Annotated in this window: 60 protein-coding genes (2 of these 60 only partly in view); 42 read left to right on the top strand and 18 right to left on the bottom strand. The window is 56.1% G+C overall.

Features of this window, described 5'->3' with window-relative positions:
- Positions 1-426, top strand: the 3' portion of a protein-coding gene (locus INF58_RS02480) for a glycosyltransferase family 9 protein (RefSeq protein ID WP_370552640.1). Its footprint begins 1,653 nt before the window's first position; only the last 426 of its 2,079 coding nucleotides appear in the window; its start codon lies off the left edge, out of view; its stop codon occupies positions 424-426.
- 63 nt (positions 427-489) lie between these two features.
- Here the strand turns inward: INF58_RS02480 and INF58_RS02475 are convergent, their stop codons facing one another.
- The 5 genes from INF58_RS02475 to flgA all read right to left on the bottom strand — a co-directional run bounded on the left by INF58_RS02475 (position 490) and on the right by flgA (position 3,514).
- Positions 490-1,146, bottom strand: a complete 657-nt coding sequence (locus tag INF58_RS02475; RefSeq protein WP_197711249.1) for a glycosyltransferase family 32 protein — start codon at positions 1,144-1,146, stop codon at positions 490-492.
- The gene (locus INF58_RS02470) at positions 1,143-1,805 is read right to left on the bottom strand and encodes a glycosyl hydrolase family 25 (RefSeq protein WP_193526917.1); all 663 of its coding nucleotides are present in this window, start codon (positions 1,803-1,805) and stop codon (positions 1,143-1,145) included. Before INF58_RS02470 ends, INF58_RS02475 begins: the two co-directional genes overlap by 4 nt.
- A 115-nt stretch (positions 1,806-1,920) precedes the next feature.
- Positions 1,921-2,358 carry a flagellar protein FlgN gene (locus INF58_RS02465; RefSeq protein ID WP_107534592.1) on the bottom strand — a complete coding sequence of 146 codons (438 nt, stop codon included), beginning with the start codon at positions 2,356-2,358 and terminating at the stop codon, positions 1,921-1,923.
- A 2-nt stretch (positions 2,359-2,360) separates the two neighbouring features.
- Positions 2,361-2,633: a flagellar biosynthesis anti-sigma factor FlgM gene (flgM, locus tag INF58_RS02460; RefSeq protein WP_107534593.1), complete on the bottom strand. Its 273-nt coding sequence runs from the start codon at positions 2,631-2,633 to the stop codon at positions 2,361-2,363.
- 131 nt (positions 2,634-2,764) lie between these two features.
- Positions 2,765-3,514, bottom strand: a complete 750-nt coding sequence (flgA, locus tag INF58_RS02455; protein WP_227414982.1) for a flagellar basal body P-ring formation chaperone FlgA — start codon at positions 3,512-3,514, stop codon at positions 2,765-2,767.
- A 114-nt stretch (positions 3,515-3,628) separates the two neighbouring features.
- Between flgA and flgB the strand changes: the two genes are divergently transcribed.
- The 12 genes from flgB to INF58_RS02395 are packed head-to-tail and all read left to right on the top strand — an operon-like array spanning position 3,629 to position 13,414.
- Complete coding sequence (gene flgB, locus INF58_RS02450; protein ID WP_063450817.1) at positions 3,629-3,979, top strand: flagellar basal body rod protein FlgB; 351 nt, start codon at positions 3,629-3,631, stop codon at positions 3,977-3,979.
- A gap of 23 nt (positions 3,980-4,002) precedes the next feature.
- On the top strand, positions 4,003-4,428 hold the full coding sequence (gene flgC / locus INF58_RS02445) for a flagellar basal body rod protein FlgC (protein WP_107534594.1): 426 nt from the start codon (positions 4,003-4,005) through the stop codon (positions 4,426-4,428).
- A 2-nt stretch (positions 4,429-4,430) separates the two neighbouring features.
- Complete coding sequence (gene flgD / locus INF58_RS02440; protein WP_107534595.1) at positions 4,431-5,120, top strand: flagellar hook assembly protein FlgD; 690 nt, start codon at positions 4,431-4,433, stop codon at positions 5,118-5,120.
- A 34-nt stretch (positions 5,121-5,154) separates the two neighbouring features.
- A complete protein-coding gene (flgE, locus tag INF58_RS02435) occupies positions 5,155-6,360 on the top strand; it encodes a flagellar hook protein FlgE (protein WP_107534596.1) in 1,206 nt (401 codons plus the stop codon).
- Positions 6,361-6,363: 3 nt separating this feature from the next.
- Positions 6,364-7,095, top strand: coding sequence for a flagellar basal body rod protein FlgF (locus tag INF58_RS02430; protein WP_063450813.1), 732 nt, complete (start codon positions 6,364-6,366; stop codon positions 7,093-7,095).
- A 21-nt stretch (positions 7,096-7,116) separates the two neighbouring features.
- Complete coding sequence (gene flgG, locus INF58_RS02425) at positions 7,117-7,902, top strand: flagellar basal-body rod protein FlgG (RefSeq protein WP_063450812.1); 786 nt, start codon at positions 7,117-7,119, stop codon at positions 7,900-7,902.
- A gap of 25 nt (positions 7,903-7,927) precedes the next feature.
- Positions 7,928-8,593 (top strand): flagellar basal body L-ring protein FlgH, encoded by a 666-nt coding sequence (gene flgH, locus INF58_RS02420; RefSeq protein WP_063450811.1) that lies wholly within the window; start codon positions 7,928-7,930, stop codon positions 8,591-8,593.
- 11 nt (positions 8,594-8,604) lie between these two features.
- Complete coding sequence (locus INF58_RS02415) at positions 8,605-9,696, top strand: flagellar basal body P-ring protein FlgI (protein WP_063450810.1); 1,092 nt, start codon at positions 8,605-8,607, stop codon at positions 9,694-9,696.
- Positions 9,696-10,103 carry a rod-binding protein gene (locus tag INF58_RS02410; RefSeq protein ID WP_193526915.1) on the top strand — a complete coding sequence of 136 codons (408 nt, stop codon included), beginning with the start codon at positions 9,696-9,698 and terminating at the stop codon, positions 10,101-10,103. The genes INF58_RS02415 and INF58_RS02410 overlap by 1 nt, the downstream gene beginning before the upstream one ends.
- Entirely contained in the window at positions 10,090-11,457 is a 1,368-nt protein-coding gene (gene flgK / locus INF58_RS02405; protein WP_107534598.1) for a flagellar hook-associated protein FlgK, read from the top strand. The genes INF58_RS02410 and flgK overlap by 14 nt, the downstream gene beginning before the upstream one ends.
- A 22-nt stretch (positions 11,458-11,479) precedes the next feature.
- Positions 11,480-12,397: a flagellar hook-associated protein FlgL gene (flgL, locus tag INF58_RS02400; RefSeq protein ID WP_107534599.1), complete on the top strand. Its 918-nt coding sequence runs from the start codon at positions 11,480-11,482 to the stop codon at positions 12,395-12,397.
- Positions 12,398-12,403: 6 nt separating this feature from the next.
- Entirely contained in the window at positions 12,404-13,414 is a 1,011-nt protein-coding gene (locus INF58_RS02395; RefSeq protein WP_193034195.1) for a hypothetical protein, read from the top strand.
- 12 nt (positions 13,415-13,426) lie between these two features.
- On the opposite strand, the gene INF58_RS02390 is transcribed toward INF58_RS02395, so the two are convergent.
- On the bottom strand, positions 13,427-13,900 hold the full coding sequence (locus INF58_RS02390) for a hypothetical protein (RefSeq protein WP_063450806.1): 474 nt from the start codon (positions 13,898-13,900) through the stop codon (positions 13,427-13,429).
- Positions 13,872-14,801, bottom strand: a complete 930-nt coding sequence (locus INF58_RS02385) for a transcriptional regulator (protein WP_107534601.1) — start codon at positions 14,799-14,801, stop codon at positions 13,872-13,874. Before INF58_RS02385 ends, INF58_RS02390 begins: the two co-directional genes overlap by 29 nt.
- Positions 14,802-15,640: 839 nt before the next feature.
- Here INF58_RS02385 and INF58_RS02380 point away from each other — a divergent pair.
- The 14 genes from INF58_RS02380 to INF58_RS02315 all read left to right on the top strand — a co-directional run bounded on the left by INF58_RS02380 (position 15,641) and on the right by INF58_RS02315 (position 27,971).
- Entirely contained in the window at positions 15,641-16,579 is a 939-nt protein-coding gene (locus tag INF58_RS02380) for a flagellin (RefSeq protein ID WP_107534602.1), read from the top strand.
- A gap of 200 nt (positions 16,580-16,779) precedes the next feature.
- Complete coding sequence (gene fliD, locus INF58_RS02375; RefSeq protein ID WP_107534603.1) at positions 16,780-18,102, top strand: flagellar filament capping protein FliD; 1,323 nt, start codon at positions 16,780-16,782, stop codon at positions 18,100-18,102.
- 21 nt (positions 18,103-18,123) lie between these two features.
- A complete protein-coding gene (fliS, locus tag INF58_RS02370; protein WP_063450802.1) occupies positions 18,124-18,516 on the top strand; it encodes a flagellar export chaperone FliS in 393 nt (130 codons plus the stop codon).
- On the top strand, positions 18,513-18,815 hold the full coding sequence (locus INF58_RS02365) for a hypothetical protein (RefSeq protein WP_107534604.1): 303 nt from the start codon (positions 18,513-18,515) through the stop codon (positions 18,813-18,815). The genes fliS and INF58_RS02365 overlap by 4 nt, the downstream gene beginning before the upstream one ends.
- Entirely contained in the window at positions 18,815-19,924 is a 1,110-nt protein-coding gene (locus INF58_RS02360) for a flagellar hook-length control protein FliK (RefSeq protein WP_227414981.1), read from the top strand. Before INF58_RS02365 ends, INF58_RS02360 begins: the two co-directional genes overlap by 1 nt.
- 13 nt (positions 19,925-19,937) lie before the next feature.
- Positions 19,938-20,408 (top strand): flagellar basal body-associated protein FliL, encoded by a 471-nt coding sequence (gene fliL / locus INF58_RS02355; RefSeq protein ID WP_107534606.1) that lies wholly within the window; start codon positions 19,938-19,940, stop codon positions 20,406-20,408.
- 13 nt (positions 20,409-20,421) lie between these two features.
- Complete coding sequence (locus INF58_RS02350; RefSeq protein ID WP_173937196.1) at positions 20,422-21,123, top strand: FliA/WhiG family RNA polymerase sigma factor; 702 nt, start codon at positions 20,422-20,424, stop codon at positions 21,121-21,123.
- Positions 21,124-21,130: 7 nt separating this feature from the next.
- Positions 21,131-21,994: a flagellar motor stator protein MotA gene (gene motA, locus INF58_RS02345; RefSeq protein ID WP_063450798.1), complete on the top strand. Its 864-nt coding sequence runs from the start codon at positions 21,131-21,133 to the stop codon at positions 21,992-21,994.
- On the top strand, positions 21,994-22,962 hold the full coding sequence (gene lafU / locus INF58_RS02340) for a putative lateral flagellar export/assembly protein LafU (RefSeq protein ID WP_193526914.1): 969 nt from the start codon (positions 21,994-21,996) through the stop codon (positions 22,960-22,962). The genes motA and lafU overlap by 1 nt, the downstream gene beginning before the upstream one ends.
- Before the next feature lie 16 nt (positions 22,963-22,978).
- Complete coding sequence (locus INF58_RS02335) at positions 22,979-23,752, top strand: C40 family peptidase (RefSeq protein ID WP_370552639.1); 774 nt, start codon at positions 22,979-22,981, stop codon at positions 23,750-23,752.
- Between the two features lie 46 nt (positions 23,753-23,798).
- Complete coding sequence (gene parM, locus INF58_RS02330) at positions 23,799-24,848, top strand: plasmid segregation protein ParM domain-containing protein (protein ID WP_370552638.1); 1,050 nt, start codon at positions 23,799-23,801, stop codon at positions 24,846-24,848.
- Positions 24,849-24,918: 70 nt separating this feature from the next.
- Positions 24,919-25,497: a hypothetical protein gene (locus tag INF58_RS02325; RefSeq protein WP_193526913.1), complete on the top strand. Its 579-nt coding sequence runs from the start codon at positions 24,919-24,921 to the stop codon at positions 25,495-25,497.
- A 112-nt stretch (positions 25,498-25,609) separates the two neighbouring features.
- On the top strand, positions 25,610-26,395 hold the full coding sequence (locus tag INF58_RS02320; protein ID WP_193033966.1) for an EAL domain-containing protein: 786 nt from the start codon (positions 25,610-25,612) through the stop codon (positions 26,393-26,395).
- Between the two features lie 31 nt (positions 26,396-26,426).
- Complete coding sequence (locus INF58_RS02315) at positions 26,427-27,971, top strand: EAL domain-containing protein (RefSeq protein WP_193526912.1); 1,545 nt, start codon at positions 26,427-26,429, stop codon at positions 27,969-27,971.
- 73 nt (positions 27,972-28,044) lie between these two features.
- On the opposite strand, the gene INF58_RS02310 is transcribed toward INF58_RS02315, so the two are convergent.
- The 6 genes from INF58_RS02310 to INF58_RS02285 all read right to left on the bottom strand — a co-directional run bounded on the left by INF58_RS02310 (position 28,045) and on the right by INF58_RS02285 (position 36,372).
- Positions 28,045-29,541: a sensor domain-containing diguanylate cyclase gene (locus INF58_RS02310; protein WP_193526911.1), complete on the bottom strand. Its 1,497-nt coding sequence runs from the start codon at positions 29,539-29,541 to the stop codon at positions 28,045-28,047.
- Positions 29,538-31,073 (bottom strand): sensor domain-containing diguanylate cyclase, encoded by a 1,536-nt coding sequence (locus tag INF58_RS02305; protein WP_193526910.1) that lies wholly within the window; start codon positions 31,071-31,073, stop codon positions 29,538-29,540. The genes INF58_RS02310 and INF58_RS02305 overlap by 4 nt, the downstream gene beginning before the upstream one ends.
- Positions 31,074-31,625: 552 nt before the next feature.
- Positions 31,626-32,447 carry an alpha/beta fold hydrolase gene (locus INF58_RS02300; RefSeq protein ID WP_193526909.1) on the bottom strand — a complete coding sequence of 274 codons (822 nt, stop codon included), beginning with the start codon at positions 32,445-32,447 and terminating at the stop codon, positions 31,626-31,628.
- A 30-nt stretch (positions 32,448-32,477) separates the two neighbouring features.
- Positions 32,478-34,097, bottom strand: a complete 1,620-nt coding sequence (locus INF58_RS02295) for an MFS transporter (protein WP_193526908.1) — start codon at positions 34,095-34,097, stop codon at positions 32,478-32,480.
- Complete coding sequence (locus INF58_RS02290) at positions 34,094-34,501, bottom strand: DoxX family protein (protein ID WP_063450788.1); 408 nt, start codon at positions 34,499-34,501, stop codon at positions 34,094-34,096. Before INF58_RS02290 ends, INF58_RS02295 begins: the two co-directional genes overlap by 4 nt.
- Entirely contained in the window at positions 34,501-36,372 is a 1,872-nt protein-coding gene (locus INF58_RS02285) for an amidohydrolase (RefSeq protein ID WP_193033972.1), read from the bottom strand. The genes INF58_RS02290 and INF58_RS02285 overlap by 1 nt, the downstream gene beginning before the upstream one ends.
- A gap of 220 nt (positions 36,373-36,592) precedes the next feature.
- Here INF58_RS02285 and INF58_RS02280 point away from each other — a divergent pair, with 220 nt between their 5' ends.
- Genes INF58_RS02280 through INF58_RS02260 form a run of 5 tightly spaced genes read left to right on the top strand, consistent with a single transcriptional unit; the run spans position 36,593 to position 43,817 of the window.
- Positions 36,593-37,279, top strand: a complete 687-nt coding sequence (locus INF58_RS02280; RefSeq protein ID WP_023315321.1) for a hydrolase — start codon at positions 36,593-36,595, stop codon at positions 37,277-37,279.
- A gap of 60 nt (positions 37,280-37,339) precedes the next feature.
- Positions 37,340-37,561, top strand: coding sequence for a DUF1427 family protein (locus INF58_RS02275; protein ID WP_003863054.1), 222 nt, complete (start codon positions 37,340-37,342; stop codon positions 37,559-37,561).
- Positions 37,558-37,818, top strand: a complete 261-nt coding sequence (locus INF58_RS02270) for a XapX domain-containing protein (protein ID WP_003863056.1) — start codon at positions 37,558-37,560, stop codon at positions 37,816-37,818. Before INF58_RS02275 ends, INF58_RS02270 begins: the two co-directional genes overlap by 4 nt.
- Positions 37,819-37,841: 23 nt before the next feature.
- The gene (locus tag INF58_RS02265; RefSeq protein ID WP_045894247.1) at positions 37,842-38,222 is read left to right on the top strand and encodes a response regulator transcription factor; all 381 of its coding nucleotides are present in this window, start codon (positions 37,842-37,844) and stop codon (positions 38,220-38,222) included.
- A gap of 9 nt (positions 38,223-38,231) precedes the next feature.
- Entirely contained in the window at positions 38,232-43,817 is a 5,586-nt protein-coding gene (locus tag INF58_RS02260; RefSeq protein ID WP_193526907.1) for an ATP-binding sensor histidine kinase, read from the top strand.
- A 3-nt stretch (positions 43,818-43,820) separates the two neighbouring features.
- Here the strand turns inward: INF58_RS02260 and INF58_RS02255 are convergent, their stop codons facing one another.
- The gene (locus INF58_RS02255) at positions 43,821-44,438 is read right to left on the bottom strand and encodes a response regulator transcription factor (protein ID WP_193526906.1); all 618 of its coding nucleotides are present in this window, start codon (positions 44,436-44,438) and stop codon (positions 43,821-43,823) included.
- A 179-nt stretch (positions 44,439-44,617) separates the two neighbouring features.
- A complete protein-coding gene (locus tag INF58_RS02250; protein ID WP_193526905.1) occupies positions 44,618-45,004 on the bottom strand; it encodes a VOC family protein in 387 nt (128 codons plus the stop codon).
- Positions 45,005-45,085: 81 nt separating this feature from the next.
- Between INF58_RS02250 and INF58_RS02245 the strand changes: the two genes are divergently transcribed.
- The 3 genes from INF58_RS02245 (at position 45,086) to INF58_RS02235 (ending at position 47,778) form a co-directional block, all read left to right on the top strand.
- Entirely contained in the window at positions 45,086-45,856 is a 771-nt protein-coding gene (locus INF58_RS02245) for a DeoR/GlpR family DNA-binding transcription regulator (protein ID WP_112792165.1), read from the top strand.
- Between the two features lie 63 nt (positions 45,857-45,919).
- Positions 45,920-46,522, top strand: coding sequence for an ATP-dependent Clp protease proteolytic subunit (locus tag INF58_RS02240; protein WP_131636625.1), 603 nt, complete (start codon positions 45,920-45,922; stop codon positions 46,520-46,522).
- A gap of 134 nt (positions 46,523-46,656) precedes the next feature.
- Complete coding sequence (locus INF58_RS02235) at positions 46,657-47,778, top strand: cupin domain-containing protein (protein ID WP_107534619.1); 1,122 nt, start codon at positions 46,657-46,659, stop codon at positions 47,776-47,778.
- 38 nt (positions 47,779-47,816) lie between these two features.
- Here INF58_RS02235 and INF58_RS02230 read toward each other — a convergent pair whose 3' ends face one another.
- A complete protein-coding gene (locus INF58_RS02230) occupies positions 47,817-48,005 on the bottom strand; it encodes a hypothetical protein (protein ID WP_047363975.1) in 189 nt (62 codons plus the stop codon).
- A 219-nt stretch (positions 48,006-48,224) separates the two neighbouring features.
- Between INF58_RS02230 and INF58_RS02225 the strand changes: the two genes are divergently transcribed.
- The 3 genes from INF58_RS02225 (at position 48,225) to foxA (ending at position 51,781) form a co-directional block, all read left to right on the top strand.
- Positions 48,225-48,458 (top strand): DUF2171 domain-containing protein, encoded by a 234-nt coding sequence (locus INF58_RS02225; RefSeq protein WP_003863067.1) that lies wholly within the window; start codon positions 48,225-48,227, stop codon positions 48,456-48,458.
- A gap of 139 nt (positions 48,459-48,597) precedes the next feature.
- Positions 48,598-49,551: an AraC family transcriptional regulator gene (locus tag INF58_RS02220; protein ID WP_193526904.1), complete on the top strand. Its 954-nt coding sequence runs from the start codon at positions 48,598-48,600 to the stop codon at positions 49,549-49,551.
- A gap of 121 nt (positions 49,552-49,672) precedes the next feature.
- A complete protein-coding gene (gene foxA, locus INF58_RS02215; RefSeq protein ID WP_193526935.1) occupies positions 49,673-51,781 on the top strand; it encodes a ferrioxamine B receptor FoxA in 2,109 nt (702 codons plus the stop codon).
- Between the two features lie 93 nt (positions 51,782-51,874).
- Here foxA and INF58_RS02210 read toward each other — a convergent pair whose 3' ends face one another.
- Complete coding sequence (locus INF58_RS02210) at positions 51,875-53,290, bottom strand: PLP-dependent aminotransferase family protein (protein WP_193526903.1); 1,416 nt, start codon at positions 53,288-53,290, stop codon at positions 51,875-51,877.
- Positions 53,291-53,466: 176 nt separating this feature from the next.
- Between INF58_RS02210 and INF58_RS02205 the strand changes: the two genes are divergently transcribed.
- Positions 53,467-53,628: a DUF1127 domain-containing protein gene (locus tag INF58_RS02205; protein ID WP_107534623.1), complete on the top strand. Its 162-nt coding sequence runs from the start codon at positions 53,467-53,469 to the stop codon at positions 53,626-53,628.
- Between the two features lie 45 nt (positions 53,629-53,673).
- Here the strand turns inward: INF58_RS02205 and INF58_RS02200 are convergent, their stop codons facing one another.
- Positions 53,674-55,062, bottom strand: coding sequence for a PLP-dependent aminotransferase family protein (locus INF58_RS02200; protein WP_193526902.1), 1,389 nt, complete (start codon positions 55,060-55,062; stop codon positions 53,674-53,676).
- 101 nt (positions 55,063-55,163) lie between these two features.
- On the opposite strand from INF58_RS02200, the gene INF58_RS02195 reads away from it, so the two are divergent.
- The 3 genes from INF58_RS02195 to INF58_RS02185 form a co-directional block, all read left to right on the top strand.
- The gene (locus tag INF58_RS02195) at positions 55,164-55,643 is read left to right on the top strand and encodes a carboxymuconolactone decarboxylase family protein (protein ID WP_010427243.1); all 480 of its coding nucleotides are present in this window, start codon (positions 55,164-55,166) and stop codon (positions 55,641-55,643) included.
- Between the two features lie 215 nt (positions 55,644-55,858).
- A complete protein-coding gene (locus INF58_RS02190; protein WP_063867344.1) occupies positions 55,859-56,329 on the top strand; it encodes a MarR family winged helix-turn-helix transcriptional regulator in 471 nt (156 codons plus the stop codon).
- Positions 56,326-56,587, top strand: partial view of an HlyD family secretion protein gene (locus INF58_RS02185; protein ID WP_107534625.1) — the 5' portion only. The gene runs 806 nt beyond the window's last position; 262 of the gene's 1,068 nt are visible here — the first part of the coding sequence; its start codon is at positions 56,326-56,328; its stop codon lies off the right edge, out of view. The genes INF58_RS02190 and INF58_RS02185 overlap by 4 nt, the downstream gene beginning before the upstream one ends.

Genomic DNA, 56,587 nt, shown 5'->3' with positions numbered 1-56,587 from the left:
ATTGAAAATGCTGCCGTGGTGAATGCCATCGATCGGTTTACGATACTGGAAACGGCCTATTTAATGACCCAGGCTACACTGCTTGTCGCCTGTGATTCCGGACCCGTGGCGTTAGCGGGGGCAACCGATATTGCTATTTGCGCCCTCTATTCGGTTGTGCCCGGAGAGTATCGTTTGCCCTGGCGTCACGGTGAGCAGGGCTGGAATTCACTGGCGGTGGATATCCCCTGTAGCTATTACCATTGCGCCAGCTCCTATCGTCTGGGCTCGAATGAGAAGTTTGATGAATGGTGCCCCAATAACAGGTCCTATGCCTGCATGAGTGGCTTCATGCCCGATGATTTTTATTCGCGCATCCAGCGCTTTATCGCGTCAGATAAGTTCTTCGATCGACGTGTCCAGAAGAAGACGGGCCCGGCGGAATAACGGGCGAATCTGTTCAGACGTGCGGCCCGATGCTAGTCGGGCCGTCTTGCCTGTTATTGATGATTACGCAGACTCGGGAACGTCTATCTCGAAGAGCGTTTCATTCAGACCATTGGTCGTCCCCCACAGCTGATGTGCAAAGGCACGCCCCGGTCCGAGATATCGTTGTCCGGTAAAATGTTGGGGTAAAAAGTAGTGGCTTGGCCAGTAGGTAATATTCGCGTATCCCAGTTCCCGGACGGTATCCGTCAGGAATTTCGGCCCCGTTACAATCCACGGCAAATCGTAAATGACGCTTTTTTTCTGCTCAAGCCGCATGATTAATTCAGCCATCAGTGCCGACCGTGGCTCTGATGCCACAAAGCAGTTCGCGATAAGGCCAGGACGGACGATCTCATTTTCCATGCTGGCGCAGACCTGGCTGTCAAAAAGCCAGTCCTCAAGGGGACGCAGGCATATCGAATCTGCATCCACCGCAAATCCGCCGTGATTAAAAAGAATTTCGTAACGCATAATATCTGCCGCCCCGCACATCCTGCCTGATTTAATCATCGCGTCGATATGCTTTTTATTAATCCATTTAGTCTGGCGTAGCGCGGCATTATTCCAGACTTTTACCGTCCATGAGGGATTGTTTTTTTTCCAGGTATCAATCATCTTTCGCGGCGTTTTGGTTTCGTCGCCGATCCAAACAACATGAATGATCTTAGGTATTCTCATAATGCTATTACCGAAAGCTTTTTGTAATAATGTTCAGTATGGTCCACGACACACCCCTCCGTGTCGGACATTCCCGGCGTGGGATGCCCTGCGACAGGGTACATACCGATCCATCGGTGCTGCTGCATTAACGGCAGCCATGTATTTTCAAGCGCATATTCATGGGGGCTGCCTCCCTTGAGCAAATATCCCGTCGCCGTGGCGAAGCAGGCACGCATGGTGTCACGATAATCGCGGTGAACGGCATAGGCACAGGCGGAGCCCGCGTCGACAGGCTTCACTATCCGGTCCGTGCTTTTAAGTGTGATGACCTTTCTGTAACGGGTGCTTAAGAGGGCGCAGTGCCAGTCAATCTTCTTCAGCGTTTGCAGGAACGCGTTGAGGCGCTCTTTTGCCTCAGCGGTGGTGTCGAAGATCATATTGTCTTCGAGAATAAGAACATTTCCCCACCCTTCTGAGATTGCCGTTTCAACCGCCGCCAGATGGGAGCGGGCGCGTCCAATTTGCCCGACAAGATGGCGGGTTGCCTCAACGCGGTGAATCAGATGGGGCGGAATACCGAGCGACCGAAGCTCTTTTTTGATCGTGTTTTTGCGATCGTGACGCTCTTTTAAGTTGATATAAATGACTTTGTCAAAAACTGACCAGTCGATATCCATGTGCAACGTTTCCTTAGAATCTAAACCAGTAAGAAAATGACAGCGTTTTTATACCTGCTGCCCTGTACTGAGCGATGAACATTCATCAGACGTTCTTGCGTAGCGGTTATCAGAACTATATTTGCTGATACAGCCAGTTTTCCGGTTCGCTGCTGTTCAGCAAATTTTGCAGAATATCGTGCTGCATGTTCATCAGGGTGCCGTTGTATTCATTGCGATGCTGGCAGTCTTCAACCTGTTTTTGAAGCGTCTGCCACAGGGCCGCGACGGGGGCCTGATGAGAGGAGGGCAGGCGGGCAATGAGGGTTTTCATGCCTTCGCCACTGGCAGTGATGCCGAGCTGTTCAAGAAGGCGTCGACGTTGTTGGCTATTGTGTGAAATTTGCTGGTATAGCGCCATAATTTGCGCGTTGACGCTATCCAGCGATGCAGCATTGCGGGCGATGATATGATGACGCTGCTCCATGAGCATTTCGCCTAGCGTCTGGTAGTGTTTTCTGTCTTCGGTCATACCCTGAATCAGGGCTTTAACGCGCTGTGCGGCGTTAGTCATAGTTACCTCTGGTAATACTTCTGCATAGCCGTCGCCAGCGAATCAACGTCAATACTGATTTTGCCGCTGCTGATGGCATCTTTCATTTCGGCGACGCGCGCCATGTCAACTTCCGGCAGTGCGCTAAGCTGGGTCTGCGCTTCGCCAAGGACCGGGTCGATAGCGGCGCTGCGAACCACAGCTGAACCTTCCTGTGCCACGGTAGGCGTTTGTTCTGCGCTGCTGGCCTTATTAATCGCGGTGGCCAGGTTGAATTGTGTTGTTGAAATTTTCATCGCTTTGCCCTCATTTTCTTCTTTCGTTGTGGTTGCGCATGAATCTTGCTCTGCGGAAGCCTGATTTCCTCTGCCATTGCAGGAAATAAGCGGCCTGCGAAAGCGAAAACTTAAACGCGGCGGAAAGATTTTTATAGGGTGGAATCGTTAACCGTTTGCACAACGCCTCTCTCCGTCACAACGGCGGTCACGACCTTTCCGCTGCTCTGGTTTTTGACCTTAATGGTCTCGCCTTTACGTCCTTTCTTCATGGCCTCGCCAACCGTGCGCGCTTCCACGCCATTTTGTACCGCCACCATCATCACGCGCTGGCCGCGCTCGACGAGCAACGGCATGTCTAACTGATGTTTTGTGATGGGCTGGCGATCGCGGATGCGGCGTTTCACCGTCATGCCGACAACATCATCTACCTGCGTCAGATACTCCCCGCGGGTGCTGTTGATGTTGATTTTTTTTGTCGTGACGTCTTCCTCGCTGAGCACCTGATCTCGCTCAAGGGCGGTTTTAGCAATGATTACCGGCAGGTAGATATCCGGCTTCACCGTCACGGCGGTCTCCCACCCCTGACGATCGTTGCAGCTCACGTTGAGACGCAGACGGTAGAAGTCAGGGTTTTCACCGCCGTAATGGGATACCGCGAGTTTCTGACTGCATGAGCGATATTGCGATGCTTCGGCGGGAATAAAGATGTTCATCTTTGCCTGATAGTCGGGCCAGCGTTTCCGCCGGGCCTCCTGACGAATCAGCGATGCCGTATGGCTCTGAGCGGCTGCATAGATTTGCTTACGGGCGCTGAGGGGCGCCGTATCGTTAGCCGAGGCAGTTGAAAGGTCAGTGATAAGCAGCGGCAGTGCAGCGAATAAGCGGAAATGCCGCTTCATACTTTGGGTGAAAAATTCTTTAAATCTTATATAAATCATGGAATTGCAACCTTGGCACGATTATTGCTTTCATTGTTGTGCATCGTGCAGGTTTAGCATCAGAGGGAGTGAATTGTGAGTATAACTTTTGACAAAGCCCTGGGCGTTCATCCACAGGCTGTAGCGCTTCGACTTTCCCGAGCAGAGTTGCTATCAGCCAATCTGGCAAACGTCGATACCCCCAACTTCCAGGCTAAAGATATTGACTTTGCCGCAGAGATGCAACGGTCGCGGTCAAGTTTTTCCCTGCCGTCTTCGCCGCAGGAGATGTATCGCGTGCCGTATCAGCCCTCGTCAGACGGAAACACCGTGTCACTGAATGTCGAGCAGGCTGAATTTGCCAAAAACACGCAGGACTATCAGATGAGCCTGGCTTTTTTAAACATGAAATTCACGGGCCTGAAAAAGGCCATTGAAGGCAAGTAATCCAGAACAGGTAACGACGAAATATGTCTTTTTCGGATATCTATCGCGTTTCGGGGTCGGCGATGACGGCGCAAACAGTGCGTCTTAACACTATTGCCAGCAACCTCGCGAATGCGGAAACCGCCTCGGCTACGGAAGCCGACACCTATAAGGCAAGGCGCCCGGTCTTCGCAGCGGTTTATCAGAACGATGAATTAATGCGTGACAAGGCGCTAAGCGGAGCCCGCGTTCAGGTCATGGATGTCGTTGAAACCGGCAATGCGGTCCAGCGCTACGAGCCCAATAATCCCATGGCAAACACCGAAGGTTACGTCTACTACCCGGATGTCAACGTCGTGGAAGAGATGGCGGACATGATGTCTGCTTCGCGCGGATTCGAAACCAACGTTGAAGTTTTAAACAGCATCAAAAGTATGCAGCAAAGCCTGCTGCGGCTTGGAGAAGCGTAATCATGAATGTTGAAAGTACCTACAGCAGCAGCCAGGCCACCAGCTCCGCGCCAAATGTGGCCAGCAACAGCACCGTCTCAGGGATGTCGGGCATGTTTATGCAGCTGCTTGTGGCCCAGATTCAAAATCAGGATCCGCTCAACCCGACCGACGGAACGGAATACGTCAGCCAGCTTGCCCAGCTGACGCAGGTGCAGTCCATGGAGACGGTATCACAGCTGATGGCGAACAACGCCGTCTTGATGGATAACCTACAGACCCTGGCCACCGGCAATTTGGTGGGCCAGCACGTCATGGTGCAGACCAACACGATCGAGAGCGATGGTGAAACGGCGCTTAATGGACGCCTGACGCTGGAACATTCAGCCAACGTTGTGACGGTAATTGTGAAAGATGCTGCCGGCGTTGAGCAAAAAATCGAACTGGGCAAGCAGGAAGCCGGCCTCGTGGACTTCACTATCGATCCGCAGGAGCTTGGGCTGAGCGAAGGAAAATACACCCTGAGCGTGGTGACCGATACGGGGGAAGAAACCGTGCAGATCGAGGTGGGCGGCATCGTCAAAAATGTGCGTATCCCGCTTGACGGTAGCGCAACGGTGCTGAACGTCGGCGGTATGGGCGAGATTGCCTACAACAACATTAGCCAGTTTGGTAAGACTTCCACAGACGAAGCCTCAAAAGATAAAGCCTGAAGTGAATCAGGCCGTTAATTAAACAGGAACGATTATGAGTTTTAGTATTGCAACTTCTGGACTGAACGCGGTTACTGAGCAGCTTAATGCTATCTCAAATAATATTGCCAACTCCGGCACCGTAGGCTTTAAGTCGGGCCGCGCAGAGTTTTCCGCGCTGTATGCCGAAAGCCAGCCGCTGGGCGTTGGGGTAACAGCCGTCACGCAAAGCATTACCAAAGGAGGAAGCATCACTTCCACCGGTAGCGCGCTCGATCTCGCGATTAACGGTAACGGCTTTTTCATGGTCCAGGACAGCGCTGGAACGACCGCCTTCACCCGTGCCGGTTATTTTAATACCGACAGTAACGGAAACCTGGTGAACAACCAGGGAATGTATTTACAGGGGTATCCGGTTGATGCCAACGGCAAGCTACAGGTGGGCACGATAGGTAATCTGAATATCAGCAGCGGTTCGATTCCGGCAAAAGCGAGCGGCAGCATTGATTTTACGGCAAACATGGATGCACGCGCGGAGGTTCCGGCGACCACCCCGTTCGATCCGAAAAACAATACGACCTATAACAACTCTTATACCACTCAGGTCTATGATTCACTGGGCCGCGAACATACGTTGAACCAATATTTTGTCAAAACCGGCACCAATACCTGGGAAGTCCACTATTACATGGACGACGTGGCGGTAACCGACAGCAGCGGTGCTGCCGTCACGCAGGCCCTGACCTTCAACAGCCAGGGTGTGCTGACCTCTCCAACCAGCGCCGTTAAGCTGGATGCGGCTATCGCCGGCGCGGACGATATCAGCGTTTCGCTTAACTATTCTGGCTCGACTCAGTTTGGTTCCGATTTCTCCGTGAGCAAAAACAAAAGCGATGGCTATGCGTCGGGTGAGCGTACCGGGCAGGCGATCGACGAGGATGGCTGTGTCTATGCCACCTTCTCCAACGGCGAGCGCCTGCTTCAGGGGCAGCTTGTACTGGCCAACTTTACCAATCCGAACGGCCTTCAGTCGCAGGATGGTACCACCTGGGCTCAGACCGCCAGCTCCGGCGCGCCGCTGACCGGTGCACCGAGTACGGGACTGCTGGGCTCAATTGTCTCCGGGGCACTCGAATCCTCAAACGTCGACCTGACCTCTGAGCTGGTTGGGCTTATGACCGCGCAGCGCAATTACCAGGCGAACACGAAGGTCATCAGCACCAACGACACCATGATGAACTCGCTATTCCAGGCCGTGTAATTTATGGATCGCTTACTTTTTACCGCCGTGAGCGGGGCTTCGCGGAGCCTCAATCAGCAGCAGATCCACGCGAATAACCTGTCCAACGTGAATACGCAGGGATTCCGCAGCGATTTAGATAATGCGGTGGCGAAGCAGATTGCCGGGGAAGGGTACGCTTCCCGCTATCTGGCGCAGCCCACGCAGGGTGGCGTAGATATGTCACCCGGCGCGGTGCGTGAAACCGGGCGTGAGCTGGATATTGCCATCAAGGGCGATGGATTAATCGCGCTGCGGAGCGGCAACCGGGAAGTGTATACCCGCAATGGACAAATCAACGTGAACGCCGATGGCGAACTTTCCATCAACGGTCTGCCGCTGGAAGGCGACAATGGCCCGATTGTTCTACCGCCTTTCGCCTCACTGAGCATCAGCGAGGATGGCGTAATCAGCATCGTGCCGGAGGAGGCCGATATTGCGACGCCGTTAGACGTTGACCGCATCAAGCTGGTGAACATTCCCGCTGAGGCGCTGAGTAAAAACGACGCCGGTTTTCTTATCACCAACGCGACGGAAAATCCGCGCGATGAGGAGGTGACCGTTGCGGCCAGACACCTGGAGTCGTCCAACGTGTCGGCCATCAGCGAAATGGTCTCGAGCATTGCGCTAGGACGACAGTTTGAAGCGCAGATCAAAATGATGAAAGCGGCGGAAGATCTTGCTAACGCAGGTAACCGCCTGCTTCGCGTCTCTTAATGACTTCATGAAGGAATAAAGATGAATCCCGCTTTATGGATCAGTAAAACCGGGTTAGCGGCGCAGGACGCCAGAATGACCACCATCTCTAACAACCTGGCGAACGTGAACACCCCTGGCTTTAAACGCGAACGCGCCATGTTTGCCGATCTGTTTTACCAAAACCAGCGCACCCCGGGCGGCCAGCTGGACCAAAACAATATTGCCCCCACGGGCATCCAGTTCGGGACCGGCGTCAAAATCGTCGGCACTCAGAAAGAGTTTACCGTGGGAAGTATTCAGAACACGGGCCAGAAGCTGGACGTCGCGATCTCCGGTCAGGGCTTTTTCCAGGTAGAAACCGCCAATGGGGATATCGCCTACACGCGTGCGGGCAACCTGCAAAAAACGCCGGACGGCATTCTGACGAATGCTCAGGGGCTGCCGTTAATCCCGCAGATTGAAGTTCCTGAAAATGCCAGCGACATCCAGATTGCGAAGGACGGCACGATTACCGCAACGGTTGCGGGGGAAGATGAACCGGTCGAGCTCGGCCAGCTGACGCTGGTGAACTTTGTTAATCCAGCCGGACTGGAAGCGATTGGCGGCAACCTCTATCGCGAAACTGCCGCCAGCGGTGAGGCGGTTGAGGGGGTGCCGGGAGAGGATGCGCTCGGTCTACTGGAGCAGGGCTCGCTCGAAGGCTCAAACGTGCAGGTTGTAGAGGAAATGGTGGACATGATCACCGTCCAGCGTGCCTATGAAATGAACGCCAAAATGGTTTCTGCCGCAGACGACATGCTGAAGTTTGTCACCCAGTCCATGTAACGGCAGAGCAAGTAAAGTGAGAGAGATGAAAAAGCAGGTAGCAGTGGGTTTGCTGATGATGGCACTGTCGGGGTGTGAAAGCCCCGCGCTGCTGGTCCAGAAAGACGATGCGGCGTACGCGCCGCCGGAAGACTTTGCCATGCCTGATACCCGGGTACGCGGTGGAGGGGTATATAACAGCAACTATAACTGGTCGCTTATTCAGGACCGCCGCGCCTACCGCATCGGTGACATTCTGACCGTTAAGCTGGACGAGTCCACGCAGGCTAGCAAGCAGGCGCGTACCAATTACGGCAAGAAAAACGATGTCTCCCTCGGCATTCCGGAAGCGTTCGGCCATTCCGCCGATACGCTTTCCGGGACAGTAGACGGTGAGCGTAACTTTAACGGTAACGCGACGTCACAGCAGCAGAATAGTCTGCGGGGTGCCATCACCGTTGCGGTGTATAAGGTGCTGCCAAACGGGGTCCTCGCCGTGCGTGGCGAGAAGTGGTTAACCCTTAACCAGGGCGATGAGTATATCCGCGTTACCGGCCTGGTGCGCGCCGATGATATCGAACGCGATAACACCATTTCGTCGCAGCGTATTGCCAATGCGCGCATTTCCTACGCGGGACGCGGCGCGCTCAGCGATGCCAATGCGGCGGGCTGGCTGGTTCGCTTCTTTAATCATCCGCTGTTCCCAATTTGATGGAGGCCATGATGTTACAGCGCATTTTGGTACTTCTCTGTCTTATCTGTGGTGCCGCCGTCGCGCAGCCTCTGCGCGACGTGGTGGATATTCAGGGCGTGCGCGGAAACCAGCTGATCGGGTACAGCCTCGTGGTAGGGCTCGACGGCACGGGTGATAAAAACCAGGTGAAGTTTACCAGTCAGTCGGTAACCAACATGCTGCGTCAGTTCGGCGTACAGCTACCGACAAAGATCGATCCTAAAGTCAAAAACGTCGCGGCGGTGGCGATCAGCGCGACGCTGCCGCCGGGATATTCGCCCGGGCAGACCATCGACGTTACCGTTTCCTCTATTGGTGATGCGAAAAGCCTGCGCGGCGGTACGCTGTTGTTAACCCAGTTGCGCGGTGCTGACGGCGAAGTCTATGCGCTGGCGCAGGGGAACGTCGTGGTCGGCGGGGTTAAAGCCGAGGGAAATAGCGGCTCCAGCGTCACGATTAATACCCCGACCGTGGGTCGCGTACCAAACGGGGGGTCCGTAGAGCGAGAGATCCCCACCGACTTCCATCAGGAACCGATGGTGATGCTCAACCTTAAGCGCCCGAGTTTTAAAACCGCCAATGCCGTTGCGGTCGCCCTGAACAATGCGTTCGGGCCCGGAACCGCGACGGCGCAAAGTGCCACCAATGTGGCGGTACGCGCGCCGATGGGCGCCGGAGAGCGAGTCGCGTTTATGTCTTCCCTCGAAGATGTACAGATTAATGCGGGCAAACAGCGTCCGCGCGTTGTGTTCAATGCCCGTACCGGTACGGTGGTGATCGGCGATGGGGTTATCGTGCGTGCGGCGGCTGTGGCTCACGGCAACCTGACCGTAACCATTCGGGAATCGACGAATGTCAGTCAGCCAAATGCGTTCGGCCAGGGGCAGACGGTTGCGTCACCGCAAAGCGACGTGAGCGTGAATCGTGGCCACGGCCAGATGGTTACCGTTCCCGCCGGGACGAGCTTACGCAGCATCGTTAATACCCTCAACAGTCTGGGCGCAGCGCCGGATGATACGATGGCCATTCTCCAGGCGCTTCATGAAGCAGGTGCCCTGGAAGCAGAACTGGTGGTGATGTGATGTTAAGCGCAATCAACCGACAGCAGACTATTTTGCCCGGTGATTTTACCGGGCAGATGAAACCTCAAAACCTTGAACAGGCTGCCGAGCAATTCGAAGCCATTATGCTGCGTTCGATGCTCTCGCAGATGCGTAAGGCCTCGGACGTGCTGGGCGAAGATAATCCCTTCACCAGCAAACAGCAGCGGATGATGCGGGATTTTCATGACGACAGGCTTGCGGCAGAGCTGGCGTCAATGCGCAGTACCGGCATGACACAAATGATCGTTAACCAGCTCTCTCCGCAGACGGTTTCCCCGCTTAAGAATGCGGTCGACATGGCCGCTTTACAGGAGCAAACGCCAGCATTTAATACGCCCGTCACACAACCGACGCAGCGGGCAGGAGTAAGCCATGAGCATGATTAATATTGCCTTCAGCGGGTTGCAGGCTGCCCAGTTGGGCATGACCGTGACATCTAACAATACCGCTAACTATCTTACGCCCGGCTACAGTCGACAAGGGATTATGCAGAGCGCCATAGGCCCGATGGGACAGACGGGGCTTTCGGCGGGAAGCGGCGTCCAGGTGGACAGTATTCGTCGTATCTCCAACCAGTATCTGGTGAATCAGGTCTGGCAAACCAACAGTAAGGCCAATTTCTACAGCACGGGTAATCAGTACATTAGCGCGCTGGAGCAGGTATTGGGTACGGATTCGACCAGCCTGGGCAATGGCCTGGACGATCTCGTTAGCGCCCTGAGCGCCTTGACGCAGGAGCCGGAGTCGCAGGCGTTACGCCAGCAGCTGTTGAACCAGGCGAACAGCCTCGCGACCCGCTTCAACAGCGTGAATGACTTCATTAACAGCCAGAAAAGCTCCATCAATACCCAGCGCGATGCGGTCGTGCAGGAGATAAACACGCTCAGCAGCAGCATTGCGGATTATAACCAGAAAATCATTGAGATGGATTCTACTGGCGGTAACAGCAGCGTGCTGCGTGACCAGCGAGACGAACTGGTTAAGCAGCTCAGTTCCATGACGGACGTTAAGGTCACTGAAGATAGCGGCGGCTACACGGTTTCGTTGAGCAACGGTCAGCCGCTGGTCAGCGGGAAGACCGCCGGGCAGCTGAGCGCGGGGACTGACAGTCAGGGTAATCATACGCTGACCCTGACGTTTTCAAGCAGCGAGTTTTCCCTTGACCCGTCCACGGGCGGTCAGTTGGGTGCGCTTTATGAATACGAAGTCGGCACCCTGAAGCAGATGAACGATGCGGTGCTGGGGATGGCGGAGTCGCTGGCGGATCTGTTCAACAATCAGCTGGCTCAGGGTTACGATCTCAACGGCGATCCGGGTAAGCCCCTGTTTACCTTCGACCCGACCAATCCGGCGGGCATTCTGCAAGTCAACGATCTGGAGCCGGAAGAGTTGGCGCTTTCGGGCAAAGCGGATGAGCCGGGTAATGGCGATAACCTTAATGAACTCATCAAGCTGAAAAACCAAAAAACCACTATTCCGGGCCTGGGCAATATGAGCCTGAGCGAGGGAGCGGCGGCGATTATTTCGAGCATCGGTATCGCCAGTAAGCAGAACCAGACGGAAATGGAGGCGGCGGTTGCGGTCAATACCGAGGCGCAAACTCAGCGTGACAACGTCAGTGCGGTAAACCTCGATGAGGAAGCTATCAACCTTCAGATATATATGCAGGCCTATACCTCCAACATGAAAGTTATCTCCGCTGGAAATGAAATTTTCAACGATCTGTTGAGCATTTTTTAAACGCAATCAGGAGCACTAACCTATGCGTATAAGCAGTCTTTACCACTCTAACGCCATGCTGGCTCAGCTGGGAACAACGGGGGTTAAAGTGGGTAAGCTGATGGAACAGCTGGCCACGCAAAAACGCGTCAATGTTCCCTCTGACGATCCGGTCGCTGCCAGCCGTCTGGTACAGCTGAACCGGGAGCAATCCGCCATTAAACAGTATCAGAGCAACATCGCGAGCCTGAGCGGCGCACTCTCCGTGCAGGAGTCACACATTACGGCGCTCAGTAACGAAGTGCTGGCGATTGGCGACAGGCTTAAGCTGGCTAACAACAGTACACTCAGCCAGAAAGACATCGCCGGGTATGGCATCGAGCTGGAGTCCATGCTCGATTCGCTGGTGGCCACGTTAAACAGCAAAAATGAGAGTGGAAGCTATCTCTTTTCCGGGACGAAGACCGATCAGCAAGCAGTGACCTGGGACGAAACGCTGGGCGAGTATGTGTATGGAGGAAACGACGGCACGCGGGAAACGCAGGTTGCTAACGGCGTAAGCATCACTGAAAACACAAACGTTGCTGGTGCATTCTCCAGCAGCGGTAACGACCTTGAGATGCTTAACAATCTGAAAGCGCTGAGCCAAAAGATGCAGGATCCTAACGCCAGTTATGCCGACTACCAGGACGAGGTGACAGCCATGATAGACATGGTGCAGTCGACCAGCGATAACCTTGGATCGCTGTTGACCGATCTTGGGGGCCGCCAGAACCGCCTGACGTTAATTGACGACGCGCATACCGACGTCAGCCTCTCCAATGAGCTGGTACAGAATGAGTTGGGCAGCGCAGATCCTGCGACGGCCACCATTAACTTGCAGCTGTATACCATATCAATGCAGATCTCCAGTCAGGCTTATAGCAAGGTGAGCCAGCTTAACCTCTTCAGTTTGTTGTAAATTATTATGCAGGTAAGTTTAAAAAACGCCTCCATTACGACCTCCTCCCCGGCAACGGCCGGGCGAGGTAATATTGATGCACCGCAGACGGTTAGCCGCGTTCTGCCCGCTGCCGTGGCGCCGTCCCGAAGCACATTTCCTGAATCTGCGCTGCTCTCGCGTCGGCCTATGCGCTATAACGTACAGCTTAACCAGCAGATCACTTCCGTTCAGCAGGCCGATAGCTATCTGGCCCAGACCGAGGCGCAGCTGCTTAAGCTTCGCCAGTCGGTCGCCCGTGGCGGTGATAGCGGCGCGCAGGCTGCGGCGCTGCAAAAACATCTTTCGCGGCGAACGCAGCTCTCTGGCGGAACGGTCGATCGCCAGCTACGGGCTTCGCTTGAGCAAAAAAGCACGGTGGAATTCACGCTGCCGGGGAGCGAAAAACTCCTGAGCGATCCGGCTGGCGAAACGCTTGTCTTTTCGCTCGGGGGGCGCCAAAGGGAGATGGTTGCAATAGCGCTGCCGGAAGAGGCGACGCCGCGTCAGACGCTGACGAAACTGAACGTCGGGCTGGGGCGTCTGGGGATCCACGCCTCTCAAACGCAAGGTGGGCAACTGTTATTTAGCGTGGATGAAAGCCGCTGGGAGCGGGTGAGTCAGCAGCTTAGCGTTCGCGGCGAAAATCACCACTATCCGGCGGATGCCTTCACGCTGCTGGCGCCTCAGGCGGAAAGCGCAAGCAGTGACGAACTTCTTGATATTGCCGCGCGACGCGAGCGAGAAGGGCAAATGAAGCTCCAGCACAGCCTGGATCACGTCACGACCCAGCGCAGCAAGCTGCGGCACCATCAGGAGCGCGTCAGCTCGCGAATCGGTGAAATGGCGACGGCGTACGACACCCGACAGGCGCTTGAGGCATCGCGTCATCTGGGAGAGGTGCTGGCCCGCAACAGCTATGGCGTGCTGTCGCAGGCTTTGGGCGCACAGGCTAACGTGCATTTGGCAACGGTAAAAAATTTGCTGGGACAACGGTAAGCGGGGGCCCGCTTACCGGGGGAGCGGATGAAGGAATATCGCTCCGTTTTGTCCCACAACGATGGGGCGCTCTTTGGCTGATACCGACTCCATCCAGTAGTAACCTGAATTCATTAACTGATCGGCAAGGCCATCAATCATCAGCTTGCTCTGGCGTGCGCCATAGAAGATGGGCGTCATTGTGAAGTAGATTCGGCCATGAATCTCCTTCGTCGGCGTCAGCTTACCTTTCATCATGATACGGTTATCGTCCGGGCTGGTGATGCTCATCAGCAGCACATTACGGGTCGTCTGCAAATTCACGTTGTAGACCTCTTTACTCTGAGACATCAGATCATACATGCCCAGGTCAAAGTTAGCCGACACGTCACGGTTCCCGGCGGGCGAATTGGGCATAAGCAGCTTGAATGCCAACACGATCAGCACCAACAGAGACGTTATTGAGATAATCAGATAGTTAATTCGTTTTGCATGTTGCCATTTCATTCAACTTTCTCCTGGTTTCGCGCAGGATCAGATCGTTCAGCCTTACGGGATCGACACGCCAGTGGTAAATGACCATCGCCAGCTGTTTTTGATCGCACCCGTTCGTGAGCACGAAGCTGTAATTTAGCGTGGGGGTGTTGCCGTAAAAAAAGACCTCCATCGTGGCTGATTTCATTTTTATCTGCTGATTGAGGGTATACAGCGAATCCTTGAGCTTGTTGTAGAGGTTGGCCGCCATATAGGCTGGCTCAACCCTGGACTCCACGGAATAGATCCGAATGTTGCTATAGATGCCCTGGTGAAGTTCACGTGCATTCAGACGCTCGCCAAAGCTGCCAGCAAAATACCCGCTAACCAAAAGCGTGATACAGGCTGTGAACAGAATGACCAGCATAAATGAGAACAGACGGCGATGACCCTTTTTAGGTTCAATGACCCGCAGCAGCGTCTCATTCGGTACCTTATCCTCATTGGCTTCCTGCGCCACAGGGAGCAGAGCACGCTGCCCGGCCGCACTTTCCTCCTGTCCGTCGAGGAGCTCTTCTGGTTGGCTTACCTCCTCTTCATCTTTTTCAACCGTGCAACAATATTCTGCTTCAAGCAGGTAGCCTCGCCGTGGGATGGTTTTGATGATGCGTTGATTTTTACCATCATCTTCCAGCGCGGTGCGCAGCGCGTGAATGGCATTCGGCAAACTGTTATTACCGATCACGCGCCTTTCCCATACGAGCGTGGTCAGCTCCTCACGAGTAAATATTTTCCCCGCGTTCTGCGACAGTATATCCAGTAGCTTGAGTTGATATTCACCCAGGCGTTTACGTTCTCCGCTAGCTAAATGGAGAATCGAGCCTGAAGCAACATCAATCAGCCAGTTGTTTACGGAACAATAGCGTTTATTCATGTATGCGTTATGGATTCCACCATTCCAGGAATAAGAGTAACAAATCGGCAAATAGCCGGTCGCAATCCGTTATGAACAGATTGTTCTATCAACTCCATTTAGGATTCTTAATGAATGCCGCGTACCTGCGGTGAACCACGTCAGAGGATGTTATGCGCTTCCATATGATCTGTAAAAATTATGCTAACAGAAGATTTTCTCTTCCAATATACAGGGCACAAGGAAGGAATAATTTTTTCCGCGCCTATTTTTACGTGATCCAACTGCTTCACGCAACTCAAATTTAGGAAAAGTCTACCTGGTTATTAGGATTAGTAACCACAACGTTAACAGAAATTATTAAATATTCCTAATGTTAATAATATGGTTATAGAGTGAATACATGGTATTAATATTGTGGTGTGTTTGTTCTGGCTCAAAGTTGAATAATTTTCGTTTAAAAAATAAAACTCAGCGTTTAATTTTAGGCGCGGTTGTGTCGCTTTATTTGCGCCTTCTTATAATTTCGCTAAAGAATAATGCGAAAAAGAACTATATAAATTAAGGTTTTTTATAGAATTATCATTATGTAAAAGCCGCTAAAAATAGATAAAGAAAATTAAAGCAGTTTAACGCGTGAGTCAGAGCGGCATGGACAGGCGATTCCTGCCATTTTTCCCTCCCCATGCGGTATTTTATGCCCCAGCATTCGTAAAATAATATAGATAAAACAATCGCTTAATTTTCATTGTGTTTAATTTTTGTTCGAACGAACGTCAGCGATTTAATGTTCATTTCACCTGTGTCGTCTTTAGTCAATACAACATCTGAACCACCTGAACGACAAAGGGAATATACATATGTCAATGTCTATCTTTACCAACGCCGCCTCCATGGCATCCACCAATGCAATGAACAATGCGAACAAGCTGTTGACCACCTCTATGGAGCGTCTGGGCACCGGTAAACGCATCAACTCCGCGGCGGACGATGCGGCAGGTCTGCAAATTGCTACCCGCTTGCAGGGCCAGTCCAACGGTATGACCGTTGCTCAGCGTAACATTGCTGACTCCACTGCGATGATGCAGACCGCGGAAGGGGCTTTTGATGAAGTAAGCAACATCATGTACCGCATGAAGGACCTCGCAACCCAGGCGGCGAACGACACGAATACCCAGAAAGACCGTGATGCCATCAACACCGAGCTGAACGACCTGAACGCCGAGCTGGGCAACATTATGAAAAATACCTCTTATGCGGGTGAGAAGCTGTTCGGCGCATCCGGTAAGTTCGGTAAAGAGTTGAGCTTCCAGATCGGTTCTTCCGCCGATGAAACCATGAAGGTCGATCTGAGCGCTGAGCTGGGCGGTGCAGGCGGTGCGAGTGGTGCGAGCGGTGCGAGCACCGGTCTGATTGACGGCAGCGGCAATTTCAATGGCCTCAACGGGTCTGGATACACGATCTCCGCGAGCGGTGCGAGCGGTGCATCTACCAGCTCAATTGAAATTAAAGATGCTGCGGGCGCGAAAGCGTTGATGGAAGACCTGGAGAAAACCCTTGATGATGTGGGCAGCGTCCGCTCCAAAATGGGTGCAAGTATCAACCGTCTTAGCTATGCGGCTTCGAACCTCGCAAACATGCAGGACAATACGGATTTGGCATTAAGTAACGTCCGTGATGCGAACTACGCAACGGAAGCCTCCTCCATGACGCGTAACCAGCTGCTGTCGCAGACCAGTATGTCCATGCTGAAACAGTCCAACAGCATGTCCAGCATGGTGGTCTCTCTGCTGGGCTAATTCATCCCACATTAACGCAGTTAAAACACCGCTGTATGGCGGTGTTTTTGTATCCGCTTACCAGCCGGCTTCGTCTTCAAAGCGGAAAAGCGTATTCCTGGTTTTTTATAATTAATTGATTTTAAACGATTAAAAAGTTGGCACGCTAATTGCTAATCATTGGCAAGTCAATCACGGTTTGCGTGCCAGGAGAATGAAACATGTCTGATTTTGATCCCACTTATCTCGCTTCGCAGCTGGCAAGCCTTGATATTCTTCCGCTCCAGAACTCAATAACGACCAAGACCAAAACGCTGGAGGCGCAGAAAGAAGCGCTCTCATCACTACGCTCGGCGATGACGACCTTCCGCAGTGCGATTACCGCCCTGAACTCCAGTAGCGCCAGCGTGCTCAAAAATTCCGCCACGCTGAACCAGGAAGGGATTGCGACCGTCACCGCCGACGCCAGCGCGCGTAAAGGGACATACAGTATCAACGTTAACCAGTTAGCGACCGCCCAGCAGAAAAGCTACGGTGGGCTGGACGATGAGGCCGTCAAGAACGCGACCGGTACGCTGAAAATCAATCTTAATGGCGAAAGCATTGAGATTGAGATGGACGATCTCGAAAACCTCGGCGATCTCGCCGATGCGATTAACGGCACGGATTTTCCAAGCGCGTCTAACTCAACGACCAGCGCCGAAGGGCAAAACGGCGTCACCGCCTCGCTGATGCGCATCGATGGCAAGGTCTCACTGATTCTCAATAGCGATCAGAGCGGTTCCAAATACGATATCCAGCTGGATACCAGCGGCATGACCAGCGGGCAGGACATTTTTGATAACGAAGAGATCATCACCAGTGGCCGGGACGCCAAATTCACTCTGGGCGATTCGCCTACGGAATACACCAGCAGCTCCAACACGCTGGACGATCTGGTTGACGGGGTCTCCATCAAGCTCACCAGTACAACCGAAAACAATAAGCCACTGATTATCACCATCGATACGGATACCGCTGAGACCAAAACGCAGGTCCAGACCTTTATCGATGCCTTTAACACGCTACAAAGCACCATTTCTGAGCTGACGTCTACCAGCGGCAGTTCGCGCGGCGCCTTTGCGGGCGACGCCAGCATCACGTCTCTGACCAGCGAGCTGAGCGGGCTGCTGCGCGGCACATACGGCATGCAAAACATGACCAAATTCGGTATTTCCGCCGACAAAGACGGCAAGCTCACGCTCGATTCTGACGTCTTTGAAGAACAGCTCAAACGCGATCCGCAAACGCTCACCCAGTTCTTCAACGGCAACGACGGCTTAATTAAGACGATGGATAAAGCGCTGGATAAATATCTCAGCAGTTCCAGCGGCCTGCTTAAAGGGCGACAGGAGACACTCGATCGCGAACAGACCGAGATTGATACCAAAACCGAAAAGATGGAATCGCGCTATGAGTCTGCCTACAACCGCTATCTGAAGCAGTTTACGCAGTTGCAGTCATTGATGACGCAGATGAACAACACCATGGGTCTGTTTAGTTAATTCTGAGGGAATTTCGCTGCTATGTACGGTAACGAACAGGAAGGATACGGCCTTTATCAACAATCGGATCTGGCGCTCCAGGCCGCCGCCGCGAATCCGCATCAGCTGGTATTGATGCTGTTCAACGGCCTGATGGACGAGCTTGTGCGCGCCAAAAGCCATATTGCGGCCCGCCGTTTTGAGCGTAAGGCGCAAAGCATCAATAAGTGCATCGATATTCTGAATGCGCTGACCAGTTCGCTGGATTACGAAAAAGGGGGCGAGCTGGCGCTGAGCCTGGCGAATCTATACGACTTCTGCGTGTATCGCCTGTATGACGCCAGCCACAAGCTCTCAATAGAAATCATTGAGGAGGTAGAAGTGATTCTGGGCAATATCCAGGAGGGCTGGGAAAAAATGGGCCAGGGAAAATGAGCACGCTTCACACCCTCCAGACGCTGGCAAAAGCGCTGCGTGACGCAACGGAAAACCATAACTGGCCCGCCGTCATGAACGTGGATGCCAGCATCGCTGAGTTCCTGACGGGGCTCGGGGATCGCCCCCTCTCGTCTCACGAGCGTCAGGCGCTGGATCACCTGAAAAAACTGCACCGGCAGGCGCGCGACTACTGCCAGGGACAAAGCGACATCCTGGCGGAAAAAATGGACCTTGCGTTACGTAACCGCGAGGGCGCGACGGCGTATGCGCTGTTTAGCGACGTGGAGGGGGGCTAATGGATATTCTCAATCTTTTTCAGGGCACCTTCATCGGGTCTGGCCTGCTTATGCAGGCCGAATCTGCACCTCTGGCGGTCCTGGATCCTGAGGCGGGGCAGCCGACGGCGGACTTTAATGACGCGTTATCCAACGTGATCGGTACCTTACTGGCGGGACAGGGCGCGCCTGCCCCGATGCTGCCGGGCGAAGAGCAACCCCTCTTGTCCGAGGAGGATGCTCCGCCCTCTGCCGAGTCACTGCTAAAGGATGATGCGCGTCAGCAGTTGCTTGAGACGCTGCTCATGTCGGGGCGAGCCGCTTCGCCGACCTTCACCGATAGCCCTGTTGGGCTGGCGGTAAGCGCGACGCCGCCTGCGTTGACGCTGGAAGTAAAGCCAAAGAGTGACGCCGCACGCGCGCTGTCGGTCCTGCATACGTCACTGGCTTCACAAAGCGTACCGCTTGCCTCAGCACCGACGCAGCAACCGCTAACACCGCTAACGCAGCCCGCACCGCGGTCGGCAGGCGTGGACGCTGTGCCAGCCGCTACTGTTGCACACGTCATTTCGCAACCGGCAGTTGCTGACCTGACGCAGGTGATGCCGGTAGCAACGTCAACACCAGCGTCAACATCACCCTCTCCGGCACAGTCCGTCGGCGCGGCTGTGACCTCCACGCCATCCCTGCCCGCGACGACGCTGAAGATGGATCCTGAACCTTCACGCTGGAGCGAGCAACTTCAAAGCGCGCTGGGAGAGCGCCTACAGGTACAGGTTAAGCAGCAAATTCAGCATGCCACTATCCGTCTCGATCCCCCGGATATGGGCAAAATCGACATCGCGATGCAAATCGATAGCGGACGTGTACAGGTACAAATCAACGCCAGTCATGCCGAGGTTTATCGTGCCTTACAGCAGACAAGCAACGAACTTCGGCAGAGCCTGACGGAGCAAAACTTTGTCCAGGTTAACGTCCAGGTCTCTTCCCAGTCCGGAGGACAACAGCAGGGAAGAGGACATCCATTTAACGGGCAGCAGGACGCCATTCTGGCAGGTGCAGAGATTGCTGCTCATTCCCCGAACGGCGACGACGCTCGCCGCGATAACTCGGTCCTTCTGACGGTATAAGGCACAGAACACTATGAATGCAAAAACGCTTTCTTTCGGCATTATCATCGCCCTCGTGACCGCCATGCTGGCCGCCGGTATGACGGTGGTCGGCACGCATCTGCTTCGTCTGGATGAAACCACGGGTAAGAGCTTCCTGTCCGGGATGTTTTCCAGCCCTGAGAAAGGCGCCGTTGAGTTTGTGGAGATCAAAAATGTGGTCATCACGCTAAGAGGGACCGGGCATAAAGAACGCTATCTGTTGCTTGAGCTCAATCTGGCGACCAGCGATGCGGAAAGTACGCGTAAAGCGCAGGAGATGATCCCTGCCGTTCGCGGCGCCACGGTAAGCCTGCTCTCAGACCTGGATTACGACGTGGTGCGCGCAATGAGCGTCGAACAACTGCATAAAAAACTACAGGACGCCTACGCAGCCCGTTTCAAGAGCCTGAAGATGAGCGTGCCTTTCGAGGACGTCATCATCAGCAAAATGGTCTTCCAGTGAAAGCGGCACCGCAATGCAAATGATGGATTTTGTCGCGAACGAAACGCTGACCCCCGCGGATGAAGGGCGCTATCTCAGCGCCTATTTGCCGCTGGTCAAAAAGATTGTGAAACAGCTGTCGTACCAGACCAGCAGCGTGATGGGTCAGGAAGATATGGAGCAGATCGCGCTCATGGGCCTGTTAACCGCCCTGCGTCGCTATGGTCATCCTGACGAGCAATTTGCTGCCTATGCGGCACAGCGTATTCGCGGCGCGATACTGGATGAACTCCGCTCGCTTGACTGGCGTCCGCGGCGCCTGCGGCAAAAGACGCACAAACTCAATGACGATATCCGCGACGTGACGCGTCAACTCGGGCGTACGCCCACGTTTGAGGATATCAAACGTCATCTCTCCATTTCGGCGGAAGAGTACCAGGAGTACCTGTTGCTGGATTGCGCCAAAACCATAGAGAGCCTGGATGAGCTGTTAGGCGATGATGTTCACACCAGCGCGCTGGATAGCCGCAAGCTGGAGGATGAAATCGTCGTTAGCCGGACGCTGCGCAGTGCGCTGGCGGCGCTGGATGAACGCGAACAGCTGATCCTGACGCTTTATTACCAGCATGAAATGAGCCTTAAAGAGATCGCTTTGGTCCTTGATTTAACGGAAGCCAGGGTCTGTCAGCTCAATAAAAAAATCGCCCAAAAAATTCAGTCTTTTTTCCAGAAGTGAAAGGTGTATGCAGAAACTATTAGGTATTTTAATCATTATGGCCTGCGTTGTTGGCGGTTTTCTTATGTCTGGCGGCAAGCTCACGGCGTTCTGGCAACCGGGTGAAATCATTATCATTCTTGGCGCGGGGCTGGGGGCGATGGTGCTGGCGAACCCGCCTGCGGTGATGGGGGAAATGTATCGCCAGTTCCGCGGCATCATGCGTAAGAATGAATATACCAATGAGTACCAGCGCCAGCTGCTCATGCTCTTATATGAACTGCTGGAGCTGGTGCAGGATGGTGGCCTGAAGGTACTGGACGAACATATTGAATCGCCCGAGAACAGCCCGCTGTTTCAGAAGTACCCGCTCATGCTTCACGACAACGCGCTGGTGACGTTCATCTCTGACAACTTCCGCCTGATGGCGATGGGCAAGATCAACGAGCACGAGCTGGAAGGCATCCTTGAGCAAGAGTTGGTCGCGATGGAGGAAAACTTGCTTCAGCCGTCCCGGTCGCTACAGCGTACGGCAGAAGCGATGCCCGGCTTCGGCATCTGTGCCGCGGTGCTTGGCATTATCATCACCATGCAGTCTATCGACGGCTCCATTGCGGTCATCGGCGTGAAGGTTGCCGCCGCGCTGGTCGGCACCTTCCTGGGCGTGTTTTTCTGCTACTGCCTGATGGATCCTGTCGCAAACGCCATGGAGCAGCGCACCAAAAAGCAGATTGCGGTACTGGAGTGCGTCCGCACCGTGCTGGTCAACCATGTTGCCGGTAAACCGACGCTGCTGGCGGTGGATGCGGGCCGCAAAATGCTACCGATGGACACCAAACCCACCTTTGCCACACTCGACGGCTGGGTAAACCAGATGACTGGTGATGCTTGATGCGCGGTCGTAATAAAGAACATACCACCATCATCAAACGCTCGTCGCGCAAAAGCCATGATGCTTTTCATGGCGGGGCGTGGAAGGTGGCCTTTGCCGATTTTACCCTGGCGATGATGGCGCTATTCATGGTGCTTTGGATTATGGGGGCGGTAACAGAAGAAGAACGTAAAGAGATCGTCTCGCGGCTGAACGGCGAGTCGATATTTGAAGGCAGCTCCATCATTCAGATTTCCCAGGAAGAGTTCAACAGAGGCAGCCAGATCCCCCTCGTTCACCAGCATAACGGCAGCAGCGATGAGGATGAGAATGAGGATGACGAGGATAAGGATGAAGGCGCGGCCGCGGCCGTCGCGGAGGAACGCAAGGAACTCGAGGCGCTGGCGAAAAATGCGGATACGCTTGAAGACGTCAGCGTGCGCTCTCAAAACGAAATTGAGGAGTTGGCGCGCGTTATCATGAAGATCACCTCCGCCTATAACGCGCAGGCGAACCTCAAGATGGAAGTGGTGCCTCAGGGGTTACGTATCCTGATAACCGACGATCGTAAACGCGAAATGTTCCAGCGCAGCAGCGCCATTCTGACGCCTTTTTTCAAACGTCTGCTGACCGAGTTTGCGCCTGAGCTAAACAAAATTGAAAACAAGATTGTGATCACAGGCCATACCGATGCAACCCGTTTTCGCGATCAGGAGCTGTACAACAACTGGGCGCTCTCTGGCGAACGTGCGATGCAGGCCCGTGCCGTGCTGACGCGCGGCGGCCTTGATCCGGAAAAAGTATTGCAGGTAAGCGGCATGGCTGACCAGGTGCTGCTGGACCCGGACAACCCCCTGAGTTCCGAGAACCGACGAATTGAGATCATGGTGCTGACCCATTCGGCCAGCGATTCGCTGTATCAGTTCTTCGGACACCAGGGCGAGAAAGTCATTAAGCCATTGGCAGATAAGCTTAACCATCGTCAGTAACGTCCAGACTATCGCTGTGAAACGTTTTCCTCTCCTTCTCAATTTCGTACCTGTACGGACTGATCGCGTCCGTCTGGTGCGCTTTTTCTTCCTGATGGTCACGCTGGTCGGTTCGATATCCCCGGTTGAGGCGCAGCCGCTGACGTTATCCGCATCACCAGTTTCCGCCGAGGCTCAGAAGCGTAAGGCAAACCGTGACCGGCTTTTTGCAGAAGCGAAAAAGCGCGAAAACCGGCTGCCACCCACGCCCGGACAGATGACCCGCGAGCGTGAGAGGAAACGGGCGGAGCGGGCGAGCAACCGAAAGACGTTGGCTATGCACGTACGCTGGTCGCCCGGTGCGCTCGGTAGCTCAGAAAAAATAATGAAAAAGGCGCGGGATCCGCGCCGCATGAGAGAGAGCCAGACGAAGTTACGCACCGTTATTCACCGTCTGGAAAGCCAGCTTGGAAAACCCTATCAGTGGGGCGGGGCAAGCCCGCACGAAGGTTTCGACTGTAGTGGCCTGGTATTTTACGCCTTCAACCATGTTCTGGAGCAAAAGCTGCCGCGTACGGCGAACAGCATGTTCAAGGACAACCGCTTAAAGCCGGTGCGACAGCCACACCTGAAGAAGGGCGATCTGGTCTTTTTCAATATCAACCAGCGGCCGGGAGCCGATCACGTTGGCGTTTATCTCGGCGAGGGGCAGTTTATCGAAGCCCCGCGAACCGGGCTCACTATCCGTATTAGCCAACTCACCGATGACTTCTGGCAAAAACGTTATTTAGGTGCACGACGCGTCCTGTAAGGCCGTGCAGAAAGCCTTCTTACATACCTGAAATGAGACTTTAATAATGACTGCAAAACGTATGAAATTCGCCATTGATGATGGCTCCACTAACGTCAAAATCAGCTGGATCCAGGACGGCATTCTGAAAACGGTGGTATCACCAAACTCCTTCCGCAAAGACTGGAAAAGCGCTGCGCTACTGCGTGTACAGTCGGTTTACAACTACACCATTGGGACGACGAAATATACGTACGACGCGACCTCCGACAAGGCGCTTTCGACCACGCACATCGACTATCAGTATGACGATCTTAACCTGTTGGCCGTTCACCACGCCCTGCTGCAAACGGGAATTGCCCCATGCGAAGTTGAAATCATCGTGACTTTGCCGATCACGCAGTACTACAACCCAGATGACTGCCAGCGCAACGAAAGCCGCATTGACGCAAAACGGCGCAATCTGATGCGGGATATCTCGCTGAATAAAGGCGAATTATTCCGCATCGTCGATGTTCAGGTGATGCCGGAAAGTTTACCTGCGGCGCTTTCTCACCTGCTTAACTCACGGGTCAATGAATTCACCAAATCACTGGTGATTGACTGCGGCGGCACCACGCTGGATATGGGCGTTATTGTTGGTGAGTTTGATGATGTTTCTGCGATCTACGGTAACAACGAAATTGGCGTGGCCATGGTGACTGACGCGACGCGTAAGCTGTTAGCCGCTGCCGATAGCGACTCCAGCTACCTTGTTGCTAACGAGCTCATCAAACGTCGCCATGATATGGATTTCGTGAAAAGCGTCATTAACGATGAATCTCGCATTACAGATATCCTGGAACGAATTGAAATCAAAATTCAGGAGCTGGGGGATCAGGTGGCTTACGAAGCGAAGAAGTTCTCCAAAAACCCGAATCGCGTTTATCTGGTTGGCGGGGGCGCACATCTGGTTGAAAAGGCCGTTCGTGAAACCTATGCCACGCTGGGGGATCGCGTGATCGCCATTGATAACCCTCAGAGCGCACTGTCGCGGGAAATTTGCCTCTATCATGCCGATTCGGAGGTAGAGGAGGTCGCCCTGCCGCATATGGCAGAGGTGGGTGACGATGAGTAACGGGCCAATTCGGCGGGTAAATTTTACCCTTCATTTGTCGCCTGAGCATTCGCGCGCGGACATGCGCGCAATGCTACAGCTTAAAAAATGGCACGAGGCCATTAAGCTTCAGGGAAGCAATCCTGAAGATACCCAGATGGAGATGCGTCGTTTCCACCGCAACGTTTACCTGGCCGGCCTTCAATTGCAGCTCCTGAACCCGCTACTTTGCAGCCATATCGCGGAATCCCTTGGCCGCGAAGGGCTCAACCTGGATGCCCTGTGTCAGGAGCTTTCCAGCGCCGATCTGCTTCCTGCCCACGGGTCTGCTCCCGTGGAGACAGACCCGGCAAAAGCAAACGCGGATTTCAGCAAACAGCAGTTGCGTCAGCTGCGCGCGCTCATGTCCGACGCGCTGCAACGGCAACCGCCAGCCGCGCTGGATGAGGCGTCGCGTGAAGAGTTGACGCAGCTTCGCAGCGAGGTCGTTCACCTGAAAACACTGCTGGACCAGCAAACACGGCTGTTGCGGAAGCTAAGCTCGGTGGGCGCTGGCAGCGTCCAACCCGCTGAAAGCGTAAAAAACGGACAGACGGAAGAGATTGCGCTGAGCAGCCTGAACGCACCGGCGCAGAAGATGAAGGCCATTCGGCAAAAAGGCGTTTTCTGACCGGTTTGCGCCCGTACCCTCTTTTCGTACGCCCGCGATCGAATCTTACGGCATTTAAGTTCTTACCGTCTGCGGCCGCTTTGATTAAAAAATTTATTTCTGCGAGGTCGATATGGAAAAAAGTACCGATTACGTCGTGCGCTGTGTAGAAGATGCAAAATTTGATGTCGGCATTGATTTTGTTATTCAGCCCATTTTTGATTTATCTCGCTTTATTTGTATTGGTGGCGAAGTGCTGGTGCGTGGCACCCATCGTCGCAACGTTGTCCCGCCGGCTGAATTTATCCAGCTTCTGGAACAAAACGGCACTATCGTGGAGATGGGGTATTACGTTCTGGAAAAGGCCCTGTCGTTTATGGCCAAAAAGCACGGGGAGACGGACACCTCTTATCTTTATACTTTTAATATCTCATCCGTTCAGATCAATACGCCCGACTTTGGCCGTAAGACAATGAGCATTGTTGAAAAACAGGCGATTCCAGCACTTCAGCTCGTCTGTGAAATTACGCATGGCGAAGGGCCCCTATCGGATATTGCCAGACAGAATCTTGAAACGCTAAAGACAGGGGGCCTCCATATTGCCTGGGATGGAATAGGCACGCTGGATGCGCTTAATACACGTCTGGCAGAATGGAGCCCCGACTATATTAAGCTCGATCGCGCCTGCCTGGCACGGGGCAACGAGGCGTCCACTAAAGAGATTTTGCAGGTAATAAGCCAGCACGATACCGACGTTATTCTAGAAGGTGTCGAGAATTACACTCAGTTATCCAGCATGTTAAGGTTGGGCGTAAAATACGGGCAGGGGTATCTGTTCTCACGACCGCTGAGTAAAGAGCGTTTTATTAACGAATATATGCAAAAACAAAAAGAGCGTGTAACAGGCGCTTCACGTTAAACGGATCGTTTCCCCGAACAGACGGAACAACATGAACACAATTAACGCGGGCAAAGCCCAACGCAGAAGATATTTTCTTCTTGCGTTATTTTCTTTGTCGTCGATGGCTCTGGCGACCTTGTTAACTTTCCTCGTTGCGCAGCGCCAGCTTGAGGCGCAAATTATCCAGCAGACGGTACCGATTCAAAATGCTGTTGAAAGTTTACTCGCCGAAGCGCAGGACGTTGCCCGAAAGGCCGATCAGTGGATAAATAAGAAGTGCGATGCGCGGCTTCAGAACCAGCTCAATACGCTAACGGCCCACGAAATGCGAATGCTGGTGGTTAACCTGCTAAATAAAGACCGAATATATTGCTCCTCGCTTCTTGATAACATTGGTCATCGGGTGAACCTCAGCAGCTTTGGTACGGACGGCATCAAAATTGATAATACAATGGCTTCGGTGGGTATTCCCGTTTTGTCGTTATACCAGCGTTTGCCGGGAGGGGGAGTGATCGTCTCTGCCGATCTCCGTTATCTGTGGGGGATCATGGGAAATGCCAATCTCGATCGGCGATTCGTCTTACAGATTAACGATAATCTTCTGACCAAACAGGGCATTTTAAAAGGGCAAGAGGCGGAGAGGATCCTGTCGGACTATACCCGGCACGAGGCCTCCGATTTTTATACCCTCTCCTGGCGTTTACCTGACAGGCACGAGGTCTGGCAGGAGATCGGCCAGTCCTGGATATATCTCTTTCTGATTATTGCTCCGTCTTTCTTGCTTACGCTGTTGGCCTGGATGGTCATGTCACGCCGTCGTTCACTTGAACAGCATCTGGCTACCGCAATCATTAACGATCATATTAAACCGCACTATCAGCCTATTATTTCCGCCAGCGATAATCGCGTCATCGGCGCGGAGATCCTGGCGCGCTGGGAACACCATGACCTCGGGTTTGTCAGGCCAGATATTTTTATTCCCCTGGCGGAGAAAAATCATCTTATTGGCATGATGACCGAAAATTTGCTTAATCGGGTGCTGGCTGACTGTCGTCAGGCGGGAAATATCTGGCCGCAAGACTTCATTTTTAATGTCAATATCAGCCATTCTCATCTGTCGCTTGACAGCTTTGGCGCATTCACCACCTGTTTTGCACAACGTTTTCGTGAGATGGGATTACGGCTGGTTTTTGAATTTACGGAAAATGAACGAATTGAGATGAATGACGATCTTTTGAATAAGATTAAGTTTATTCGTGAAAAGGGCGTATCGATTGCTCTGGACGACTTTGGCACCGGTTTTTCGAATCTGTCATGGATAAGCACGCTCAACCCGGACAGCATCAAGATAGACCGTATGTTTATCAATCAAATTTCACCCGCCGCTTCAACGCCGTTAATCAACTGCGTGATTGCCATGGCGAAGCAAATGGGCATTAAAACGGTGGCCGAAGGGGTGGAATACGATTATCAGGTTAGCTGGCTGCTGGAGAACAATATCGACTTTTTCCAGGGGTATTATTATTCAAAGCCGCTTCCCTTCAGTGCCTTCGTGGAGTATTGCTGCGATCGTGACGCGGCCTCTCATGCCTGAATGAGGCGAGGAAAATACGCGTAAAAAAATGCCCGCGTGAAACCACGCGGGCATTTTTATTCTCTCGGTCAGGTTACCAGGTAAGGTTCGGTTCCAACCCGGCCTCGCAGATGATTCTGTTTTTACCGCTACGCTTTGCCTGGTAAAGCAGCGCATCTGCGGTAGCCAGCATCAGCTGAACATCTTCTTCCCTGCACTGGCAGAACCCGGCGCTGAATGTGACCTGCTCAGGGCCATTGTCCCATTTATAGTGCTCGACCGCTTTACGCAGTGTTTCCAGAGCATGCAGGGCGACGGCGGGCGCAACGTCCCGGAATACTACCGCCAGCTCCTCGCCACCGTAGCGGAAGAGAAACATTCCCTGATGGTGAAACGCCAGCATTGCCATGGAGGCCATCCGCTTTAGCACCTCGTCGCCGATCGGGTGTCCCCAGATATCGTTTATCGCTTTGAAATTATCAATATCAATTATCGCCAGATAGAGATGTTTATCCTGGCTGCTTTCCTGTAGCAGCTTGTCAAACGCCCGCCTGTTGTACAGGCCGGTTAAACCGTCCTGGATCGATTCCTTCCTGAGTTTATTACGTCTCTCAGAGAGATGATTCAGGGCCGATGGCAGGTTGACATGCCTTGTGTCGTCGCCGTTTTGCACCAGCTGGCCGGTAAAATGTTTTTCAATACGATTGGCATTTGCACGCATGCGGATCCAGCACAACTGGAGCATGAGCAGCGAGAATACCGCCGCGTACAGTACCGCGCTGCTTTCGTCGTTGATCATCCCATTGAGAATGCTTTTCGGAACTTCATAAACAATGTACCAGTTGGGATGCGTCAGGGAGACGTAGTAATAGGCTGCCTCAACGTTTTCATAGAATCCTACTTCGCCGTTGAGATCGGTTTGGCTGGGCATGACCGCAGGCGGCGTGCCGGCAATAAACGTCCCGTCATGCGCCACCAGTGACAGTTTACCCCTGGACGGGCCCACTGAAACTTTCAGCAGGTCCGTCAATACCTGAGGATTTATCGAGAGGGATACGACCCCTTCCTGTTTGGTATTTTTATAAAAGATCGGTAAAGAGATACTAATCCACGGCTGATTATTAAAAATATCACGATAGGGGAGGGTAAATTCCGGCCGTAAACCGTAGGTTGCCCTGCGGATGAACCAGGGGCGCTCGCGTGGATCAAAGCTAACATCGAGCTTTCTGGAAAACGTTTGGGGCAGCAGAAGATAGTGTCCCTCCATGTCGCTCACGGTCAATGCGCCGATGTGTGGGAGCATCTGAAAGGTATTGAGCATTTTAGTCTCATTCTTCCCACTAATGATGGTCGCTAAGGATTCATTCGCACCGATGGTTTCCGCGATAAATTTTGTCTCTTCTTGATATCCGGTTAGCCGCTGGAGTACATAGTTGCGCATGTTGCTAATATAATCATCGTTCATCTGATGGTATGAATTAGCAATAATGACCCGTTGACTCAAATAAAAAAGGGCGAATAAGAATATTGAGCAGATGGCCAGACCTAAAAACAGGCGGTTAAGCGTTGCATAAATACTCAAGTTTTTCATTGATTATCGTCCTTCTTGCCGCCGTCACCGTTGATATTATTTTTCCCTGATTCCTTTGCCCGATAGAGCAATTTATCCACCGCCGCGACAAAGGGAGCCAGTTTTTCTCCCTCCCATTGCTTTATCCCGGCGCTGAACGACACGGATGAGAGATTATCTCGCCATTTACGTGCGGCAAATGCATGCCTGAAGGTTTCCAGCGCGCGTTTAGCCTCTGCAAAAGAGAGCCCCTGGAAGAGGATTGCAAACTCTTCTCCGCCATAGCGATACACGCGTATGGCTTCGCTCTCGAGAGACTGGATCGCCATGGATGCGAAGACACGAAGCACATCATCCCCAATGAGATGACCATACGTATCGTTGATGAGCTTGAAGTTATCGATATCCACCATCGCCAGGGAAACAGGTGAATCAGGGCGCTTCAGTGCGTCATGGAGATCGCGGTCGAAGACGCGACGATTCAATAAGCCCGTCAGGCCATCCGTTTTCGCGCAGGTTTCCATCATCCCAAGCTCGTTGCTGCTCTTACGGATCTGTTCTTCAAGCAGGTTATCCACGCTGCTGCTGTGGCCCTTGAGCTTGTTCAGGAGGTTGAAGTAGAAAATCTGTAGGATTTCGAGCGACCGCCACCAGCAAAACAGCAGAAACAGCAGCATCGTCAGAAGCGTGATCGCCGGCAAAACGCTTTCCCGATAAAGCGTTTCCGCGAGGACTTTATCATCAACCGCCATGAGCACGGTCCAGTGCGGATCGCGCATTTTGCTATAGTAGAAACGTTTTCCGTTGAGGGTTTGGCTTAGCACTCCGCTGTTCCCCTCCAGGGCCGTGAATGACTGCTGCGGCAACGTCTGCCAGCGTTTTTCATCACCAATCACCAGGTTGCCGCGCTCGTCGAGAATATAGAGATCGGCCGGCATGGTATGGCGCATTTTTTCATAGAGAACGCCGAGCCTGAGCAGGTTGACGTCCATACCAATCACGGCGTAATAGCCGTTTTCGATAAAAAGCGCCCTGGACACGGAGAAAACGCGCTGGCCCGTTTGCAGATCGCGATATCCTCCCGAATATTTCACGCTGGAGAGATCGTCGGTGGGGCGTACAAACCACGGCCTCCCGCCTGGCTTCAGGCCGGTTTCCAGCTCTAACGACGGTACGGCTAAAAAGCGGCCCTTTGTATCCCCGATGTAGACTGACGAAACCGCAGGAATAAGCCCAAAGGCACCCATGAGATTTTCTCGCAGATGGATTTTCTCGTTAAAGAGACTATCAGGGCTCTTGCTTTTTTCGAGAAGCCTCGTCAGGTTATTAAATTTCCTCTCAACGTACCGAATAATATACTCAATCTCATTTTTCTTATCTTCGGTTATCTGTAGTGAAATATTGTCATAAACTCTTTCTTGATTCTTCCACTGAAGAACGTTTGCAATTATGCCGCCCAGCGCAGTCGTTAGGATTACAATAAAGAACGTAATGTGAATCTCTTTGCGGAAATTATTTTTCCGCCTCGGGAATATGTTTTTCACTTCAACCACACTAGTTAACATTAAAATTACAAGTAAAAAACAGGTAACTCTTTAAAATAGGATTTATAAAGTAAGTCGGCGATTTTATATGTCTTTAAGGCATTTTTAAAGCAAAAATGATCGCCAATTCCGATCGATTTTAAGGTATTGATAAGTCCTATCAATGATCCACAATCGATCGGCCTGCTCGATCTTAGCCGGAAGGAATAATTAAAGTTATTCAGTCAAACAGTAAATTTAAGTCTTTTATATTAAAGCACTTTGTAAAATTTACGGCGGGTTGAGGGAAACGGAATTATATTGCGCGCGGGGAGATAAAAAACGCTTTTATGACTCGGGGAGAGAATTAAAATCCAGACGTAGGTTTCGCTTCATGGCGTTGCAGAATATGCCATGCAGTCAATTGATTATTTGTAAATTCATCAGCTCTTTTCCGGCAGGAAATTATTCTGTTCAATCGTTGCGAGCGTCTCTATTTCGGGGCGCGTATGTAGCTGGACAAAGTCTGAACAGAAACACAACGCGCCCACGAGCGTTAACGCGGTGGGAAGCGGTAACCGCTTACAGCGACTTCACAAACGCCAGCAGATCTTCGTTGAGCTGGTCCTGGTGGGTCAGCGCGAAGCCGTGCGGCGCGTTGTCGTACACCTTCAGCGTGGCGTTTTTGATCATCTCCGCCGCCAGCTTGCCGGTGGTTTCAAACGGTACGATCTGGTCGTTGCTGCCGTGGATCACCAGCGTCGGCACGTCGATTTTCGCCATATCCGGGCGGAAGTCGGTCTCGGCGAAGGCGGTCACGCAGTCGATGGTGCCCTTAAGCGACGCCAGCAGGGCGATGTTCAGCGTCTGCGTCAGGGCACCCGCGGAAACGGTCTGCCCGGCGTTGGTGCCGTAAAACGGAGTGGCAAAATCGCTGATGAACTGGGCGCGATCTTTACGCAGTCCGTCGCGAATACCGTCGAACACGCTCTGATCCACGCCTTCCGGGTAGCTATCGGATTTGCCGAAAATCGGCGTTACCGCGCCCAGCAGCGCAAGCCCGGCCACGCGTTCGCTGCCGTAATTGTTGATGTAGCGCGTCACGTCGCCGCCGCCCATGGAGAAGCCCACCAGCGTCACGTCGCGCAGATCCAGGGTGGTAATCAGGTCGTTAATGTCGGACGCAAAGGTGTCGTAGTCGTAGCCGTTCCACGGTTGTTCGGAACGGCCAAACCCGCGACGGTCAAAGGCGATGGCGCGAAAGCCGCGCTCCGCCAGGTAGTTCAGCTGGCTGTCCCACATATCGCCGTCCAGCGGCCAGCCGTGGCTGAAGAGGATCGGTTTGCCCGCGCCGCAGTCTTTGTAGTAAATCTGCGTGCCGTCTTTTGCCTTAAACAGTGCCATAGTGTGTTCCTGTGCAGGTGATTGTTATGGTTATACCGGCGCGACCAGATAGCGAATTGCCGGTGATGTCGTGCCCTGATGAAAAGCCAGAACGCGGCTTTGCAACAGGAGGTCATTCATGGTGTGGCGTTCCTGCTGGCGCAAATGCTCGATCCAGGAACCCATCAGGAAAGTCTCGATAAACTGCCCCGGACGTTCGATATCCTCGTACACCGCCCAGCTCATCGCCCCGGCGCGGCGGCGCACCCGGCGTAGCTCGTGCACGGCCTGCAAAAACGCTTTCGCGTTCTGTGGGTCGATGATGTACTCGTGCGACACCAGCACCGGGCCGCGCTCGTTCGGGAGTTCAATCTCCACGCCGTCCAGCGGCTGGCCGCTGAGGTCGAGGTTCAGGTCAGGATCTTTCTCCAGCTTCCAGCGGAACACCGTCGCGCTCGCCAGCACCATCCCCAGCGTGGCGACCACCAGCGAGGTCGGGGTGCCAAACTGCGAGGCGAGCTGGCCCCAGACGGCGCTGCCTGCGGTCATCGAGCCGAAGAACACCGTCAGATAAACCGCCAGCGCCCGGGCCTTCACCCAGCGGGCGGCGCTGCGCTGCGCGCCGAGGTTGAGGGTGGAAAGCACCGCAATCCACGCGAAGCCGGTAAAGAACTCAAACAGGTTCAGCAGCCAGAAGTGGCGCACGAACGCCAGCGCCAGCATGGTGATTGCAAACGTCAGGCTGGCGGCCACCATCAGGCGGTCGGCGTTCAGCCGCTGGCGCAGGCGCGGCAGCAGGATGGCTCCGGCAATCGCCCCCAAGCCGATACACGCCAGCATCACGCCGTACCCCGCCGGGCCTAAGCCCAGCTCGCGGCGCGCCACCAGCGGCAGTAACGCCCAGCCCGCGCTGCCGAAGACAAAAAAGGCCACGGTCCGCACCAGCACGTTACGCAACACCGGCGCGGCGTGCACGTAGCGGATGCCGGACCGCACCGCAGAGAAGAAGTGCTCCGGTGGCAGGCGCTGCACGGACGGCGCCGGACGCCAGCGCCACAGCACCCACGCCACGCCCATTACGGAGAGCGCGTTCAGGGCAAACACCATCCACGGCCCGGCCAGCGACAGCAGAAAACCGCCCAGCGCGGGGCCAATCGCCCGGCTGATGTTGACCCCGAGCGAGTTAAGCGCCACGGCGGAACCCAGCTCGGGCTTGCTCACCAGGTCAGGTACAATCGCCTGGAACGGCGGCGAGCTCATGGCCGCGCCCACGCTCAGCAGAAACGTTGCCGCCAGCAGAACGGTGGGGGTGACGTGTCCGGTAAAAGAGAGCACCGTCAGCCCGGCGGCGGCGATGAACACCCACAGCTGGGAGAAGAGCAGGTATTTACGCCGGTCGACGATGTCCGCCATCACCCCGGACGGCAGGGCGAAGAGGAACATCGGCAGGCTGCTGGCCGCCTGCACCAGCGCGATATCCAGCGGATCGGCGCTGAGCGTCAGCATGCTCCAGTTGATGCCGACGTCGCTCATCCATGAGCCGACGTTAGAGACCACCGTGGCGATCCACAGCATGCGGAACACCGGCTGGCTCAGCGGCTGCCACGGCGAAGCCGCCGGTGCGGGCGTCGTCTCGACGTGTGCGTCGCGAACGTCGTTAACCTGGGTCATGCGAACCTCTCCGTCGCCTTACGCTGCAACCGCCACTGGCCTGGCCCGGTGAGGGCGAGGGTGGTGAAGATAATCAGCAGCAGCCAGCCAAACTGCCCCTCGGCAATCGACCAGCCCGGGTGGACCACCAGCATCGCCACCAGCAGCACGGCGATAATCGGCAGGCACGCCAGGCGGGTGTAGACGCCTGCAATGATAAACAGCGGGCAGATGACCTCGGCGACGATCGCCGGGATCAGGCTGGCATACGGCCCGAAGCCAAACGGATCTTCGATGCGCGTCAGCTCTTCGCTAAAGTGGAGCACCTTCGGCAGGCCGTGCACGTAAAGCAACAGCAGGCTGCCGGTCAGGCGCAGGAAAAACAGCCCCGGATCGATCCGGGGCGAAGCGTCATAATGTTTCATCAGAATGCAAAGCAGCTGCAACCCAGCGCCCCCCAGAAAGCGTTATCGTCGGATACCGGCATCTCTGACGTGCGGGCAAAATCATGCTGGTGGCTGTGAACCCCGCACGGGCCGCTACAGTGGTGAGCCACACTCATACCCACGCGTGCGGCCTGCGGCGGCGCGCTGCGGTAGTGGCCGGGTACGTTGACCACCGGGGACCACTCGGGCAGGACCGGAATGGCCGGCGGCGCGAGCGGGCCAAAGGTGCCTGCGGCATAGACGATATCGCCGTTCACCACGGTGAGGACGGACTCAATGCCCTTGATCTCCTCTTCCGGCACGCGGAAGTAGTCTTTGCTGAGCACCGCCAGATCTGCGAGCTGGCCTGCTTTGATCTGCCCCTTCTGATTCTGCTCGCTGGAGAACCACGCGCTGCCCTGGGTCCAGAGCATCAGGGCGGTATCGCGGTCCAGACGGGCGCTGTGATCGTACATCTGCATCCCGCCAACGGTACGACCGGAGACCAGCCAGTAGAGCGCGGTCCACGGGTTGTAGCTCGCCACGCGGGTGGCGTCGGTGCCTAAGCCCACCGGCACGCCGGTCTCAAGCATTTTGGCCACCGGCGGCGTGTGGCGGGTAGCTTCAATGCCGTAGCGCTCGGCAAAGTACTCGCCCTGGAAGGCCATGCGGTGCTGCACGGCAATGCCGCCGCCCAGTTCTTTGATGCGGTCGATATTGGCCTGCGATACGGTTTCGGCGTGGTCGAAGAACCAGTGCAGCCCGTTGAACGGAATGTCGCGGTTCACCTTCTCGAACACGTCCAGCATGCGGCTGATGGATTCGTTGTAGGTGGCGTGCAGGCGGAACGGCCAGCGGTGCTCCACCAGATGGCGCACCACGCGCTCCAGTTCGTCCTCCATGCCCGGCGCGAGGTCCGGGCGCGGCTCGAGGAAATCTTCAAAGTCGGCGGCGGAGAAGACCAGCATCTCGCCCGCGCCGTTGTGGCGGAAGAAGTCGCTGCCCTGGCCCGGCGTGAGCATGTCGGTCCATTTTTCAAAGTCTTCCAGCTCGTGGCCCGGACGCTGGGTAAACAGGTTATAGGCGATGCGGATAGTCATCTGCTTTTTCTCGTGCAGCTCGGCAATCACCTCGTAATCTTCCGGGTAGTTCTGGAAGCCGCCGCCCGCGTCGATGGCGCTGGTTAGCCCCAGGCGGTTCAGCTCGCGCATAAACTGGCGCGTGGAGTTGACCTGCTGCTCCAGCGGCAGCTTCGGCCCTTTGGCGAGGGTTGAATAGAGGATCATGGCGTTCGGGCGGGCGATCAGCATCCCGGTCGGGTTGCCGTTGGCGTCGCGCTGGATCTCGCCGCCCGGCGGGTTCGGCGTATCCCTGGTATAGCCAACCACCTTCAGCGCGGCGCGGTTGAGCAGGGCGCGGTCGTAAAGGTGCAGAATGAAGACCGGGGTATCCGGCGCGGCGTCGTTAATCTCATCCAGCGTCGGCATGCGGCGCTCGGCAAACTGGAACTCGCTCCAGCCGCCCACCACGCGTACCCACTGCGGCGACGGCGTGCGCAGGGCCTGCTCTTTCAGCATGCGCAGGGCATCAGCCAGCGACGGCACGCCTTCCCAGCGCAGCTCAAGGTTGTAGTTCAGCCCGCCGCGGATAAGGTGCAGGTGCGAGTCGTTCAGGCCGGGGATGGCGGTGTGGCCTTTCAAATCAACCACTTTAGTGCCGTCGCAGTGGTGTTGCATCACCTCGGCGACGGTACCCACTTCCAGAAATTTTCCGTCGCGCACGGCAACGGCTTCCGCGAGGGGATTCTCGCGATCGACGGTGTGAAACTGGCCGTTAACCAGAATGAGATCGGCTTTACCGAGGGTAACCATAATAGCTCCAGACTAAGAGGGGAATGGTCAGGATTATGGGAACCGGTTTCGGGAAAGATCCAGTTATACAATAGGATAGGTATACCAAAGTATAACTATACCTAAGGTTAACTATACGAAGAGATAATTACGCCCCGGCGGCGCGGGTCATAGGATGAATGCGATTTTATCGGCGTGCCTTTCGCGACGATTTTAACCTTTAACCTCACTGGATAATCTTATGACCACTTCAAAGCTCGAAGTCTTAACCCCTGCCAACTGTCAGATCATCTTCATCGACCACCAGCCGCAGATGGCGTTTGGCGTGCAGTCTATTGACCGCCAGGTGCTGAAAAACAACACCGTGGCGCTGGCGAAAGCGGCAAAAGTGTTCAACATCCCGACCATCATCACCACCGTTGAAACCGAAAGCTTCTCCGGCAACACCTATCCGGAGCTGCTGGACGTGTTCCCGGGCCAGGACATTCTGGAGCGTACCTCCATGAACTCCTGGGACGACCAGAAAGTGCGTGACGCGCTGAAGGCCAACGGCAAGAAGAAAGTGGTTGTCGCCGGTCTGTGGACTGAAGTGTGCAACAACAGCTTTGCCCTGTGCGCGATGCTGGAAGGCGACTACGAAATTTACATGGTGGCGGACGCCTCCGGCGGCACCTCCAAAGAGGCCCACGACTTCGCGATGCAGCGCATGATCCAGGCGGGCGTGATCCCGGTGACCTGGCAGCAGGTCATGCTGGAGTGGCAGCGTGACTGGGCGCACAAAGAGACCTACACCGCGGTGATGGATATCGTGCGCGAGCACTCCGGCGCCTACGGCATGGGCGTGGACTACGCCTACACCATGGTGCACAAAGCGCCGTCTCGCCAGAAGAGCGAGCACCGCACTTTAGCGCCGGTCCCGGCACGCTAAGCCTCGTCGGCGGGCTGGTCCCTCATCCGGCTCGCCGCGCCTTTTTCTCTGGAGTTCTCAATGAGTACAGGGTTGATATCCCTCGCGGCAGGCGTATTGATTGGCCTGATGTACGCCGTGCTGAAGGTGCGGTCCCCCGCGCCGCCCGCGCTCGCGCTGATTGGCCTGCTGGGCATGCTGGCAGGCGAACAGGCGATGCGTCATCTTTTATCCCGCGATAATCCGGCTGCCGTGCAGGTGACGGTTCCCCACGTTCAACACCCGACCGGAGCGTCATCATGAAGGCCTGGATTATTTCGCTGGTGTGCGGGGTCGCGGCTGGGGTACTTTACGCCCTGCTCGACGTACATTCCCCGGCGCCGCCGGTCGTCGCGCTGCTAGGCCTGTTCGGCATGCTGGTGGGTGAACAGCTGATCCCCATCGGGCGTCGTCTGGTAAGCCGCGAACCGCTGACCCTGGCCTGGTTTCGTCATGAATGCGTACCGAAAATCAGCGGTACTGCGCCCCCCGCGCCCGCGAAGGAAAGCCGCGACGCGTAACGATTTGTTTGAGGAAAGACAGCATGACGCTGCCGTGGCGCATTGCCATCATCGATGACGAACGCTCTGTTCGCAGCGGGCTCAGTAATCTGCTGCAATCGGAAGGGTATGCTACCGATACCTTCGATTCGGCAGAGGTGTTTTTAAGCCACCCTCTCGCCCTGTCCGGCGCGTCGCTGGTGATCGCCGACATCAAGCTGCGCGGCATGAACGGCATCGAGCTGTTTGAAAAGCTGCGGTTGCTGGCCGCGCCGCCGCCGCCAATACTGTTTATCTCCGGCCATGCTGATGAAAATATGCAGCGGTATGCACTCAGTCTGGGCGCCGCTGCATTTTTGCGTAAGCCGATTAACATCGATATTCTGCTGGATCATATTCAGCGGGAGCTGACCCGCCGACAATAAGGATCGCGGATGAACGAACATACGTCGCCTGCATTTTGGCCCGCCCGGGGAAGTCTCCATGAAGGGCGGGCTTTTGTTCTGAAAGAGGATGTTATTTTTACCGTGCTGGCGCAGGAGGGCGGCATCTCCTGGATGAACGCGCGGCATCCCCAGTCCGGCGGTTCGTTTATTATTGCCACCGCGGTCAGCGATGAAGAAGAGGAGCGGGCAACCCGCCTGCTGAAGAACGAGTTTGCCCTGCGCGATCGGCTTCATGACGGCTGGGCCATCCGGCCCGTCGCCTCTACCCAGTACCGTGGACGTTTTGCGCTGGTCTACGCGCCGTTCTGCTTTGAACTGCTGGCGTGCCGGGCAGGTAAGGCGATTTCCGCGATCGGCCGCTTTATTGAGATGGCAATCCGCATCTGCGGTCCCCTGCGCCAGATGCATTTGCACAACCTTATCCACGGCGATATCAAACCCGGGTCGATCTTCGTTCACCATGACGCCACCTGCCGTCTGTGCAGCTTTGGCCTCGCCTGCGGCACCTCCGACGCGTTCTCCCAGACCCGGCTTGCCGCGTATGGCGGCACGCCCGCCTACATGTCACCGGAACACACCACCCGTACCCGGCGCGCCGTCGACAGCCGGAGCGATCTCTACAGCCTGGGTATCGTGCTGTATGAACTTCTGACCGGGCGATTACCGTTTGAACTGAGCGCGGATGACCAGACCAGCTGGGCGCATTACCACATTGCCTCTGAGCCGCTTGCGCCGGGCCGGGTGCGCCCGGACGTCCCCGGCATGCTGTCGACCATCATCCTTAAGCTGCTGGAGAAGAATCCGGAGAACCGCTATCAGACCGTCGACGGGCTGATTGCCGATCTCAGGCGCTGCCAGGCGACGCTGACGGTTGAAGGCGAAATTGTCGACTTTATTCCCGGCCAGCAGGATCGCTCTCCGGCGATCCATCTGGCCGATTCGCTTTTTTCCGCTCATCCGCAGGCCAGCGACGTCATCGCCGCGTTTGAGCGGGTTAGCCAGAGCGGTGCGCCGGAACTGGTTACGATTGGCGGACCGTCGGGGATCGGCAAATCTTCCGTGATCGCCACCACGCTGAAATCGCTGCAACAGCGCAAGGTGCTGCTGGCGGTGGGCAAGGTCGATCAATATTCCCCCACGCTGCCCTACGGCGTGCTGAGTTCGGCGTTTCGGACGCTCACGCTGCACCTGCTCGGGCTGCCAGCCGGGGAGGTGGCGACGTGGAAAATCCGCCTGACGCGCGCGCTGGAAGGCTACGAGGAGCTGGCCGTCAGCCTGGTGCCGGAGCTGAATTTACTCCTGGAGAACAAACCGCGTTTCTCAGCGGATACGTTTTCCATCGACGCGCGGGCGCGCTTCAGCCATATGGTGCTGGCGCTGGTGAAAACCTTCACCACCCAAGGGACGCCGCTGGTGCTGCTGCTGGATGATGTGCAGTGGATCGACGTCGCCAGCCTGCAAACGCTCGATCACCTGCTGCGTACCTGCGGCGCCATTCCGCTGCTGGTGGTGGTGGCGCACCGCGATCTCAGTTTGCTTTCTGACCCCAGCTTGCAGACCGCGCTGGCGAGCCTGCCGGAAGCGGCGCAGCACGCCACGACGATCGTTCCGCAGCCGCTGTCGGTGAAGGCCGTGGCGCGCTGGCTCGGAGGAATTTTTCATGCCCGCAGCGCCGGCACCACCGATCTTGCCGCGCTGATCCACGAAAAAACCGGCGGCAACCCGCTGTTCGTGCAGGAATTTTTCCGCCGCATCGTCGATGACGGGCTGGTAGTGCACAACAAATATCAGGGTAAATGGCATTACGATCTTCAGGCGATCCGCGCCCGGCACTACACCGAAAACGTGGTAACGCTGGTGCTGGAACAGCTCAAGGAGATGCCTGACGAAACGCGCCGTCTGCTGGGCAGCATCGCCTGCCTCGGCTGCACGGGCGAGCTGGAGATGCTGTGCCGCGTGGTGGGGCTGTCTGCGGCGGAAATCCGCTACGCGCTTCACCCGGCGGTGACCGCTCAGCTGATTGTGCTGACGGAAAAAGAGTACGCCTTTACCCACGATCGGGTGCAGGAAGCCGCCTTTGCCCTGCTGGATGAGGGCGAGAAAAGTCATCTGCACCTGACCACCGCCAGCCTGCTGGCGGACGCCGCGCGCCAGGCGGCAGGCAATGAGCTGCTGTTCCGCGCGGTTCACCACGTCAGCGCCGCGCTGGACTGCATCCAGCCTGCGCCGCAGCGCCAGAGATTCCGTGAGCTGAGCCTCCAGGCCGCGCGGCGTGCGAAGCGTACCGGGGATTACCTCTCCGCCCTGAGCTATATCCAGACCGCCAGAGCGCTGGGGAATGCGGGTCCGGTCTCGGACTTTATGCTGGATATCGAAGAGGCGGGCTGCGAGTTTGCGCTCGGGCACCTGGAGCGTACGCGCGCGCTGTGCGATACGATCCTCGGCTCACCGGGCGGGCTGACGGAGAAAGCGCTGGCGGCGAACCTGCTGGCGGAAGTCTATATGCGCCAGTCGGAGATCCGCCTGGCGCTGGAGGCCTCGTTGTGCTGGCTGAGCGTGTTCGGGATCCAGGTCAGCCGCTACCCGGAAAATGCCGATTGTGACGAGGCCTGGCAGCAGTTCTGCGAACGCATCGCCGACGCGCCGCAGAACCCGTTTTCTCAGCTGACGCTGATGAAGAATGCAGAGACTGAAGCGGTAATGAACCTGCTTTACAGCGCCAGTATCTTCGCCAGCTTTACCTGCCCGCGGCTGCACTTTTTACTCCTGTGCCGGATGATGCATCTCACGCTCGACCACGGCATTACCGGAGCATCCACCACGGCGATGGCCTGGTTTGGCGTGCTGATTGGCCACCGCTACGCCGAATACCGTCTCGGGTTTGAGTACGGCACGCTGGCTCGCGAGCTGGTAAACCGCCACGGCTATGATGCCTATGAAGCCAAAACCCTGCTGCCGCTCGACCAGCTCAGTGTCTGGACCCAGCCGCTGTCGTACACTATCGAGTGCGCGAAAGCCTGTTTTACCTCAGCGGTAACGCACGGCGACACGACGATGGCCTGCTTCGCAGCCTGTCATCAAATCATTAATTTCCTCTCCCGGGGCGATCATCTGGACGGCGTGCTGACCAGCATCGATCGCGGTCTGGCCTTCGTGCGTAAAACGGATTTCCAGGACATTGAAACCGTTCTGCACATTCAGCGCCGCTACGTGGAGTTTTTACGTACGCCGGTGACGGGCACCTGGAGCGCCGCCCAGGCGCTGCCTGACGATCTGCTGCCCGCACCGCCGGAGCAGGCGCCAGAGCAGACGTCGACCATGCTGTTCTGGTACTGGCTCTATCGCGGGATGGCGCACTTTACCTGCGGCGAATATGCCGACGCGCAGGCGGATTTAGAGATGGCGGGCTGGTATGCGTGGTCCGCGCCGGGCCATATCCATCTGCTGGATTACCATCTTTACAGCGCGCTGGCCCTCTCGCGCCAGCTCACGCCGGAGACCTTTTCGGCGGATTATCGCCGCAGCATTCATCACCATTACGACAAAATTGCCCTCTGGGCGCGGATCAATCCGGGCACGTTTGCCGATAAAGAGGCGCTGATTTACGCCGAAATCGTCCGTCTGGACGGCATGAACAGCATCGCGCTGGAGCAGTATGAAAAGGCGGTGCGCCTCTCGCGGGAGGGCGGGTTTAACCCGATCAATGCCCTGGCGCACGAGCTGGCGGGGCGTTTCTCGCTGGCCTGCGGCTACCCGACCGCCTCCGACGCCCATTTCCGCGGGTCGATTGCCGCCTGGGGCCGCGCCGGGGCGCAGGCCAAGGTGCGCCAGCTGGAGCAGGATTTCCCGCACTTGCTGGCCTCCGGACAGAGCCGGGCGTATGAGTCGGTGGCGTTCGCCCAGGACGAGGTGATCCGCGATTTACAGAGCGTCATCAAAGCCTCGCGCGCCCTGTCCGAAGAGATTAACCTCGAACGCTTAATCGAAAACCTGATGACGCTGCTGCTCGAACGGGCCGGGGCGCAGCGCGGTCTGCTGCTGCGCGTCAGCGATAATCATATACCGGAAATTGAAGCCAGCGCCTGGACCAGCACCGACGGCGTGCGGGTACGCATCGTGAAAGAGTCACCGATGGCGACGGACATGCCGCTGTCGGTGCTGGCTGCGGTGATCCGCACCGGGCAGGAGATCCGCACCGGCAAGCCGGAGGCGTTCCACCCGTTCAGCCAGGATCCGTACCTGGTGACGTCCGGCGCCGCGGTGATGTGCGTGCCGATGTTCAAGCAGGCGCGGTTGGTGGGCGTACTCTATCTGGAAAACCGCCTGATGCCGGAGGTGTTTACCGCCGAGCACTCGCGCGTGGTCAGCCTGCTGGGCGCGCAGGCGGCGGTTTCGCTGGAGACGGCGCGGCTTTACGCCGAGCTGCTGGCGGAAAACATCCACCGTCGGCGCGTGGAGAAAGAGCTGCGCGCCAGCCAGACGTCCCTCATGCTGGGCGAGCAGATCAGCCACACCGGCAGCTGGCGCTGGGAGCTGGTGCAGGATCTGATGTTTATCTCGGAAGAGTACGCCCGCATTCTCGGCCTGCCGGAACAGCAAAAAATGCTGTCAATGGCGGAGTTTTTGACCTACGTCCATGAGGACGACTATGGCCGTATTGGCGCCCTCGTTAACCAGAGCGTGCGCGACGGGCTGTCCATGCGCGCGGAGTTTCGCATTATCCGCACCGACGGCTCTGTACGCTACATTCTGGGGATTGGCGATCCGGTGGGCGTCGGCAGCGAGGTGAACGAGTATTATGGCATCATCACCGACATCACCAGCCAGCGGGCGGCGGAGGATGCGATGCGGGTGGCGCAGGCGGATCTGGCGCGGGTGTCCCGGGCCACCACCGTCGGGCAGCTGACCTCCTCGATCGCCCACGAGATCAACCAGCCGCTGATGTCGATTGTCTCGAACGCCGGGGCGAGCCTGCGCTGGCTTGGCCGCGATCCGGCGCGGCTCGACAAGGTGCGCGAGGGGCTGGAGGAGATCGCCGCCGAGGGCGAGCGGGCGGGGGAGATCATCCGCAGCATTCAGTCCCTGACCCGCAAGCAGGATCCCACGCTTACGCGCATCGATCTGCACTTCCTGATCCACCACATTATTATGCTTTCCCGCAGCGAGCTTGAGCTGCGACACATTAGCGTTGATTACCTTTTAAACGCTCATGACAGTTTTATCATTGGCGACAGCGTGCAGATACAGCAGGTGCTGCTTAACCTGGTGATGAACGCGGTGGAAGCGATGGCGGAGATAAAAGATCGCCCGTGCAGCATCACGATCTCCACCGCGAACTGCATTGAAGGAAAGGTGATCTTCGAGATTGCCGATACCGGCAGCGGCATTGAGCCGGAGCTTACCGAGCGGATCTTCGACTCGTTCTACTCCACCAAGGCGCAGGGAATGGGGATGGGGCTGACCATCAGCGCCAGCATCATTGAGCGGCACCGGGGAAAACTGAGCGCGCGCCGCAGGGAGCCGCACGGCACGGTGTTTGCTTTCGCGCTGCCGCTTGCCGGCCCGGAGGCGTAAGGGTTATTCCACGGTTTGGCTTTGGGTCAGGCGCTCGACGGCCCTGACCAGCTCGGCCACGGAACGAACCTGCATTTTCTCCATCACCCGGCGGCGGTGCACTTTTACCGTTATCTCGCTGACGCCCAGCTCGGCGGCGATCTGCTTGTTGAGCTTGCCGATGATGGCAAGCTCAAGCACCTCACGCTCGCGCGGGGTGAGGGACATATGGCGCTGCTTCAGGGCGTAGTGCTCTTTGTTGCGCACGGCGTTGTTTTCCGCCAGCTGAAGGGCGGATTCAATGGCGTCGAGCAGCGCGCTGGATTCGACGGGCTTGGTGAGAAATTCATAAGCCCCGCCTTTAATGGCGCGCACCGACATGGGAATAGTGCCGTGGCCGGTGAGAAAAATAATCGGGATCTCGCGCCCGCTGTCTTTCAGCGCGTCCGCCACTTCAAAACCCGAGATGGCGGGCATTTGCATGTCGAGGATCACGCAGGAGGGCAGATCGTCAAAGCGATGTTGAAGAAACGTCTCTGCCGATGAAAAGCCGATGGCGTTCAGGCCCGCTGATTCCAGCAGCCCGATTACGGACTGCCTGACTGGGTCATCGTCATCAACCACATACACAATGTGTTCCATTCACCGCCCCGGTGCTGATTTAAATGTCGAGGATGCAAACAGTCCCAACGGTGGCGTAAGAGACTGTTTATGCTGACTTTCATCTTAACACATTAAATATCATTATCATTTAACAATATGATAACCATATGAAGTATAGCGAGCCGGGGCGGGGGCAGTGAAGGAACGAAACGCTGTTTTTATGCACCGACAAGCTCAATGCGGTTGCCGTCCGGGTCCGCGATCACCGCTTCATAGAAGCCGTCCCCGGTCATGCGCGGGGCGCTGAGCAGCGTGCCGTTTGCCTGTGCCCGCTCGGCCATGCTGTCCACTTTTGCCTTGCTGCCGACGTTGATGGCGATATGCGCCCAGCCGATAAACTCCGGGTGCGACGGGGCGTCGGGCAGGTCCGGCAGCGTCATCAGCTCAAGGGTCGGCCCGTCATCCAGGGTAATAAAGTGGGATTCAAACCCTGGGCGGTTTTTGCTGACGTAGCGTTCGTTACTGCGGGCATTAAAAACCGTTTCCCAGAACTGAACTTGGGCCTCAAGGCTGCGGGTCCAGAGTGCGACATGTGCAATATTCATTGTAACCCTCGTTGTTTGTATTGCGCGGTTATGCAACATTATGCGCATTGATACTCGATTAAAAATCACAAAGGACTTTCAATGCTCGATTATGCAGCTTTTCCTGAGCAGCGACAAGAGCGGATCCGACAGATCCTTCAGGAGAGCGGAAGGGTGATCTGTACCGAGCTGGCGAGCCAGATGAAGGTGTCCGAGCACACCATTCGCCGTGATTTACATGAACTTAGCAAAGAAGGCTATTGCAAAAAGGTCTATGGCGGCGCGGTGCTTCAGCTCCCGGATGCGGGCAGTTTTTTCAGCCGCGAGCAGAAAATAAGTGCAGAAAAGCACACAATCGCGCAGAAAGCTGCAACGCTGGTTCAGGCGGGCGGGTGCATTTTTATCGACGCGGGGACGACAAATCTGGCGCTGGCGAAAGCCCTTCCGGCGGATCTTAACGTCACGGTGGTAACCAACTCCCCGGCGATTGCCGCGGAGCTGCTGCATCATCCTCTGTGCGACGTGATCGTCACCGGCGGGCAGATCCAGCGAGCGTCCGGCGGAACGGTTGGCGCCACGGCGGCGAACCAGATCCAGGGCATTATCTTCGATCAGGCCTTTATCGGCGGCTGTGCGATGGATCCTGAGACGGGGCTTACGGGGTTTGATTTTGCCGACTGCGAGTTTAAAAAAGCCGTGATTGCCCAGAGTACCCAGACCATTGTGGCCCTGACCGCAGACAAAATTCCCGGCGTAGCGCGCTTTGTGGTAGCGAAGAGCCGCGACATTGATGTGCTGGTGGTAGAAGAGAGGATAGAACAGGGCGTTTTTGACGCGCTGGCGGCGCAGGATGTTCGCATTGTGTGTGCCTGAGGACTTTCACGGGTAAAACAGGCTACACTCTGGTTTTGAGCGCTAAATGCTGAGGACGTAACAATGCACTACACACTGAAAGAAAGCGACAAAGACAAAGCGGAAGGGTCAAGCGGCGCGGGCGCTCTTCAGCAAAAACTGCTGGAATCCCGTTCGATTGTCATCTCCGGTGAGATTAACCAGGAGCTGGCCCAGAAGGTCATTACCCAGCTGATCCTGCTGCAAAGCGTCAGCAACGATCCGATCAAGCTGTACATCAACAGCCAGGGCGGCCACGTGGAAGCGGGCGACACCATCCACGACTTCATTAAGTTCATCCGTCCGGAAGTGCACGTGATCGGCACCGGCTGGGTGGCGAGCGCCGGGATCACCATCTTCCTGGCGGCGAAAAAAGAGCACCGCTACTCGCTGCCGAATACTCGCTTTATGATCCACCAGCCGCTGGGCGGCGTGCGCGGTCAGGCGACGGATATCGAGATCGAAGCGCGCGAGATCATCCGCATGCTGGAACGCGTGAACAAGCTGATTGCTGACGCCACCGGCCAGCCGCTGGAGAAAGTAAAGAAAGACACTGACCGCAACTTCTGGATGTCGCCGGCGGAAGCGCTGGACTACGGGATTGTGGGCAAGCTGATTACCCATTATGACGAGCTGAACCTGGATTAAGTTTTAGCCCGCGCGTGCGTCGGGTGACGGCTTCGCCATACCCGACCTACGCGCGCTCGTTTGACCCATGACAAGTTCCCCCCCAGCCGTCTCCCCTATAATCGCGCCTGTTTACCCTCTCACTGGTGCTAACCATGGCGTATCAACTGAACCTGAACTGGCCGGAATTTCTTGAAAAATACTGGCAAAAACAACCCGTTGTGCTGAAAAATGCCTTCCCGAATTTTGTCGATCCGATTACGCCGGACGAGCTGGCGGGTCTGGCGATGGAGCCGGAAGTCGATAGCCGCCTGGTAAGCCATGCCAACGGCAAGTGGCAGGCGAGCAATGGTCCGTTTGAGCATTTCGATAACCTCGGTGAAACCGGCTGGTCCCTGCTGGCGCAGGCGGTGAACCACTGGCATATGCCCGCCGCTGAACTGGTGCGTCCGTTCCGCGTGCTGCCGGACTGGCGTCTTGATGACCTGATGATCTCCTTCTCCGTTCCGGGGGGCGGCGTGGGGCCGCATATCGATCAGTACGATGTGTTTATCATCCAGGGGATGGGCAGCCGTCGCTGGCGCGTGGGTGACAAGCTGCCGATGCGTCAGTTCTGCCCGCATCCGGCGCTGCTGCATGTCGATCCGTTTGAGCCGATCATCGACGAAGATCTTGAGCCGGGCGATATCCTCTATATTCCGCCTGGATTCCCGCATGACGGCTTCACCCATGAAACCGCGCTCAACTACTCCGTCGGCTTCCGCGGGCCGAACGGCCGCGATCTGATCAGCAGCTTTGCTGATTACGCGCTGGAAAACGATCTGGGCGGCGAGCACTACAGCGATCCGGATCTGACCTGCCGCGAACACCCGGGCCGCGTCGAGCAGTATGAACTCGATCGTATCCGCCAGATGATGATCGACATGATTAGCAAGCCGGACGATTTCACGAAATGGTTTGGCAGCTTCGTCTCCACGCCGCGTCACGAGCTGGATATTGCCGCCGCCGAGCCGCCGTATTCAGCGGAAGAGGTGCTCGACGCGCTGCAAGGGGGCGAAACGCTCTCCCGCCTGAGCGGGCTGCGCGTGCTGAACGTCAACGGTAGCGTGTTTATCAACAGTGAACAGCTGGAAACGGCGGATATGAACGGGGCAGACGCGCTGTGCCGCTACACCGAGCTCGGCCAGGCCGAGCTGGGCGACGCGCTGAATAATCCGGCGTTTGTGGACGAGCTGACCGGATTGATTAACCAGGGCTACTGGTTCTTCGACGAGTAACAGCAGGCGGCGTTTAGTCAGCCTAAACGCCGCTACGTTCAAACCAGCATGTTACACGCCTTCCAGTAGTTCAAAAGCCGCTCGTCGTCGCGCTCTTTCTCCGCTTTGATTTTCATCGCCTGGGCCAGATTCTCTCGCGATACCTCATGGCCTTTTTGCACGATGTCTAAGACCGCTTCACCAAGAGCCAGCGAAATTTCTGCCCGATTATTGTTGCGAATCGTCATAAATACCTCCTCGTTGGTTGCGATAATTTAATTATGAACGGGAAATAATCAGCCGGTAATAATTCATCTCATTCTTATTTTTTCAATTCGGCGTTAAATAGACATAATATTCCATTCTGTCAATGATGTTTCAAAATGCTAATAAGCCTTTTAAGCCTGAATTTATGCGCTACAGTTAATTTCGTGCAACAGGCAAATAACCGAAACAGGAGAATGATTATGGTAGATAAAAGCGCAATTAAGGATCACACTCAGGTTGTCGCCAGCTGCGGAACGCACGTCGGGGTTGTGGACCATTTAGACGGCGAGCGTATCAAGCTTGCGAAGAGCGACCCGGAATCGGGCGGCAAGCACCACTTTATTCCTCTCGGCTGGGTCGATAAGGTCGAAGATAATAAAGTTGTCCTGACCAAAAACCATAAAGAGGTTTTTGCTGAGTGGCAGGAAGCATAAAATATATTTCTCGATAAGAAATATACGCCTTCGCTCCGGCTTTGTCCGGAGCGTAATAGTGTCTGCGCCCGGTGATTGCTGATATGGCAAAGGGATGGTACTGTTTTGCCTGACCTTTCCCCGATGCAGGCCCCGAATTATGCTCCAGAGTGAAAATAGATCAGCGAAACGCCTATTTTTTGTTGAAGATTTTCAGATATTCGGCGAGCGCTACGGCATCGACTACCGTTTCCCGCTGTTAAAAGGGGAGCAGGTCAGCGGCAGCCCGGTGTTGCAGGGGAATGTGGAAGAGATAACGCTCTCGTCCGGCATTTCGCTGACCCACTCCGACGTGCATGTATTACAACCCTACGAAACCACATCCCGCCAAAGCAGCCCGCTCTATATGCTGGTCGTCCTGGAAGGGTGCGTCACGATCGCGCTCAATGGCATCGACTATCACGTTTGTCCCGGCATGGCGTTCAGCGCCCGTCTGAGTGAGGAACAGGTGATGAGCGCGCGTCACGACGCCGACAGCTCGCTGAAAACGCTCTCGTTTGGCGTGTACCCGCATGAAGCCGGGCGTGAAGCCCTGCTTGAGTCGCTGCTGCTGGAATGGCAAAACCTGAATACACCCACGTTTGTCTGGCACGTTCCCGAATTTGTTATGTCAGGTATTCAGCATGCGCAGCAGCAGAGGGGAAGCGTGCTCGCGCGTAAGCTGCTGCTGGAGGGGCTGATGTACCAGCTGCTCGGCCACGGCCTGAACCAGCGCCAGCAGCCCTGCCCGAGCCGCCCTGAGTATGCGCGTCTGGAACGCGTGCGGAGCATGCTGGAACAGTCTCCTGAACGGGATCATACTCTCGCGCAGCTGGCGGCCCTGGCTGCAATGAGCCCAAGCAGCCTGCGCAGCAAGTTCCGTCAGCGCTACGGCTGCACGCTTTTCGATTATCTCCGCGACTGTCGCCTTGCGCTGGCGCGCCGCTATCTGCTGGAGGGCCACAGCGTGCAGCAGGCGGCCTGGATGTGCGGGTATCAGCATGCCACCAACTTCGCCACCGCGTTTCGTCGTCATTACGGGATTTCACCGGGCGACGTGCGCAAACTCCGCTAACGTAATTTCGCCCATCGCGCGAACGCATCCCGTGCGGTTTAGCATCGCGCATACGTAACCTGGCGGCGCGCATAGCCGTTTGCACTCTCAAAAAGGTAATAATTCTTATTAACAATAAGAAATATCTCTGGAGAGGGTTATGTTTGCTAAATCGCGTCTGGCACTGCTGGTGGGATGGGTTACCGGTAGCGTCGCTTTTCCTTTACTGGCGCAGGATGCGCAAAAAACTGACACCGTGGTGGTGACCTCGCAGATGCAGTCTGCGGCCACCAAGCTTGAAACGCCGGATATTGAAACTCCGCAGTCGGTCTCTATCGTCACGCGCGAGCAGTTCGAAGAGCAGGGCGCAACCAGCGTGCGTCAGGCCGTGAGCTACACGCCGGGGGTCTACAGCAACCAGATTGGGGCGTCTAACCGCTTTGACTACATGGTGCTGCGCGGCTTCTCTGACGGCAGCCTGGACAACGTCTACCTGGACGGCCTGAAGATGATGGGCGACACCAACTCCCACAGCTCGCTGGTGGTTGATCCGTGGTTCCTGGACAGTATCGAAGTCGTGCGCGGCCCGGCCTCCGTGCTCTATGGCCGTTCATCGCCGGGCGGGATTGTGGCGCTTACCTCCCGTAAGCCGTCGTTCGATCCGGGCGGGGAGATCAAGCTCTTTGCCGGGAACAATAGCCAGCGTGGGGCGATGTTCGACGTCACCGGCCCGGTTGATGATAACGACCGCGTGGCGGTGCGCCTCAGCGGGATGACCCGCTATGCCGATTCCCAGTTCGATCCGCTGAAGGAAGAGCGTTATGCGCTGATGCCGAGCCTGACCTGGCGTATCACCGATAACACCCGTCTGGATCTGATGGCCTACCTGCACCGTGATCCGGAAGGCGGCAGCCACTCCGGCCTGCCGTATGAGGGCACCGTTGTGCCGCACAGCGGGAAGAAAATCTCCAACACGTTCTTTGAAGGTGAAGACGATTACGACAAGTACGATCGTCGGGAAAACATGGTCGGCTATAACCTTGAGCACCTGTTTGACAGCGGCTGGTCCGTGCGCCAGAAGCTGCGCTACCTGCACACCAAAGTGGAGCTGAACCAGGTGTATGCCGCAGGCTGGCTGAATGACACCGAGCTGAACCGCGGCTATTCCGGCTCCGACGAGAAGATGAACGCCATCACCCTGGATAACCAGGTCGACGGCAGCTTCGACACCGGGGCGGTAAACCACCGCGTGCTGATCGGCATGGACTACCAGGACCGCACCAACAACGTGACCGGCTACTATGGCGGCTTCCCGCCGATTGACGCCTTCCACCCGGTTTACGGTGCGAAGCCGGATTACATCACCCAGTACAGCAGGGAAAAGCATAAGCTTCGCCAGACCGGTTACTACCTACAGGATCAGATGTCCGTTGACCGCTGGCGCCTGACGCTCGGCGGGCGTTACGACCAGGTGAGCGTGTCGAACGTCGACAACTTCAACCACACCCGCAGCGATCTGGATAAAAACAACTTCAGCAGCCGCGCGGCGCTGCTGTATCTGTTTGATAACGGCGTTGCCCCGTACGTGAGCTACTCCACCGCCTTTACGCCGACCAGCTTTGCCGACGAGCAGGGCAATATCCTGGATCCGATGAAGGGCAAGCAGTGGGAAGCGGGCGTGAAGTATGAGCCAGAAGGGATGAACAGCCAGTTCAGCGCCTCGGTGTTCCGCATCAACCAGAAGAACATTGCCACCAAAGAGGAGCCGACCGATCCGTACCGTTCCATCGGTGAAATCGAATCTGAAGGCGTTGAGCTGGAGGCGATTGGTCAGCTGACCGACAGCCTGCGCATGCAGGCGGCGTATACCTACACGGATATTCGCTATAAGAAGAGCAGCCCGGAAGAGGAGGGCAAGCGCGCCGTCTATGCCCCGCGTAACATGGCCAGCACCTGGCTGAGCTACGACGTCAAAACCGGCCCGCTGGACGGCCTGACCGTCGGCTCCGGCGTGCGCTATGTCAACGGGATCGCCAGCGATCGCCAGAACACCCATACGCTTCCGTCGTACACGCTGGTGGACATGGCCGTAGGGTATGACCTGTCGAAAGTGGGGCTCACGGGCGTGAGCGCGCAGCTGAACGTCAATAACCTGACGGACAAAAGCTACGTTGCGGCGTGTAACTCGCTCTCTTACTGTTATTTCGGTGCAGAACGCAGCATTGTGGGCAGCGTTTCGTGGAAGTTCTGAGTCGTTGATTTTGCCGGGTGGCGGCTTCGCCTTACCCGGCCTACTCTCCCCCGTAGGCCCGGTAAGCGTAGCGCCACCGGGCAAAAAAACGTACTAGTCCTCCATCGCAATCACAATCGCTTCACCCATCTTTTTCAACGCCTCGCGATGCTTATCCGTCGGCGGCAGCGCCACGTTGATCCGCAGGCAGTTGCGGTACTTCCCTGATGCGGAAAACAGCGACCCGGCCGCCGCCTGGATCTTCAGCCGACACAGCTGCTTGCTCACACACACCATATCCACCGTCTCCGGCAGCTCAACCCACAGCAGGAAGCTTCCCTGCGGGCGGGTGACGCAAATCTCCGCCGGAAAATACTGCCGCACCCAGCAGGTGTAGGTTTCCATATTCTGCTGATAAATCTGGCGCATACGGCGCACGTGGCGATGGTAATGCCCGTCGCGAATAAACGCCGCCACCGCCATCTGCGTGCCCGGCACGTTAAACCCGCCCGCGGCGTACTTCATGTGCATCACCCGGTCGTAATAGCGGCCCGGGACAATCCAGCCGACGCGCAGCCCGGGCGCCACGGTCTTGGTAAATGAGCTGCACAAAATCACGCGGCCATCAATGTCCATCGAGTGAATGGTGCGCGGGCGCGGGTACTCCGCCGCCAGCTCGCCGTAAATGTCATCCTCCACAATCACGATATCGTGCCGCTGGGCGAGGGCTAAAACCTGCTTCTTGCGCGCTTCCGGCATGATAAACCCGAGCGGGTTGTTGCAGTTGGGCACCAGGATCACCGCCTTGATCGGCCACTGCTCCAGCGCCAGCTCGAGCGCCTCAATGCTGATCCCGGTCTCGGGATCGGTAGGGATTTCAATTGCCTTGATGTCATACCCGCGCAGCATCTGCATGGTGCCGTGAAACGACGGGGACTCCACCGCCACGATGTCCCCCGGCTTACACACCGAGAGCAGGGCTATCGACAGCGCGCCGTGGCAGCCGTTGGTGATGACAATCTCGTTTGCCGCGACGGTAGAGCCGCCGTCCAGCATCAGGCGGGCGATCTGTTCGCGCAGCTCAAGGCGGCCATCGAGCACGTCATAGCTCAGCATCTCGCTCGGGTTATGCTGCGCAAGGCGGCTCATCTCGCGCCACAGGGGCTTCAGGCTTGGCTGGTTGATGTCCGGCGAGCCGCCGCCAAACGAAATCATCTCTTTGTCGGCGCGGGCGTCCAGCAGCATCATCACCTCATCCCACTGGGTGACGTCCACCGGGCGCTGCACCGGGCGCGTCATCGCTGGGACGGGCGGCTGGGCTTTGCGTTTCGAGACAAAATAGCCGGAGCGCGGCTGGGGGGTGATCAGCTGAAGGTTTTCGAGGATCTGGTAGGCCTGCTGTATGGTGCTGATACTCACGCCGTGCTCCTGGCTCAGCGCGCGCACCGACGGCAGACGCTCGCCGCTGCGATACAGCCCTTGTTCAATGCGTTCTGCCAGAAGGTTGGCGAGGTGTTGATAGCGCGTCATGCTGTATCCTTTATTTTCACCATACAGATTGTTAAACCAGTACAGATTGCCGCAAAAAACGGCATGCAGATACCGTTTTAGCGGATCTGTATGTTAAACAAAAGTTGTTTTTGCATCTGTATTGCGCAGGCCGATTTCCAGGATGATAACTCCACTGGCACAGTGAGGAGAGCATCATGGAATTCTACGAGAACCGTTCAAAACGTCCGTTCGTCGTGTTTGTCTGGATCGGCAAAACGATCCGCAACTGGTATCGCATCAACCGAACCCGCCGCATCCTGAGCCAGATGAGCGACGAGCAGCTCAGGGACGTAGGGTTATCGCGACATGATGTATAACGCGGATCGTAGGCCGGGTAAGGCGCAGCCGCCACCCGGCGATGTTTAGCTCAACAGTTCAAGCGTCTGCCGTTTCGGCCTTTCCAGTAAATCCACCGCCTCCTGATACGTCCGCACGTTGTTATAGCCCATCACCAGCCCGTAGCGTTTGCCCGAGCCGCGATACCACGCCGAGAGGGCATTTACCTGGAGCTGGTGTTCCTGCCAGCAGCGGGCGATCTCCTGGTCCGCGCTTCCCTTTGCGAGAAACGCGACAATATGCATCCCGCCGTCGTTTTGTTCGGTGAAGAACAGGTCACCATAGACCTCACGCAGGGCGGCTATCATCCAGTCGCGGCGGGTCTGATAGAGGGCGCGCATCTTCTTGAGGTGGCGAAAAAAATGCCCCTCGTTGAGAAACGCGGTGAGAATTTTTTGCGTCAGGATTGGCTGGCCGCTGGTGAGGATGTCCGCGCAGTCGGTAAACGCGTCGACAGTGCTGGCGGGCATCACCACGTAGCCCATGCGCAGCGACGGCATGATGGTTTTACTGAAGGTGCCCATAAAGATCACCCTGTCATGCTGGTCGAGGCTCTTTAGCGACGGCAGCACCTTGCGGGTGTAGTGAAACTCTCCGTCGTAATCGTCTTCAACGATCCACGCCTCGTTCTGGCTGGCCCAGTCGAGCAGCTGCTGCTTGCGCGGCAGGGAGAGCGTTACCGCCAGCGGGCTCTGGTGCGACGGGGTGACGATGGCGAAGCGGGCATCGGGGTGATTGCGCAGCAGGTAGTCCGTATCCATCCCTGCGCGATCGACCGGCACGGTGTGAAGGCGGGGCACAATCCGCTTGAGCAGTTGCTGGCCCATAAAATAGCCCGGATCCTCAAACACCACCTTGTCGCTGCGGCTGGCGAGCGTGTCGAGGATCAGGCGCAGGCTGCCGCTGTAGCCGCTGGTAATCAGCACCTGTTCCGCGGTGCAGGATAACCCGCGCGAGATATTCAGGTAGCGGGCAATCGCCTCGCGCAGCGGATACCAGCCCAGCACCGGCGGATTGAGCATTTCATCCTGACGCATGGCGCGCGTCGCCTGGCCCGCCAGCAGCAGCCATTTTTTGTAGGGGAAGCTGTCGAGCGCGGGAATGCCGGGACGCAAAAAACCGGCCCGTTCGCGCTGGCTAATCAACGACGGTGGCAGCGTGCCGGTCGCTTGTTCTGCGGGGGCGTTTTGCGCGGGCAGCAGAAGATCCGGGTTCACCCGCGTCCCGCGCGCGCCCTGGCTTACCAGATACCCTTCTCCCGTCAGAATGGCATAGACCGTTTCAACGGTTTTTCGCGCGACCTTCAGCTCTTCCGCCAGCACGCGGATGGCAGGCACCTTGTCGCCGGGCTTCAGCACGCCGCGCGTGATGTTATCGCGGTAGCGGGTATAAATCTCGTGATAGCCCGGCTTCATGTCCTACCTCATTTCATGTTTTTTGTGTCTTTTTACTATGTCATTAACGGCGTAGATTTGCCTCATCGCATGACAAAAACGGCAAAAAAAGAGGAAAGACAATGAGCACTCGCGTAAACCACCACAAAGCCACACCTGCACTCGCCAACGCGCTTTCCGCCCTGAGCATGGAAGTGGCGAAAACCTCCATTGACCCGGCGCTGAAGCACCTGATCGACATTCGCGTGTCGCAGCTGAACGGCTGTACCTTCTGCCTGGATATGCATTCGAAAGAGGCCAAAATTGCCGGCGAGCGCGAGCTGCGCCTGTACCATCTGGCGGCATGGCGCGAATCCCCGCTGTTCAGCGCCCGCGAGAAAGCCGCGCTGGCCTTCACCGAAGCGCTGACCCAGATTGGCGTACACGGGGTAAGCGACGCGCTGTACCGCAGCGTGGCGGAGCACTTCTCGGACGTGGAGATTTCAGAGCTGAACTTCGCCATTGTCGCGATCAACGCCTGGAACCGCCTGGGCATTACCTCCCGCATGGAGCCGGGCTCGCTGGATGCGGCATATGGGCTGAATAAGGCTAATCTGGAATAATCCCGATAACGTTGCGCTTACCGGGCCTACAGTGCGGCCTGATCCCCTCACCCTAACCCTCTCCCCAAAGGGGCGAGGGGATTAATCCGTGCATATCATTCAGCCCACACTCAGTGGGCGAACTCTCTTTCGCAATTCCTGCGCTTTAACTTCTCGTTTCTTGATACTTACCCTGATAACTATTATCGTAATGGCGCATTACGAGAGGATTCCCCATGCGTGAAGAAGATCTGTTTAGCCGCAGGCCGATGGGCATGCGGATGGCGATGATCGTGCGTCAGTGGCGCGCCGTCATCGACGACGCCATTCTCGACACCGGGTTAACCCAGTCGAGCTGGACGGTGATGATGCAGCTTCATCAGCTCGGGGATAACGTCTCGGTCAGCGAGCTGGCGGAAGTGCAGGGTATCGAACTGCCCCCGCTGATGCGCACGCTGACGCAGCTGGAAAAGCAGGGTTATCTGCTGCGCACCGTCTCGCCATACGACAAGCGTATCCGGCTGCTGACGCTGACGCCCGAGGGCAAAGCCATCCTTGAAAGGCTTACTCAGGTGATCGAGACGTTTCAGGCGCGCGTATCGCAAAACATCGCGCCGGAACATATCGACATTTTCAGCGCCACACTCAATCAAATCGCCTGCAATTTGCGGACAATCCGCGAAGAAGATAATAAGACCGAAAAATAATGACTCCTGAACAAAAGTTTGCCCGCTGGGTAAGGGTGAGTATTGCCTCTTTCCTGCTGATGTTTGTCTACTTTATCGTCGCGGATATCTGGATCCCGCTGACGCCGGACTCCACCGTGATGCGCGTGGTGACCCCGGTGTCCGCGCGCGTCTCCGGCTATGTGGCGGCGGTACATGTCCACAATAACAGTCAGGTCAAGAAAGGCGATCTGCTGTTTGAGCTCGACCCCACGCCGTTTCGCAATAAGGTCGAAGCGG

Origin of the sequence: Enterobacter cloacae complex sp. P24RS (genome assembly GCF_014982165.1) — a bacterium.
GTDB lineage: Bacteria > Pseudomonadota > Gammaproteobacteria > Enterobacterales > Enterobacteriaceae > Enterobacter > Enterobacter quasihormaechei.
Note: the sequence above shows the minus strand (reverse complement) of the source record. Positions and strands in the feature narration are given on the sequence as shown.

Coding starts and splice junctions, on each gene's coding strand:
- INF58_RS02475 (WP_197711249.1), bottom strand. CDS start 1,146: ATGAGAATACCTAAGATCATTCATGTTGTTTGGATCGGCGACGAAACC.
- INF58_RS02470 (WP_193526917.1), bottom strand. CDS start 1,805: ATGGATATCGACTGGTCAGTTTTTGACAAAGTCATTTATATCAACTTA.
- INF58_RS02465 (WP_107534592.1), bottom strand. CDS start 2,358: ATGACTAACGCCGCACAGCGCGTTAAAGCCCTGATTCAGGGTATGACC.
- flgM (WP_107534593.1), bottom strand. CDS start 2,633: ATGAAAATTTCAACAACACAATTCAACCTGGCCACCGCGATTAATAAG.
- flgA (WP_227414982.1), bottom strand. CDS start 3,514: ATGAAGCGGCATTTCCGCTTATTCGCTGCACTGCCGCTGCTTATCACT.
- flgC (WP_107534594.1), top strand. CDS start 4,003: ATGTCTTTTTCGGATATCTATCGCGTTTCGGGGTCGGCGATGACGGCG.
- flgD (WP_107534595.1), top strand. CDS start 4,431: ATGAATGTTGAAAGTACCTACAGCAGCAGCCAGGCCACCAGCTCCGCG.
- flgE (WP_107534596.1), top strand. CDS start 5,155: ATGAGTTTTAGTATTGCAACTTCTGGACTGAACGCGGTTACTGAGCAG.
- INF58_RS02430 (WP_063450813.1), top strand. CDS start 6,364: ATGGATCGCTTACTTTTTACCGCCGTGAGCGGGGCTTCGCGGAGCCTC.
- flgG (WP_063450812.1), top strand. CDS start 7,117: ATGAATCCCGCTTTATGGATCAGTAAAACCGGGTTAGCGGCGCAGGAC.
- flgH (WP_063450811.1), top strand. CDS start 7,928: ATGAAAAAGCAGGTAGCAGTGGGTTTGCTGATGATGGCACTGTCGGGG.
- INF58_RS02415 (WP_063450810.1), top strand. CDS start 8,605: ATGTTACAGCGCATTTTGGTACTTCTCTGTCTTATCTGTGGTGCCGCC.
- INF58_RS02410 (WP_193526915.1), top strand. CDS start 9,696: ATGTTAAGCGCAATCAACCGACAGCAGACTATTTTGCCCGGTGATTTT.
- flgK (WP_107534598.1), top strand. CDS start 10,090: ATGAGCATGATTAATATTGCCTTCAGCGGGTTGCAGGCTGCCCAGTTG.
- flgL (WP_107534599.1), top strand. CDS start 11,480: ATGCGTATAAGCAGTCTTTACCACTCTAACGCCATGCTGGCTCAGCTG.
- INF58_RS02395 (WP_193034195.1), top strand. CDS start 12,404: ATGCAGGTAAGTTTAAAAAACGCCTCCATTACGACCTCCTCCCCGGCA.
- INF58_RS02390 (WP_063450806.1), bottom strand. CDS start 13,900: ATGAAATGGCAACATGCAAAACGAATTAACTATCTGATTATCTCAATA.
- INF58_RS02385 (WP_107534601.1), bottom strand. CDS start 14,801: ATGAATAAACGCTATTGTTCCGTAAACAACTGGCTGATTGATGTTGCT.
- INF58_RS02380 (WP_107534602.1), top strand. CDS start 15,641: ATGTCAATGTCTATCTTTACCAACGCCGCCTCCATGGCATCCACCAAT.
- fliD (WP_107534603.1), top strand. CDS start 16,780: ATGTCTGATTTTGATCCCACTTATCTCGCTTCGCAGCTGGCAAGCCTT.
- fliS (WP_063450802.1), top strand. CDS start 18,124: ATGTACGGTAACGAACAGGAAGGATACGGCCTTTATCAACAATCGGAT.
- INF58_RS02365 (WP_107534604.1), top strand. CDS start 18,513: ATGAGCACGCTTCACACCCTCCAGACGCTGGCAAAAGCGCTGCGTGAC.
- INF58_RS02360 (WP_227414981.1), top strand. CDS start 18,815: ATGGATATTCTCAATCTTTTTCAGGGCACCTTCATCGGGTCTGGCCTG.
- fliL (WP_107534606.1), top strand. CDS start 19,938: ATGAATGCAAAAACGCTTTCTTTCGGCATTATCATCGCCCTCGTGACC.
- INF58_RS02350 (WP_173937196.1), top strand. CDS start 20,422: ATGCAAATGATGGATTTTGTCGCGAACGAAACGCTGACCCCCGCGGAT.
- motA (WP_063450798.1), top strand. CDS start 21,131: ATGCAGAAACTATTAGGTATTTTAATCATTATGGCCTGCGTTGTTGGC.
- lafU (WP_193526914.1), top strand. CDS start 21,994: ATGCGCGGTCGTAATAAAGAACATACCACCATCATCAAACGCTCGTCG.
- parM (WP_370552638.1), top strand. CDS start 23,799: ATGACTGCAAAACGTATGAAATTCGCCATTGATGATGGCTCCACTAAC.
- INF58_RS02325 (WP_193526913.1), top strand. CDS start 24,919: ATGCTACAGCTTAAAAAATGGCACGAGGCCATTAAGCTTCAGGGAAGC.
- INF58_RS02320 (WP_193033966.1), top strand. CDS start 25,610: ATGGAAAAAAGTACCGATTACGTCGTGCGCTGTGTAGAAGATGCAAAA.
- INF58_RS02315 (WP_193526912.1), top strand. CDS start 26,427: ATGAACACAATTAACGCGGGCAAAGCCCAACGCAGAAGATATTTTCTT.
- INF58_RS02310 (WP_193526911.1), bottom strand. CDS start 29,541: ATGAAAAACTTGAGTATTTATGCAACGCTTAACCGCCTGTTTTTAGGT.
- INF58_RS02300 (WP_193526909.1), bottom strand. CDS start 32,447: ATGGCACTGTTTAAGGCAAAAGACGGCACGCAGATTTACTACAAAGAC.
- INF58_RS02295 (WP_193526908.1), bottom strand. CDS start 34,097: ATGACCCAGGTTAACGACGTTCGCGACGCACACGTCGAGACGACGCCC.
- INF58_RS02290 (WP_063450788.1), bottom strand. CDS start 34,501: ATGAAACATTATGACGCTTCGCCCCGGATCGATCCGGGGCTGTTTTTC.
- INF58_RS02285 (WP_193033972.1), bottom strand. CDS start 36,372: ATGGTTACCCTCGGTAAAGCCGATCTCATTCTGGTTAACGGCCAGTTT.
- INF58_RS02280 (WP_023315321.1), top strand. CDS start 36,593: ATGACCACTTCAAAGCTCGAAGTCTTAACCCCTGCCAACTGTCAGATC.
- INF58_RS02275 (WP_003863054.1), top strand. CDS start 37,340: ATGAGTACAGGGTTGATATCCCTCGCGGCAGGCGTATTGATTGGCCTG.
- INF58_RS02270 (WP_003863056.1), top strand. CDS start 37,558: ATGAAGGCCTGGATTATTTCGCTGGTGTGCGGGGTCGCGGCTGGGGTA.
- INF58_RS02265 (WP_045894247.1), top strand. CDS start 37,842: ATGACGCTGCCGTGGCGCATTGCCATCATCGATGACGAACGCTCTGTT.
- INF58_RS02260 (WP_193526907.1), top strand. CDS start 38,232: ATGAACGAACATACGTCGCCTGCATTTTGGCCCGCCCGGGGAAGTCTC.
- INF58_RS02255 (WP_193526906.1), bottom strand. CDS start 44,438: ATGGAACACATTGTGTATGTGGTTGATGACGATGACCCAGTCAGGCAG.
- INF58_RS02250 (WP_193526905.1), bottom strand. CDS start 45,004: ATGAATATTGCACATGTCGCACTCTGGACCCGCAGCCTTGAGGCCCAA.
- INF58_RS02245 (WP_112792165.1), top strand. CDS start 45,086: ATGCTCGATTATGCAGCTTTTCCTGAGCAGCGACAAGAGCGGATCCGA.
- INF58_RS02240 (WP_131636625.1), top strand. CDS start 45,920: ATGCACTACACACTGAAAGAAAGCGACAAAGACAAAGCGGAAGGGTCA.
- INF58_RS02235 (WP_107534619.1), top strand. CDS start 46,657: ATGGCGTATCAACTGAACCTGAACTGGCCGGAATTTCTTGAAAAATAC.
- INF58_RS02230 (WP_047363975.1), bottom strand. CDS start 48,005: ATGACGATTCGCAACAATAATCGGGCAGAAATTTCGCTGGCTCTTGGT.
- INF58_RS02225 (WP_003863067.1), top strand. CDS start 48,225: ATGGTAGATAAAAGCGCAATTAAGGATCACACTCAGGTTGTCGCCAGC.
- INF58_RS02220 (WP_193526904.1), top strand. CDS start 48,598: ATGCTCCAGAGTGAAAATAGATCAGCGAAACGCCTATTTTTTGTTGAA.
- INF58_RS02210 (WP_193526903.1), bottom strand. CDS start 53,290: ATGACGCGCTATCAACACCTCGCCAACCTTCTGGCAGAACGCATTGAA.
- INF58_RS02205 (WP_107534623.1), top strand. CDS start 53,467: ATGGAATTCTACGAGAACCGTTCAAAACGTCCGTTCGTCGTGTTTGTC.
- INF58_RS02200 (WP_193526902.1), bottom strand. CDS start 55,062: ATGAAGCCGGGCTATCACGAGATTTATACCCGCTACCGCGATAACATC.
- INF58_RS02195 (WP_010427243.1), top strand. CDS start 55,164: ATGAGCACTCGCGTAAACCACCACAAAGCCACACCTGCACTCGCCAAC.
- INF58_RS02190 (WP_063867344.1), top strand. CDS start 55,859: ATGCGTGAAGAAGATCTGTTTAGCCGCAGGCCGATGGGCATGCGGATG.